The sequence below is a fragment of the Paraburkholderia diazotrophica genome (assembly GCF_038900755.1).
Classification (GTDB): domain Bacteria; phylum Pseudomonadota; class Gammaproteobacteria; order Burkholderiales; family Burkholderiaceae; genus Paraburkholderia; species Paraburkholderia diazotrophica_A.
In genome coordinates, this window is record NZ_JBBPEN010000003.1 from 461,374 (window position 1) to 518,180 (window position 56,807).

General features: G+C 62.9%; 52 protein-coding genes and 1 pseudogene (2 of these 53 only partly in view). 28 read left to right on the plus strand and 25 right to left on the minus strand.

Annotation, left to right across the window (positions count from 1 at the left end; translation table 11 throughout):
- A protein-coding gene (locus AABE10_RS12060; RefSeq protein WP_342933472.1) for an oxidoreductase crosses the window boundary here: on the plus strand, positions 1–85 show its end. The gene continues 752 nt to the left of window position 1, outside the view; only the last 85 of its 837 coding nucleotides appear in the window; its start codon lies beyond the left edge, outside the window; it ends in the stop codon at positions 83–85.
- A 515-nt stretch (positions 86–600) separates the two neighbouring features.
- Here AABE10_RS12060 and AABE10_RS12065 read toward each other — a convergent pair.
- Entirely contained in the window at positions 601–1,515 is a 915-nt protein-coding gene (locus AABE10_RS12065; protein WP_342933473.1) for a LysR family transcriptional regulator, read from the minus strand.
- A 169-nt stretch (positions 1,516–1,684) separates the two neighbouring features.
- Here AABE10_RS12065 and AABE10_RS12070 point away from each other — a divergent pair, with 169 nt between their 5' ends.
- The 8 genes from AABE10_RS12070 to AABE10_RS12105 all read left to right on the plus strand — a co-directional run bounded on the left by AABE10_RS12070 (position 1,685) and on the right by AABE10_RS12105 (position 11,594).
- Complete coding sequence (locus tag AABE10_RS12070) at positions 1,685–3,727, plus strand: hydantoinase/oxoprolinase family protein (protein WP_342933474.1); 2,043 nt, start codon at positions 1,685–1,687, stop codon at positions 3,725–3,727.
- Between the two features lie 36 nt (positions 3,728–3,763).
- Positions 3,764–5,494 carry a hydantoinase B/oxoprolinase family protein gene (locus AABE10_RS12075; protein ID WP_342933475.1) on the plus strand — a complete coding sequence of 577 codons (1,731 nt, stop codon included), beginning with the start codon at positions 3,764–3,766 and terminating at the stop codon, positions 5,492–5,494.
- Positions 5,491–6,630, plus strand: a complete 1,140-nt coding sequence (locus tag AABE10_RS12080; protein WP_342933476.1) for an FAD-dependent oxidoreductase — start codon at positions 5,491–5,493, stop codon at positions 6,628–6,630. Before AABE10_RS12075 ends, AABE10_RS12080 begins: the two co-directional genes overlap by 4 nt.
- Positions 6,617–6,961: a (2Fe-2S)-binding protein gene (locus AABE10_RS12085; protein ID WP_342933477.1), complete on the plus strand. Its 345-nt coding sequence runs from the start codon at positions 6,617–6,619 to the stop codon at positions 6,959–6,961. Before AABE10_RS12080 ends, AABE10_RS12085 begins: the two co-directional genes overlap by 14 nt.
- Positions 6,951–8,399 carry an NAD(P)/FAD-dependent oxidoreductase gene (locus AABE10_RS12090; protein WP_342933478.1) on the plus strand — a complete coding sequence of 483 codons (1,449 nt, stop codon included), beginning with the start codon at positions 6,951–6,953 and terminating at the stop codon, positions 8,397–8,399. Before AABE10_RS12085 ends, AABE10_RS12090 begins: the two co-directional genes overlap by 11 nt.
- A 106-nt stretch (positions 8,400–8,505) precedes the next feature.
- Positions 8,506–9,273: a DUF969 domain-containing protein gene (locus tag AABE10_RS12095; protein ID WP_342933479.1), complete on the plus strand. Its 768-nt coding sequence runs from the start codon at positions 8,506–8,508 to the stop codon at positions 9,271–9,273.
- A gap of 1 nt (position 9,274) precedes the next feature.
- Positions 9,275–10,225, plus strand: coding sequence for a DUF979 domain-containing protein (locus AABE10_RS12100; RefSeq protein ID WP_342933851.1), 951 nt, complete (start codon positions 9,275–9,277; stop codon positions 10,223–10,225).
- A 163-nt stretch (positions 10,226–10,388) separates the two neighbouring features.
- Entirely contained in the window at positions 10,389–11,594 is a 1,206-nt protein-coding gene (locus AABE10_RS12105) for a porin (protein WP_342933480.1), read from the plus strand.
- A gap of 247 nt (positions 11,595–11,841) precedes the next feature.
- Here AABE10_RS12105 and AABE10_RS12110 read toward each other — a convergent pair whose 3' ends face one another.
- Positions 11,842–12,729 (minus strand): SDR family oxidoreductase, encoded by an 888-nt coding sequence (locus AABE10_RS12110; RefSeq protein WP_342933481.1) that lies wholly within the window; start codon positions 12,727–12,729, stop codon positions 11,842–11,844.
- Positions 12,730–12,826: 97 nt separating this feature from the next.
- On the opposite strand from AABE10_RS12110, the gene AABE10_RS12115 reads away from it, so the two are divergent.
- Entirely contained in the window at positions 12,827–13,651 is an 825-nt protein-coding gene (locus AABE10_RS12115; protein ID WP_342933482.1) for a helix-turn-helix transcriptional regulator, read from the plus strand.
- A gap of 86 nt (positions 13,652–13,737) precedes the next feature.
- The gene (locus AABE10_RS12120) at positions 13,738–13,962 is read left to right on the plus strand and encodes a sigma factor (protein ID WP_342933852.1); all 225 of its coding nucleotides are present in this window, start codon (positions 13,738–13,740) and stop codon (positions 13,960–13,962) included.
- Here the strand turns inward: AABE10_RS12120 and AABE10_RS12125 are convergent.
- Both AABE10_RS12125 and AABE10_RS12130 read right to left on the minus strand, forming a co-directional pair.
- Positions 13,936–13,992: pseudogene (locus AABE10_RS12125) on the minus strand (hypothetical protein); the annotation flags it as partial. The gene AABE10_RS12120 and the pseudogene AABE10_RS12125 overlap by 27 nt on opposite strands.
- 93 nt (positions 13,993–14,085) lie before the next feature.
- Complete coding sequence (locus AABE10_RS12130; RefSeq protein WP_342933483.1) at positions 14,086–14,310, minus strand: thiamine pyrophosphate-binding protein; 225 nt, start codon at positions 14,308–14,310, stop codon at positions 14,086–14,088.
- 633 nt (positions 14,311–14,943) lie between these two features.
- Here AABE10_RS12130 and AABE10_RS12135 point away from each other — a divergent pair.
- Positions 14,944–15,891 (plus strand): MBL fold metallo-hydrolase, encoded by a 948-nt coding sequence (locus AABE10_RS12135; RefSeq protein WP_342933484.1) that lies wholly within the window; start codon positions 14,944–14,946, stop codon positions 15,889–15,891.
- A 379-nt stretch (positions 15,892–16,270) separates the two neighbouring features.
- On the opposite strand, the gene AABE10_RS12140 is transcribed toward AABE10_RS12135, so the two are convergent.
- The 5 genes from AABE10_RS12140 to AABE10_RS12160 form a co-directional block, all read right to left on the minus strand.
- The gene (locus tag AABE10_RS12140) at positions 16,271–16,963 is read right to left on the minus strand and encodes a CBS domain-containing protein (protein WP_342933485.1); all 693 of its coding nucleotides are present in this window, start codon (positions 16,961–16,963) and stop codon (positions 16,271–16,273) included.
- A gap of 198 nt (positions 16,964–17,161) precedes the next feature.
- Positions 17,162–17,914 (minus strand): LrgB family protein, encoded by a 753-nt coding sequence (locus AABE10_RS12145; protein ID WP_342933486.1) that lies wholly within the window; start codon positions 17,912–17,914, stop codon positions 17,162–17,164.
- Positions 17,915–17,952: 38 nt separating this feature from the next.
- A complete protein-coding gene (locus tag AABE10_RS12150; RefSeq protein ID WP_342933487.1) occupies positions 17,953–18,393 on the minus strand; it encodes a CidA/LrgA family protein in 441 nt (146 codons plus the stop codon).
- Positions 18,394–18,720: 327 nt separating this feature from the next.
- Positions 18,721–18,981 (minus strand): DUF4148 domain-containing protein, encoded by a 261-nt coding sequence (locus AABE10_RS12155; protein ID WP_342933488.1) that lies wholly within the window; start codon positions 18,979–18,981, stop codon positions 18,721–18,723.
- 655 nt (positions 18,982–19,636) lie between these two features.
- Complete coding sequence (locus AABE10_RS12160; RefSeq protein WP_342933489.1) at positions 19,637–21,121, minus strand: metallophosphoesterase family protein; 1,485 nt, start codon at positions 21,119–21,121, stop codon at positions 19,637–19,639.
- Between the two features lie 517 nt (positions 21,122–21,638).
- On the opposite strand from AABE10_RS12160, the gene AABE10_RS12165 reads away from it, so the two are divergent.
- Positions 21,639–22,082, plus strand: a complete 444-nt coding sequence (locus AABE10_RS12165) for a kelch repeat-containing protein (RefSeq protein ID WP_342933490.1) — start codon at positions 21,639–21,641, stop codon at positions 22,080–22,082.
- A gap of 121 nt (positions 22,083–22,203) precedes the next feature.
- Here AABE10_RS12165 and AABE10_RS12170 read toward each other — a convergent pair whose 3' ends face one another.
- Positions 22,204–24,129 carry a potassium transporter Kup gene (locus AABE10_RS12170; RefSeq protein WP_342933491.1) on the minus strand — a complete coding sequence of 642 codons (1,926 nt, stop codon included), beginning with the start codon at positions 24,127–24,129 and terminating at the stop codon, positions 22,204–22,206.
- 833 nt (positions 24,130–24,962) lie between these two features.
- Between AABE10_RS12170 and AABE10_RS12175 the strand changes: the two genes are divergently transcribed.
- The 5 genes from AABE10_RS12175 (at position 24,963) to AABE10_RS12195 (ending at position 30,071) form a co-directional block, all read left to right on the plus strand.
- Complete coding sequence (locus AABE10_RS12175) at positions 24,963–25,877, plus strand: LysR substrate-binding domain-containing protein (RefSeq protein ID WP_342933492.1); 915 nt, start codon at positions 24,963–24,965, stop codon at positions 25,875–25,877.
- Positions 25,878–25,973: 96 nt separating this feature from the next.
- Positions 25,974–26,723, plus strand: a complete 750-nt coding sequence (locus AABE10_RS12180; protein ID WP_342933493.1) for an SDR family NAD(P)-dependent oxidoreductase — start codon at positions 25,974–25,976, stop codon at positions 26,721–26,723.
- Positions 26,724–26,866: 143 nt separating this feature from the next.
- Positions 26,867–28,195 (plus strand): MFS transporter, encoded by a 1,329-nt coding sequence (locus AABE10_RS12185; RefSeq protein WP_342933494.1) that lies wholly within the window; start codon positions 26,867–26,869, stop codon positions 28,193–28,195.
- A 26-nt stretch (positions 28,196–28,221) separates the two neighbouring features.
- On the plus strand, positions 28,222–29,073 hold the full coding sequence (locus AABE10_RS12190) for a transketolase (protein ID WP_342933495.1): 852 nt from the start codon (positions 28,222–28,224) through the stop codon (positions 29,071–29,073).
- Positions 29,070–30,071 carry a transketolase family protein gene (locus tag AABE10_RS12195; protein WP_342933496.1) on the plus strand — a complete coding sequence of 334 codons (1,002 nt, stop codon included), beginning with the start codon at positions 29,070–29,072 and terminating at the stop codon, positions 30,069–30,071. The genes AABE10_RS12190 and AABE10_RS12195 overlap by 4 nt, the downstream gene beginning before the upstream one ends.
- A 1,487-nt stretch (positions 30,072–31,558) precedes the next feature.
- On the opposite strand, the gene AABE10_RS12200 is transcribed toward AABE10_RS12195, so the two are convergent.
- The 5 genes from AABE10_RS12200 to AABE10_RS12220 form a co-directional block, all read right to left on the minus strand.
- Positions 31,559–32,845, minus strand: a complete 1,287-nt coding sequence (locus AABE10_RS12200) for a divalent metal cation transporter (protein WP_342933497.1) — start codon at positions 32,843–32,845, stop codon at positions 31,559–31,561.
- A gap of 563 nt (positions 32,846–33,408) precedes the next feature.
- Positions 33,409–33,996, minus strand: a complete 588-nt coding sequence (locus AABE10_RS12205) for a PqiC family protein (RefSeq protein ID WP_342933498.1) — start codon at positions 33,994–33,996, stop codon at positions 33,409–33,411.
- Entirely contained in the window at positions 33,996–35,294 is a 1,299-nt protein-coding gene (locus tag AABE10_RS12210) for an MlaD family protein (RefSeq protein WP_342933499.1), read from the minus strand. Before AABE10_RS12210 ends, AABE10_RS12205 begins: the two co-directional genes overlap by 1 nt.
- The gene (locus tag AABE10_RS12215; protein WP_342933500.1) at positions 35,291–36,496 is read right to left on the minus strand and encodes a paraquat-inducible protein A; all 1,206 of its coding nucleotides are present in this window, start codon (positions 36,494–36,496) and stop codon (positions 35,291–35,293) included. Before AABE10_RS12215 ends, AABE10_RS12210 begins: the two co-directional genes overlap by 4 nt.
- 314 nt (positions 36,497–36,810) lie before the next feature.
- Positions 36,811–36,984 carry a hypothetical protein gene (locus tag AABE10_RS12220; RefSeq protein WP_342933501.1) on the minus strand — a complete coding sequence of 58 codons (174 nt, stop codon included), beginning with the start codon at positions 36,982–36,984 and terminating at the stop codon, positions 36,811–36,813.
- A gap of 238 nt (positions 36,985–37,222) precedes the next feature.
- Between AABE10_RS12220 and AABE10_RS12225 the strand changes: the two genes are divergently transcribed.
- From AABE10_RS12225 to AABE10_RS12245, 5 genes are all read left to right on the plus strand, one after another.
- Positions 37,223–37,648 (plus strand): CBS domain-containing protein, encoded by a 426-nt coding sequence (locus AABE10_RS12225; RefSeq protein ID WP_342933502.1) that lies wholly within the window; start codon positions 37,223–37,225, stop codon positions 37,646–37,648.
- Between the two features lie 310 nt (positions 37,649–37,958).
- Complete coding sequence (locus AABE10_RS12230) at positions 37,959–38,564, plus strand: (2Fe-2S)-binding protein (RefSeq protein WP_342933853.1); 606 nt, start codon at positions 37,959–37,961, stop codon at positions 38,562–38,564.
- Positions 38,561–39,571: a xanthine dehydrogenase family protein subunit M gene (locus AABE10_RS12235; protein ID WP_342933503.1), complete on the plus strand. Its 1,011-nt coding sequence runs from the start codon at positions 38,561–38,563 to the stop codon at positions 39,569–39,571. Before AABE10_RS12230 ends, AABE10_RS12235 begins: the two co-directional genes overlap by 4 nt.
- The gene (locus tag AABE10_RS12240; protein ID WP_342933504.1) at positions 39,568–41,832 is read left to right on the plus strand and encodes a xanthine dehydrogenase family protein molybdopterin-binding subunit; all 2,265 of its coding nucleotides are present in this window, start codon (positions 39,568–39,570) and stop codon (positions 41,830–41,832) included. The genes AABE10_RS12235 and AABE10_RS12240 overlap by 4 nt, the downstream gene beginning before the upstream one ends.
- A 167-nt stretch (positions 41,833–41,999) precedes the next feature.
- Entirely contained in the window at positions 42,000–42,239 is a 240-nt protein-coding gene (locus tag AABE10_RS12245; RefSeq protein ID WP_342933505.1) for a hypothetical protein, read from the plus strand.
- Between the two features lie 855 nt (positions 42,240–43,094).
- Here AABE10_RS12245 and AABE10_RS12250 read toward each other — a convergent pair.
- The 3 genes from AABE10_RS12250 to AABE10_RS12260 are packed head-to-tail and all read right to left on the minus strand — an operon-like array spanning position 43,095 to position 45,233.
- A complete protein-coding gene (locus AABE10_RS12250) occupies positions 43,095–43,691 on the minus strand; it encodes an NADPH-dependent F420 reductase (protein ID WP_342933506.1) in 597 nt (198 codons plus the stop codon).
- Positions 43,692–43,718: 27 nt separating this feature from the next.
- Positions 43,719–44,486, minus strand: coding sequence for an SDR family NAD(P)-dependent oxidoreductase (locus AABE10_RS12255; protein WP_342933507.1), 768 nt, complete (start codon positions 44,484–44,486; stop codon positions 43,719–43,721).
- 12 nt (positions 44,487–44,498) lie between these two features.
- Positions 44,499–45,233, minus strand: a complete 735-nt coding sequence (locus AABE10_RS12260) for an SDR family oxidoreductase (protein WP_342933508.1) — start codon at positions 45,231–45,233, stop codon at positions 44,499–44,501.
- A gap of 106 nt (positions 45,234–45,339) precedes the next feature.
- On the opposite strand from AABE10_RS12260, the gene AABE10_RS12265 reads away from it, so the two are divergent.
- Together AABE10_RS12265 and AABE10_RS12270 are read left to right on the plus strand one after the other, a co-directional pair.
- Positions 45,340–46,278, plus strand: a complete 939-nt coding sequence (locus AABE10_RS12265) for a LysR family transcriptional regulator (protein ID WP_342933509.1) — start codon at positions 45,340–45,342, stop codon at positions 46,276–46,278.
- A gap of 77 nt (positions 46,279–46,355) precedes the next feature.
- Positions 46,356–46,514, plus strand: coding sequence for a hypothetical protein (locus tag AABE10_RS12270; RefSeq protein WP_342933510.1), 159 nt, complete (start codon positions 46,356–46,358; stop codon positions 46,512–46,514).
- A gap of 268 nt (positions 46,515–46,782) precedes the next feature.
- Here AABE10_RS12270 and AABE10_RS12275 read toward each other — a convergent pair whose 3' ends face one another.
- Positions 46,783–47,670, minus strand: a complete 888-nt coding sequence (locus tag AABE10_RS12275; protein WP_342933511.1) for an NAD(P)H-binding protein — start codon at positions 47,668–47,670, stop codon at positions 46,783–46,785.
- A 196-nt stretch (positions 47,671–47,866) separates the two neighbouring features.
- Between AABE10_RS12275 and AABE10_RS12280 the strand changes: the two genes are divergently transcribed.
- Positions 47,867–48,754, plus strand: coding sequence for an AraC family transcriptional regulator (locus AABE10_RS12280; protein ID WP_342933854.1), 888 nt, complete (start codon positions 47,867–47,869; stop codon positions 48,752–48,754).
- A 122-nt stretch (positions 48,755–48,876) separates the two neighbouring features.
- Here the strand turns inward: AABE10_RS12280 and AABE10_RS12285 are convergent, their stop codons facing one another.
- Positions 48,877–51,360, minus strand: a complete 2,484-nt coding sequence (locus tag AABE10_RS12285; protein WP_342933512.1) for an FAD-dependent oxidoreductase — start codon at positions 51,358–51,360, stop codon at positions 48,877–48,879.
- A 209-nt stretch (positions 51,361–51,569) separates the two neighbouring features.
- Between AABE10_RS12285 and AABE10_RS12290 the strand changes: the two genes are divergently transcribed.
- A complete protein-coding gene (locus tag AABE10_RS12290; protein WP_342933513.1) occupies positions 51,570–52,364 on the plus strand; it encodes a DeoR/GlpR family DNA-binding transcription regulator in 795 nt (264 codons plus the stop codon).
- Positions 52,365–52,819: 455 nt separating this feature from the next.
- Here AABE10_RS12290 and AABE10_RS12295 read toward each other — a convergent pair whose 3' ends face one another.
- The gene (locus AABE10_RS12295) at positions 52,820–53,095 is read right to left on the minus strand and encodes a hypothetical protein (RefSeq protein ID WP_342933514.1); all 276 of its coding nucleotides are present in this window, start codon (positions 53,093–53,095) and stop codon (positions 52,820–52,822) included.
- Positions 53,096–53,145: 50 nt separating this feature from the next.
- Here AABE10_RS12295 and AABE10_RS12300 point away from each other — a divergent pair, with 50 nt between their 5' ends.
- Entirely contained in the window at positions 53,146–53,829 is a 684-nt protein-coding gene (locus tag AABE10_RS12300; protein ID WP_342933515.1) for a response regulator transcription factor, read from the plus strand.
- 8 nt (positions 53,830–53,837) lie between these two features.
- Here the strand turns inward: AABE10_RS12300 and bluB are convergent, their stop codons facing one another.
- The 4 genes in view from bluB to AABE10_RS12320 are tightly spaced (at most 3 nt apart) and all read right to left on the minus strand, a layout consistent with a single transcriptional unit that may run on beyond the window.
- Positions 53,838–54,551: a 5,6-dimethylbenzimidazole synthase gene (gene bluB / locus AABE10_RS12305; RefSeq protein WP_342933516.1), complete on the minus strand. Its 714-nt coding sequence runs from the start codon at positions 54,549–54,551 to the stop codon at positions 53,838–53,840.
- Complete coding sequence (locus AABE10_RS12310) at positions 54,535–55,839, minus strand: cobyrinate a,c-diamide synthase (protein ID WP_342933517.1); 1,305 nt, start codon at positions 55,837–55,839, stop codon at positions 54,535–54,537. The genes bluB and AABE10_RS12310 overlap by 17 nt, the downstream gene beginning before the upstream one ends.
- A gap of 3 nt (positions 55,840–55,842) precedes the next feature.
- Positions 55,843–56,445, minus strand: a complete 603-nt coding sequence (gene cobO, locus AABE10_RS12315; protein ID WP_342933518.1) for a cob(I)yrinic acid a,c-diamide adenosyltransferase — start codon at positions 56,443–56,445, stop codon at positions 55,843–55,845.
- Positions 56,442–56,807 carry the 3' portion of a cobalamin biosynthesis protein gene (locus tag AABE10_RS12320; RefSeq protein WP_342933519.1) on the minus strand. The gene runs 69 nt beyond the window's last position, so 366 of the gene's 435 nt are visible here — the last part of the coding sequence; its start codon lies off the right edge, out of view — the gene reads right to left on this strand; it ends in the stop codon at positions 56,442–56,444. The genes cobO and AABE10_RS12320 overlap by 4 nt, the downstream gene beginning before the upstream one ends.

Consider the following 56,807-nt stretch of genomic DNA (forward strand, 5'->3'; position numbering starts at 1 on the left):
AGGGTTTGTTCGAGACAAGTTGTCGGCATTGAACGCAGAAATCAATGCGTGGGAGGCTACCACCGTTTCGACGGACGGCGAATGACCGCCGAAGCGGAGAATCTATCGGGAACCGTATCCCGCGGCGTCGGGTGCGAACGATGCGATGCTCACCCGGCGTGAAAGCCCAGACGACCCGGCGCTGACGGCGGATCGGTCGATCGACGTCGCCATCGACTTACAAAAGGACCATCTGCTGCAAAAGTTTCAGGGCTTTCAATTCGTCCAGTCGGCCCGTGCGTGCCTTACCCGCCAGCGGCATCGGGGGGCGTAGCATCGCACTTCCGCACGCTCTGCCTCGCCGGAACCCATCGTCGAGTGCTTCGTGTTTGCGATGTTTCGACGGAAGCGCAGGTTGATTATCCGATGCAGTGTCCGCAAAGTTGACGACCTTCGCCCGGAATTGCAGGTATTGCTGACGGTATCAATCCGCGTGACCAAGACGGAAACGCTGTCCCCGCCTTGCTCCCGCAAAGGATGGAAAACCGAGTGGCTATGGCCACCTGCACCCAGGCAATGGGTGGATTGTAATCATCCGCACTGTAGCCAGAGCGCACCCAACTAGGTCTCTGTCGTCATCTGTCGCGTCTGCCGTGTTACGTATTGACGAAACCATGCGTGACCGGCATCGCTCTGGTAGCGCTCGTGCCAGTACAGCGAGATCTGGATGGGCGGCACCGCGATGGGTACAGGGCGGATCACGAAGCCCCGTCCAGCAAACTGCTGTGCAACGGTCTTTGGCAGGTTCGCGACCAGGTCCGACTGGGCCACCACGGCAGGCGCGGCGAGATAGCTCGACATGGTGACGCGCAGGCGGCGCTGCTTGCCCATCTGTTCCAGCCGACGATCGAGCAGTTCCCCGGCGTTTCGCGTGTGCGCGGCCAGATCGATATGGTCGTAATGCAGCCATGCGTCCAGGTTCCAGTCGTTGTCGAGCGACGCGTGCCCTTCACGCACGATGCACACCACGGGATCGTCGAACAGCGGACGCATGCGCAGCGTGCTGCCCGGCGTCGGGTAATAGCCCGCGACGAATTCGACGTGATTCGATTCCAGCATCGCAAGCCCGTGATGTGGCTTTGCGGGCACCACGCTCAGGGCGATGTTCGGTGCGTCGCCGGCGAGCGGCGCGGCGAGCGCGGGAAGCAGCGCGAACTGGACGTAATCGCTCGCGTACAACGTGAAAATGCGCCGCGACTGCGCGGGATCGAAGTGACCGCGATCGAGCGTCACGTCAAGCCACTGTTCGAGCAACGGCCGGAACTGCGCGGCGAGCGCCATCGCGCGTTCGGTCAGCACGGCGCTGTTGCCTTCCCGGATCAGCAACGGATCGTTGAACACGCGGCGCAGGCGCGACAACGCCGCGCTCATCGCCGATTGCGTGATGCCCAGGTGCTCGGCCGCCCGCGAAACATTGGCGCAGCGCACCAGCGCGTCGAGGTGAAGCAGAAGATTGAGGTCGGGAATTTTTTCCATTGTCTACAAATGCCGTCGATACCGGTATTTATGGCGTCACTGATGCTCAGAAGTGCCGCGCCTTACCATCGTTTCATCGTTTCAGCGGTGTGACAGCTTAGCGTAATCGCCAGGTTGTGACGTCCCTGACGCATGAACGGATCACTCCACGGCAAGGGCATCAAAAACCATGTATCGAATCGGCATTGACGTCGGCGGCACGTTCACCGACTTTGTGATCACCGACGAGCGCAACGGAGACACCTTCTTCCACAAGGTTCCGTCGACGCCATCCGACCCTTCGGAGGCAATCGGCAACGGCATCGAGGGACTGCTGACGATGCGCGGCCTCTCTGCCGCCGATGTCTCGCACATCGGCCACGGCACGACCGTCGCGACCAACCTGATCATCGAGCGCAAAGGTGCGCTGACGGGCCTCATCACGACGGCGGGCTTTCGCGACGTGCTCGAAATCGGCCGCCAGACGCGTCCACATCTCTATGACTACAGCGTCGGCAAGGCGCCCGCACTGGTCGCGCGCGAACACCGCATCGAAGTGGCGGGGCGGCTGGACGCGCAAGGCAACGTACTGGTGCCGCTCGACGAAGATGCCGTGCGCGCCGCCGCACGCCGTCTGCGCGATGCCGACGTCAAGGCCGTGACCATCTGCTTCCTGCACGCGTACCGCAATCCGATGCACGAGCGCCGCGCGCGCGAGATCGTCGCCGAGGAGTTTCCGGAGGCGTACATCAGCGTGTCGAGCGACGTGCTGCCCGAATTCCGCGAGTACGAGCGGTTGTCGACGACCGCGCTCAACGCGACCGTGGGCCCGAAGATGGCGCTTTATCTCGAACGCTTCCTGCGCCGTGTGAGCGCGCTGGGCGTGGCCCGCGCGCCGTCGACCGTGCATTCGAACGGCGGCCTGATGTCGATCGAAACCGTGCGGCAGTTTCCCGTGCGCACGTGTCTGTCGGGTCCGGCTGCGGGGGTGGTCGGCGCGGCGGCCGTTGGGCGCACGATCGGTTTTCGCAATCTCGTCACGTTCGACGTCGGCGGCACCAGCACCGACGTCTCGCTGATTCACGACGGCGCGCCGCTTTTCACGTCGACGCGCGCGGTCGCCGGTTATCCTGTCAAGACGCCGATGGTCGATATCCACGTGATCGGCGCGGGCGGCGGCAGTATCGCGACGATCGACGACGCCGGTTCGCTGAAGGTCGGGCCGCATAGCGCGGGCGCGGTGCCGGGCCCCGTCGCGTACACGCGCGGCGGCGAGCAGCCGACCATCACCGATGCTGAAGTCGCGCTGCAACGCCTGAATCCCGTCGCGCTGCTCAAGGGCCGCATGCCTGTCGATGCCGAAGGCGCCCGGCGCGTGATCGTCGAGCGCGTCGCCGCGCCGCTGAACCTGCCCCTCGAGGACGCGGCGGAAGGCATCATCCGCATCGCCAACGCGAACATGGCCCGCGCAATCCGTTCGGTGTCGACGGAACGCGGCTACGACCTCGGCGAATTCGCGCTGTACGCATTCGGCGGCGCGGGTCCGCTGCATGCGCTGGAAGTGGCGCAGGAATGCGGCATCTCGACCGTGATCGTGCCGCAGGAGCCGGGGACGATGTGCGCGCGCGGCATTCTGCTGTCGGACGTGTCGTTCGATTTCGTGAAGAGCCAGATTTCGCTGATCGACGAAGCGGGCTGGCCCGCGATCGTCGATGCGTTCGCGCTCTTGCGCGAACAGGCCGACGCGTGGCTCGAACAGGAAGGCGTGCAGCAGCCGCAGCGCAGCTACGTGATGGCGATCGACGCGCGCTACGTCGGCCAGAATTTCGAAGTGCAGGTGGGGATGCCTTCCGCCGACGCGGGCGACTACGCCGCGTTCGAAGCGGGCTTCCGCGATGCGCACACACGCGAATACGGCTACGACGTGCCGGATCGCGCAATCGAAATCATCAACTGCCGGTTGAAGGCCGTGGGCGCGGTGCCAAAGGCGCCGCTGTCGCCCGCAGCCGAAGGCGCCGACGCATCCGTCGCGCGCGACGGCGAGCGCCGCGTCTATCACGGCAAGCAGCACGGCTGGCTGACGACGCCCGTCTACGACCGCGAGCGGCTCGCGGCCGGCGTGACGTTGCCGGGCCCCGCCGTCGTCGAGGAAATGAGTTCGACGACCGTGCTCGCGCCGACGCACTCACTGCGCGTCGATGCCTACGGCAATCTGATCGTGCGCGTCGCCTGAACAGGCCCGAACAGTCAACGAATACGAGGAACAACCATGAACGCCACCTCTCATGCAGCCGCAGCCGACGATGCGCTCGCCGATCCCATCGAAATGGAAGTGTTCGCGAACCGGCTGCTGTCGATCAGCGAAGACATGAACAACACGCTGGTGCGCTCGTCGTTCTCGACCAACATCAAGGAACGCAAGGACTGCTCGGTTGCGTTGTTCGATGCGCGCGGCCGTCTCGTCGTGCAGGGCACGCAGATTCCGCTGCATCTCGGCTCGCTGAACGGTGCCATCGAATCGGTGCTCGCGCAGTATCCCGGCGATGCGATCGCGCCCGGCGACGTGTTCATCTGCAACGATCCGTATCTGTCCAACGGCAGCCATCTGCCCGACATCAACATCGTCACGCCGGTGTTTTCCGGCGGCGAACTCGTGTTTTTCGCGGCGAACGTCGGCCATCACGCGGACGTCGGCGGCGCGGTGCCGGGTTCGATCGCGGGCGGTCTGCGCTCGATCTTCGAAGAAGGCATCCGCATTCCCGTTGTGCGCATTTCGCGTGGCGGCGCGCTCGACGAAGACATGCTGCGTCTGCTGTGCAACAACACGCGCGACCCAGAAGAGCGCGCGCTCGATCTGCGCGTGCAGATCGCGACCAACGCGCGCGGCGCGCAGGCCGTCGAGCAACTGATCGCGCAAACGGGCCTCGACGCAGTGCGCCGTTCCGTCGACGACGTGATCGGCTACACGCGCCGTCGGCTGCGCAATCGCATCGCCGAATTGCAGCAAGGCGTGTATCGCTTCGAGAGCTTTCTCGACGACGACGGACTCGGCGGCGGCGAGCCGGTCGCCATCGTGGTCGGCATCGAAGTGAAGGCGGGCACGCTGCATTTCGATTTCACCGGCTCGGGCAAGCAGGCGCGCGGCGCGATGAACCTGCCGTACAACGCGCTCAAGGCATGCGTCTACTACGCGGTGAAGGCGCTGCTCGATCCCGAGCTACCTGCCAACGCGGGCCTTTTCGAACCGATCACGATCCACGCGCCGATCGGCACGATCACCAATCCGGCGCCGCCTGCGGCGGTCGGCGCGCGCTCGATCACCGCGCAGAAAGTGGCCGGCGCGATCTTCGGCGCGTTCCGCGGCGTGCTGCCCGACGAACGGATCATGGCATCGTCGAACGACTGCTGTCCCGCGATCGTGTTTTCGGGTCCGCTGCGTTCGCGTCCCGGTTCGTTCGTGTATCTGGAGACGCTCGGCGGCGGCAGCGGCGCGCGCTACGAAGTCGACGGCATGGACGCGGTGCACGTGCATATGACGAACACGTCGAATCTGCCCGTCGAAGCGCTGGAGAACGAATATCCGCTGCGCGTCGATGAGTACGCACTGATCGCCGATTCGGGCGGCGCGGGCCGCACGCGCGGCGGCCTCGCCATCGCGAAGCAGATTTCGGCGCTGGGCGACGGCATCGTGTTTTCCGCGCGCTCGGACAGTCACGTGACGGGCGTCGCGGCGGGCGTCGCGGGCGGCCTCGACGGACGACGCGCGCGGCTCGTGAAGGAAGCGGGCGGCAGCAGCACGGAACTGTCGTCGAAGACGGCCAACATCGCGCTCGCCGACGGCGAGAGCGTGCGCCTCGAAACCTCGGGCGGCGGCGGCTACGGCGCGCCGCTCGAACGTCCGCGCGCCGCCATCGAACGCGATCTGCGCGACGGCAAGGTATCGGCGGCAGCGGCCCAGCAGGCGTACGCATTCACGCGTGCGGCGCAGGAGGCGCGGTGAGCACGCAGCAGACGGCTCACACGCGCTTTGCCGTGATCGGCGGCGGGCTCGTCGGCTCGGCGATCGCTTACGGGCTCGCGCGGCAGGACGAGGAAGTCGCCGTGTTCGACGAGGGCGATCTCGCGTTTCGCGCTTCGCGCGCGAACTTCGGGCTCGTGTGGGTGCAGAGCAAGGGACTCGGCATGCCGGAGTACGCCGCGTGGACGCTGCGTTCGGCGACGCTGTGGCCGCAACTCGCCGCCGAGCTGATCGAAACGACGGGCGTCGATCCGCAACTTGCGCAGCCGGGCGGCCTGCATATCCTGCTGTCCGACGACGAATGGGCGCGCCGCAAGACGTTCCTCGAAAAGCTGCATGCGCAGCCGGGTTTTCCGAAGTATCCGTGGCGCCTGCTCGATCGAGCCGAACTGAAGTCGATGTATCCGGGCGTCGGGCCGGAGGTGGTCGGCGCGAGCTACACGCAGTACGACGGCCACGCGAATCCGCTGCGTCTGCTGCGTGCATTGCACACGGCGTTCGCGCAAAAGCGCGTGGCCTACCGGCCGCATCACGCGGTGGATCGCATCGAGCCGCTTGCGAGCGGTTTCGCGATTCACGCGGCGGGCAAGCGCTACACATGCGATCGCGTGATTGTTGCAGCGGGACTCGCCAACGCGCGGCTCGCGCCGATGGTCGGGCTGAACGTGCCCGTGCGTCCGCAGCGCGGCGAGATCATCGTGCTCGAACGGATGAAGCCGTTCCTGCGCCATCCGATCCTCACGCTGCGTCAGACGGGCGAAGGCACGGTGATGATCGCCGAGGCGAAGGTCGAAGCCGGTTTCGACAAGAGCACCGACATGGGCGTGCTCGGCGCGCTCGCGCGTCGCGCGGTGAAGACGTTTCCGGCGCTCGCCGAAGCGCGCGCGGTGCGCATGTGGGGCGCACTGCGGATTCTGTCGCCGGATGGTTTCCCGATCTACGCGCAGTCCGCGCAATATCCCGGCGCGTTCGCGGCGACGTGCCACAGCGGCGTGACGCTGGCGGGCGCGCATGCGCTCGATCTCGCGCCGCAACTCGCGTCGGGCGAACTCGATGCGCGCATGGAGCCGTTCTCGCCCGCGCGCTTCGCAGAAGGAGTCAGCTATGTTCCGCATTAGTGCGAAGGCCGTGGTTCCGCGTGAGCGTCGAACGGTGACCTTCATATTTGAAAACACAACGGTCAGCGCATTCGAAGGACAGACCGTCGCGCAGGCGCTCGTCGCCGCAAACGGCGGAGCGTGCCGCACGACGCCCGTGAGCGGCAGCGCGCGTGCGCCGTATTGCCTGATGGGCGTGTGCTTCGAGTGTCTCGTCGAGATCGACGGGAAGCAGGATCAGCAAGGCTGTCTTGTGCCTGTGCGCGACGGCATGCAGGTCCGGGTTCAGCACGGCGAGCGGCTGCTGTCGGTTGATGGCGATGCGGATACGGAGGTCGCGCATGAAGACTGAAGCGCACATCGGCATGCACGTCGACGCGCATTACGACGCACTCGTCGTCGGTGCGGGTCCGGCCGGCATGAGCGCCGCGTCGCGGCTCGCGGAAAAGGGCCTGCGCGTCGCGGTGATCGACGAGCAGACTGCGCCCGGCGGGCAGATCTATCGCGCAGTTGGCGCGAGTCCGCTGCCGTCGCGCGAGATTCTCGGCGACGATTACTGGCATGGCGAAACGCTGCTCGAGCGCCTTGTCGCGAGCAAGGCCGAGCATCTCGCGCAGACGACGGTGTGGCAGATCGACCGCGTCGGCGAGAACTGGCGCATGGCGGTGTCGGCGGGGGCCAAGTCGCGTTTGTTGTCAGCGGCATATGTCGTGCTCGCGACGGGCGCGCAGGAACGGCCGGTGCCTGTGCCAGGCTGGACGCTGCCGGGCGTGATGACGGTCGGCGCCGCGCAGGTGCTGCTGAAGACGACGGGCGCGGTGCCGCAAGGCGCGACCGTGCTCGCGGGCTGCGGGCCGCTGCTGTGGCTCTACGCCGCGCAGGTGCTGCGCGCGGGCGGCCGGATCGATGCGCTGCTCGACACGACGCCGCGTGAGCAGCGCCGCGCGGCGATGAAGCATCTGTTCGATTTTTTGCGCAGCGACTATCTGAAGAAGGGCGTGTCACTGCTGCTCGAAGTGAAGCGCCGCATCAAGGTGATCGGCAACGTGGCGACGTTTCGCGCGACGGGCGTCGAGACGGTCAACGCTGTCGAATACATGCTCGACGACGGCACGTGCGGCTGCGTGTCCGTCGATACGCTGCTGATTCATCAGGGCGTGGTGCCGAACGTGAATCTGTCGAACGCGCTTGGCTGCGAGCACGAATGGAACGACGCGCAATGCTGCTGGCAACCGAAGCTCGATGCATGGCTGCATTCATCGCAGCCTGGCGTGTTCGTCGCGGGGGACGGCAGCGGTATCGGCGGCGCGCGCGCTGCCGAGGCGCAGGGCGAGCTGGCGGCATTGCAGATCGCGCATCTCGCCGGTGTGTCGAATACGGCTTCGCGCGATGCAGCCGCCGGCAACGTGCGCGGGCGCATCGCGCGCGCGTTGCGAGGCCGCGCGTTCTTCGAGACGCTGTACCGGCCCGCCGACGCGATGCGTATCCCGAGCGGCGAAACGCTCGTGTGCCGGTGCGAAGAAGTGACGGCGCGGCAGGTCGTCGAGGCAGCGCGGATCGGCTGTAGCGGTCCGAACCAGTTAAAGGCGTTCCTGCGCTGCGGGATGGGTCCGTGTCAGGGACGCATGTGCGGGCTGACCGTCTGCGAGCTGTTGTCGCGGGAAACGGGCACGCCGATGCGCGAACTCGGCTACTACACGCTGCGTTTCCCGACCAAGCCGCTGACGCTCGCGGAAATCGCGGCGCTGCCCGCGACGGAGGAGGGCGAGAAGTCGATCGTCACCGCCTGAGTTTCGCGTTGTCCTTTCGTTGTCTGTTTTATCCGGGCGCCCGTTTCAACGGCGCCTGATCTCATCAAGCTGGTCGTCTCGAAGTGAACTCGTTCTGGAGGTGCAGATGCACGCAGCAGTGAATTTGTGGCCGTTGGTGGGGGTGGCCGTCATCGTGATCGGATTTGCGTTGCGCATCAATCCGATGCTCGTCGTCGTGGGCGCGACGGTCGTGACGGGAGTGCTCGCGTCGATGCCCGTCGTCGCGATTCTCACGCAGATCGGCAACGGCTTCGTCAAGACGCGCAATCTCCCGCTGATCATCATCCTGCCGCTCGCGGTCATCGGTCTGCTCGAACGATACGGGCTGCGCGAACAGGCGCAGAACTGGATTTCGAACGTGCGGGCCGCGACGGCAGGCCGTCTGCTGATCTGCTACCTCGCGGTGCGTGAGCTGTCGGCGGCGCTCGGGCTGGTGAGCCTCGGCGGGCACGCGCAGATGGTCCGTCCGCTGATCGCGCCGATGGCGGAAGGCGCGGCGGTGAACCGTCACGGTCCGCTTTCCGACGAACTCCGCAACCGCATCCGCGCGTTCGCCGCCGCCACCGACAACGTCGGCCTGTTCTACGGCGAAGACATCTTCGTCGCGTTCGGCGGAATCATGCTGATGCACACGCTGCTCACGGAGATGAAGGTCGACGTGTCGCCTGTCGCGATCGCGTTCTGGGGCGTCCCGACCGCGCTCGCGGCGTTTCTGATCCACTCGGTGCGGCTGTACCGGCTGGATGGATACATCGCCCGTGCGGTCGCGCCGAACGCATCCACGACGCTGTCCGCCGCGGTGCGCCGCAGCGCGCCCGTCCCCACCACGACTACCGAATCGAATGGACACTGAGATGATCCTGCGCACGGAATACTTCTACTGGCTTGCGGGCGTCATTCTCGCGATCACGGGTGTGCTGATCCTGCTCGACCGCACGCATAACCGGCGACTCGGCAGCGGGGCGTTCTGGCTGATTTTTTCCGCACTGTTCCTGTTCAGCGATCGCCTGCCGCCACCCGTCGTGGGCGCGGCGGTCGTCGTGGCCGCGCTGATCGCGGGCTTCGGCGGACTCGGACGCGGCAAGCTCTCGCCGCTGCCCGAAGCCGAGCGCAACGCGAGCGTGAAGCGCCTCGGCAACTGGCTGTTCGTGCCTGCGCTGCTTGTGCCGATCGGCACGTTGATCGGCTCGGTCGCGTTGCCGAAGCTCAAGCCCGGCGGCCTGTTCCTGTTCGATCAGTCGAACCCGACGCTTGCGGCATTGGGCCTGAGCGTGATCGTCGCGGTGCTGGTCGCCTGCCGGATTACGGGCGGCACGCCCGTCGAATCGATGCGGCAATCGCGGCATCTGACGGAATCGCTCGGCTGGGCGCTGTTGTTGCCGCAGATGCTCGCGGTGCTCGGGCTGATGTTCGGCCGCGCGGGTGTCGGTGACGCTGCGGCGTGGCTCACGCACACGTACGTCAACACCGACTTCAAGCTGGTCGCGGTGATCGTCTACACGTTCGGCGCAGCGATCATGACGGCCATCATGGGCGGCGCGTTCGCGGCCTTCCCGGTGGCGATGATGGCCGTGGGGCTGCCGGTGCTGATCCACACGTACCACGGCAATCCTGCTGTGATCGCGGCGATCGGCATGTTCTCCGGCTACTGCGGCACGCTCGTCACACCGATGGCCGCGCATTTCAACATCGTGCCCGCGGCGCTGCTCGAATTGCCGGACCGCTACGGCGTGATCCGCGTGCAGGCGATGACGGCGTTTCCGCTGCTGCTCGCCAATGCAGTCCTGCTTTACCTGCTGATGTAACTCGCGTTGTCCCTGCCTGATCCGGCTAATTAGCCTGCCTGGTTAGCCCGCTTCAATTCCCGCGTTCATCGAACCAGTCGCACGGACGGCTCGCCGTCTCGTGGCGGGCTTTGTCGCGCGTTTTTTTTGACGTTCACACAACACTACTGTTCGGGGTCTACTGATGAAAAAGCATTTGTATGCGCAGTCTCTCGCATTGACGTTCATGCTTGCCGGCTCGGGCGTCGCGCACGCACAGAGCAGTGTCACGATGTACGGCATCATCGACGAAGGGCTGAACTACATCAGCAACAGCGGCGGCGGCAAGGTGTTCAGCAACACGAGCGGCGTGATCCAGGGCAGCCGTTGGGGTCTGCGCGGCACCGAAGATCTGGGCGGCGGACTCAAGGCGGTCTTCGTGCTCGAGAACGGCTTCGATGCGTCGACGGGCAAGCTCGGCCAGGGCGGCCTGGAGTTTGGGCGGCAGGCGTGGGTCGGGCTGTCGGGCGCGCGGCTCGGCACGGTGACGCTCGGACGTCAGTACGATTCTCGTGTCGACTTCGTCGGGCCGCTGGTGTCCGCGACGCGCTGGAGCGGCGCATTCGGGACGCATCCCGCCGATCTCGACAACCTTAACAACTCGTATCGGATCAACAATTCGGTGAAGTACAAGAGCCCGTCGTTCGGCGGATTCGTATTCAGCGCGTTGTATTCGTTGGGTGGTGTGGCGGGTTCCGTGGGCCGCAACCAGATTTACAGCGTCGGCGGCGGCTACACGTATGGTCCGTTCGCGCTCGGCGCGGCGTATCTGAATGCGCATAATCCGAACGTCTCGTACTTCGGCGCGACGGGCACGGTCGCCGCGACGACTAACGGCGTGCCGGGCTCGAATCTCGGCACGGCACCGTCGATATCGGGCTTTGCATCGGCCTCGACGTATCAATCGATCACGGCGGGCGGCGGATTCCAGTTCGGCGCGGCCCACATCGGCGTCACGTATTCGAACACCGCGTTCAAGGGATTGGGCGATACGACGTCGGGTCCGAATCCGCAGGGCTTCCGGGGCAACATGCACTACAACAACGCGGAAATCAACGGCGAATATCGCGTGAGTTCGGCGCTGTTGCTTGGCGTCGCGTACGACTACATGAAGGGCAGCAGCATCAGCTCGGCGCGTGGGAAGGTCGGCGGCGCGACCTATCATCAGGTGTCGATCGGCGCCGACTATTCGCTGTCCAAGCGTACTGATGTCTACGTGATGGGCATGTACCAGCACGCATCGGGCACGGACTCGACGGGCGGCGACGCGCATGCCGCGATCTATACGATCACACCGTCGGATTCGGATCGTCAGGGCGTGGTGCGGATCGGCATGCGCCATCGCTTCTGACGTCGGAATCGCGCGTGCGTGTCGCTCTCCGGCCACGCACGCGCAGCCGCTGGCGCTGCATGTCAGAAAGGCCGCGCTGGCGGCATCGCCGCGGCGAGGGCACCTTCCGCCTGTCGCAACACAAGGCAAATTTCAGGGGGGGCGCACAATGCCAATGTAGAAAGGCCCAGCCCCCAGCCAGTGCCGCAATGGACGCCGTCTCGCTGTCGCCGAACGGACCTTTCCGTCGGTCATGACGCAAGACACGCTACACGTAACGAGCCTCTTCGAGGTCGGCGATGAGCGTCGGACCGGTGGGGCGCCAATCGAGACGTCTCTGTGTCAGTGTGCTGGACGCGGGCATATCAAGCCCGACGAACATCGCCATCCAGCCGAAATGCGCTTGCGCTTCTTCCTGAGCGAGCGACACGACAGGCAGCTTCATGCCTCGTCCGAGCGCCTCGGAAATTTCGCGGCTGCTGATGCCTTCCTCGCCGACGGCGTGATAACGCGCGCCCCTTTCGCCCTTCTCGACGGCGAGCCGATAGAGCCGCACGACATCGGACAGATGTCCCGCCGGCCAACGATTGCGTCCGTCTCCGACATACGCCACGACACCTTTTTCGCGCGCGATGGCGATGAGCGGCGTGATGAGGCCCTGCTTGAACGGGTTATGCACTTGCGGCAGCCGCATCACGCATACGTTGACTCCGGCTTCCAGCAGTGCATTTCCTGCCGCTTCGGAGCCGATGCGCGGATTGGGATGCTTCGTGTTGAAAACGTCTTCGCTCGCCGGCTCGCCGTGTTCGCCACTGCCGACTCCCGTGCCGGACGTGATGACGAGAGGCCGATCGGAACCGGCGAGCACGGAACCGAGCGCGGCAATGGCACGCTTGTCTTTCTCGCAGTTCTCGACGAATTTCGAAAAGTCATGGTCGAAGGCGGCGTGGATCACGGCATCCGCTTGAGCGGCCCCACGCTTGAGGCTTTCGAGGTCTTCCAGTGTGCCGTAATGGGCTTCGGCGCCGGCATCCTTGAGCGCTTGTTCGCCCGCCTCGGAACGGGTCATCCCGATCACGACATGACCGGCCTGGATAAGCTCGGGTACGAGCGCGGAACCGATAAAGCCGGTCGCGCCCGTCAGAAAGATTCGCATCGTCAGATCTCCTTGGTCATGACCCGTCCACTATCCGGCAATTTTCTATCCCGCTAAAGTAGTGACGTCATCATAGTAAAGCGACTAACAGGAAATCATGTCGGTCACTACGCCTAAATCGCTCGGCGACTTCCTGCGAAGTCGCCGCACGCGGCTCGACCCTGCAAGCTTCGGATATTCGGGACGCCGGCGCACGCCAGGACTGCGCCGCGAAGAAGTGGCGCAACGCGCGAATATCAGTCCGACGTGGTATGCGTGGCTGGAGCAGGGGCGCGGTGGTGCGCCTTCGGCGGACGTGCTCGAACGCATTTCGGGCGCGCTGATGCTGACAGACACGGAACGCGAGCACCTCTTCATGCTCGGGCTCGGCAGGCCGCCGGAAGTGCGCTACCGATCTTTCGATGGCATTCATCCCAGGCTGCAGCGTTTGCTCGATTCGCTGCAGGGCAGCCCCGCAATCATCAAGAGTCCCATATGGGACGTCGTCGCGTGGAATCGCGCCGCTGCCGTCGTGCTCACCGACTACAGCATGCTCCCGCCCGATCAGCGCAATATCCTGCGCTTCCTGTTCTGCGATCCCGCCGTGCGCGCGAAGCAGCACGACTGGGACAGCGTCGCGCGTTTCGTGGTCGGCGCATTCAGGGCGGATGTGGCGCGCGCCGGTCTTTTATCGCAGGCGGGCGCGCTCGTCGATGAGTTGCGCAGCGTGAGCGCTGAATTCGACGCACTATGGCGCGACAACGACGTGCATAGTCACGGCGATGGCGTCAAGAGCCTCCTGCATCCGAAACTGGGGCCGATCACGCTCGAATATTCGGCTTTTTCCGTCGATGGACGCCCGGACCTGGGCATGATCATCTACAACCCGCTTGACGATGAGATCGCTGCGCGCATCAAGGTGCTCGCCGCGCAAGCGGAATGAACTGACCGAACGCGCACGCTAAACAGAATTTCGCGACCCGGTCACTCCCGCCACAATATTTTCCGTCCCTGATCGTCATCACGGGTATGGAACCGCCAGACACTTCGAGTCCGCTGGCCGCGCACGATCGCGAAATCGCCGACGCGGTCGCCCGCGAGCGTCCGAGACTGCGCGATTTCATCCGTCGACGCGTCATCGATCAGGACGAAGCCGAGGACATCCTTCAGGACGTATTCGAAGAACTGGTCGCGGCCGTCGCCAGTGAAGGCGACGACCTGTCTGCCCGGATAGGCGATCGATGCGCCGATTGAGTAGGGCACGGCCGCCATCCTCGAGCACATCGTGCCACTGAACGGGAGCGCGAGCACAGGTGCACCGTCGATCTTCGCGTCATAGAGACCGTTGAGCAGATGAACGGCGCGGGGAGCCGCCGTCTAAAAGCAGACGCCGAGCCGGCCCGTAAACTTCGCATACGCGCAGGCGGCCAACGCGCCAGTTTCTTCGTGGCGAAAGTGCACGTAGCGGATTTGCCCCGAGGCTTTTCTGAATGCCTCGACCAGTCCATTGATCCCGTCTCCCGGCAGGCCGAAGACTGTGTCGACGCCCCAGTCGAGCAGTATCCGGACGATATGGTCGGACACGGTGTCGGTGTCCGACATCTGCCGCTCCTTCGCAATACCAACGTCGTTGTTGCGAAAGAAAACCGGGGACGGCGTTCTTGCGGCAGCGGCCGGGTTCGAGCGCGCACTTCAATGCGGGGTTCCTGGCGGGCAGCAAGGCGTATTCCGGACGCCCGCGAAAGCGCACGGGCCTCGTTCGCTGTTTCATTGCTATGAGACGGTCACGAAAGGCAGCATCGCGAGCAGATGGCGCAAGCCTGCATCCAATGAAAATTTTTCAACCGGTTTTTAATCCGGTGAAGCGAACGCGATGAAATCGGTCCGGACCTGGTCCCCGATTATCTGACCTCGGTGCATGAAGGCTGCTTCTATGGCTGGCCGTACAGCTATCAGGTACAGCATGTCGACGGGCGCGCGCAGCCCGTTGGGCGCGCGATGCTCGAACCGCCGCGCGCCAGGTGAGTGCCTTTGCTACAAGTTCGGTGAGCAAACCCGACGGGACGCCCGGGGGCTGAAAGGATGCACAGATATTGATGGACGAACTGAGCGCGATGCTCGCTCTCCTTTCCGGAGACGGCGGTCAGCGCGGTTTTGCACCGACGATGCGTGCTCCGTTAGAGGCAGCATTCATGATCGCGCGAACGATTCGGATGCGGCATAACCAATGCTGCTGTGTTCGATGTACGTAGCGTGCAGCGCGTTGCGAAAAGCGCGTCGGCGCTCGAAGCTAAAGGAAGCGAATCCGTGGATTGCGCGGACAGAAACGAGGAGGACATCCGGATGAAACGAATCTGCGAAACCTGTGGCACGCAGTATCCAGAGAACGACCGACGGGAACGGTGTCTGATTTGTGAAGACGTAAGGCAGTTTATTCCGCCATCGGGCCAGGCCCGGACGTCGCTGGGCGCGCTCCGTCAAAGTCACGCAAACGCGTGGCGCGCGTTGCGGAGTGAACTGTTCGAGATTCGGATGGAGCCGACATTTGGTATCGGACAGCGGGCATTGCTGGCGCGAACCAATGAAGGCAACGTGCTGTGGGACTGCATCGCGCTGCTGGACGCGGCGACGGTTGACCTCATTCAGGCGCTTGGCGGCTTGAAGGCGATCGCGATTTCGCATCCGCACTACTACTCGACGATGTCGGAGTGGGCTCGCGCATTTCATTGCAAGGTCTGGGCCCACGAAGCCGACCGGGAGTGGGTCGTATGTCCCAGCGATGCAGTGCAGTTCTGGCGTGGCGATAGGGCGTCCATCACATCGGATATGACCCTGTTGCGACTTGGCGGCCACTTTCCGGGAGGCTCCGTGCTCCACTGGAACTCGGGAGCAGGCACACTCCTGTCAGGAGATATCCTGCAGGTGACGCCAGATCGATCGCATGTCTCGTTTATGTATAGTTATCCGAACTATTTGCCGCTATCTGGCTCGACGGTCCGCTCAATGGCGGAACTGCTTGAGGGATTCGAATATGCGAGTGTGTACGGAAGCTTTCGTCATGGCGAAATAGAATCCGATGGCAAGGCTGCCGTCGCGGCGTCGGTTCGGCGATACATCGACCTCCTCGACGGCCGATTCGATAAAGTAAATGCAAGCGGAGAGACCAAAAACATCGAAACGTAGGGGAAAGTAATACCTGGGTAATCTTGACTTCTGCGGAATTTTCTCCAGTGCGCGTATCGCCGCAAACTTAGTCCCTTGGAAGGCCACTTCACCATTTTTTATACTGAATTCTCCCGGGTGCGAAGCCATTGCCGCTGTGCAGTGCGTCGGGCGCAATGTTTTGAGTGCGCTTCACCATCGAAGTGGGCCCGCTCCCCAAGGCGCGACATCTAGCCGTAGTTCGAGCCGCACTTCGAGCCGATCCGGCGACGCCGCATTTGCCATTCCTTGCCCGTGGTATCACCATCTTCGTCACACACGCCCCGCCTGTTATGTCACGAGCCTGCGGGGCGCAAGATGAGATCGCCAGCTGCTTACGAAGCGGTTCTCTGGTTGCCGACTATAGCGTCGGAATTACACCCGGCACCTCCAGGTGATATTCCACACGCTTGATACCGGGCACACCCTCGGCCGCAATGCGGATCGCGCGCTTTTCCTCTTCGGATTCAATGACGCCCCACAGATGCGCGACACCGTCCCTGACGAGCACACCCCGTTTCGGCAGCCCCCAAGGTTTCCCATCCATTTCCAGAACGATCGCGTCGCGCAGGCTCGCATCGTCGTGTGACGCTGAGTTAACGGCTGGCGTGACGCTCGCCAGAGCGCGGATCAGATTAGAACGGCTCACAATGCCGACCAGCTTGCCGTCCCTGAGAACCGGCACGCGTTTGAGGTGCCGTCGCTCCATGAGGTCGGCGATCTTGTCGAGTGGCAAGTCCTCTGAGATCGAGATCACCTGATCGCACATCACGTCGCCGACGACGTGACCGTGCTCCTTCACGTACCTCGCGGCCTGCTCGCGCGGCGACGACAACAGGAATTCGAGCCACCAACGACGCTTTGCATGGCCGGTGCCGTTCTCCACGCGATGCAGCAGGTCCCTCTGGCTGACGATGCCGATGACCTTTCCATCCGCGTCGACGACGGGCATCCCGCTGATGCCGTTGTCGACGAACAGTCTCGCGGCGTCGTGGATCGTCATGTCTGGCGTGGCGGTAACGACGGACGTAGTCATGATGTCGAGTGCGCGCATGATCGTTCCTTCAGCGTGTCGCAACGGGTCCCCATCTGCTGCATCCGCTGCACAGTTTCGGCAAGCGCACCGGCGGCGGACCGGCCGGTGCTGAGGCGCCTTGATTCAATAAGACGTGGTATTTGGTTGCGGATGCTCACTGTGACCAGAATCTTCGTACTGTTATTCCAATGTCGCGTGGCAACAAATGGTCGGTGGCTACTCATTGATCAGCCGGCCCAGCATAGCGATGAGGGCAGGAAGCACGAACGGCAGCACAACTGCGGATACGATTCCATTCATGGCCATGCCGAGGCCCGCGAATGCACCGGCCTCCTCGCTGATCTGGAACGCCCGTGCCGTGCCTATGCCGTGCGAGGCCACGCCAATCGCGAAGCCTCGCGCGTCGTCGCGGCGAACTCCCACCAGCCCGAGCATGAGTGTGGATATCACGGCTCCCGTAATGCCAGTGACGATCACAATCGCCGCGGTCAACGAGGGGATGCCGCCGGCCCTGACCGAAATCAGCATTGAGATGGCTGCCGTGACCGATTTGGGTGCAAGCGAGACGACCGTCGTTGCCTGGCAGTGAAACAGCAATGCGATGGCGACCGCCGACAACACGGCCACGGATGACCCCGCCAGCAGCCCGCACAGTAGCGGAAAACACGCCCTTCGCAGTTTGTGAATCTGCCGGTACAGCGGAACCGCCAGCGCGACGATCGCCGGACCCAGCAGAAAGTGAATGAACTGTGCCTGTGCGAAATAGACGCGATAGTCGACGTGTGTCAGCTTCAGCACGACGATCAGCATCATCACCGCGATGGCCACGGGGTTCGCGAACGGATGATTCCGGCACCGGGCATGAAGCCAGCGCGCAAACAGATACGCTCCGATCGTCAGGGCGAGCGCCGGTACGGGAGAATCGCTCAGGTACGTGCGGGCGAGCGTGGTGATCTCTGGCGTGGACATGACTGCCCCTTTGCGGATGATATGACACGCCGCGTCTGCTAATGCTGCGCCTCGGCGGACGGGGCAGCGGAGCGCTTGACACGCTTATGCCTTTGCAAAAGCGCACAGGTTACGATTCCTGTAACCGCGACCGAGAGGGCCGTGCTAACGACGATCGCCAGCAGGATGGCGATCAGCTGACCGTTCAATGCCCCTGACAGCCCGACGACACCTACACCGGCAGGGATGAACAGAAGCGACAGGTGATTCAGAAATCCAAGCGCGGGTTTTTCCAGGCGAGGTCCGACTGACGGCGCCGTCGCCAATAGGGCAGTGAGCAGCACCATGCCGATGACAGGTCCTGGAATTGGCACGCGCAGGATGCGCGCGAGCAGTTCGCCGATGCCTTGGAATGCAATCAATGTCGCAAAGGTGCATACGACGGAGACGTCACCGCGTACAACTGCGTTGGGTCGCGTATTGAGCAATGAAAGGTTCATGTCAGCGCTCCGCATGGTGCGCCTGCCGGACGCACCGGAGAGCGCTTTCATTGAAGAACGATCAATACGGATATAGATTTCACTCTGGCTGCATGTGATTGCGCATCCCGGGCCGTCGGACACGCTGGGCCGCGCCCGGGAAGCGCTGGCTCAAAACGCACACCGTGAAGTTCTTGCAATCTGGCGTCGATTACAGTCTTCTCGCTTTATGATCAGGGCCCGAGAACATCGAAACAACTCATGTCTGTATCGACGCCGACCTGAACATCAGGGAACCAGCGTTGCAAGGGCGCGCGCACTTGTGGCACAGATTGACTGGATCAGGCGTCAGTTTCCGCCGCCATAAAATTCGTTTATCCGGTCCAGTGTCCCATCCTGCTTCGCCCGGATCAGTTCCTGATAGACCTGGGCGCGCGTCTTGCCGACACCCGCTGCGCTGGTGGTGCCTGCCGTCGTTCCGCCGACGGAGTCGGTCGTCATCGCGGCATTGCTGTCGGAACCCATACTCGACGTACTGGCGTCGTCGGCATGGACCTGCATCGCATACAGTGACAATGCTGCGACGGGAATCACAATCATGGCTTTCATGGCGTTCTCCAGCATGATGCATTGACATTGCCGGCGCGGCACGCCGGCATTGATGACTGTATGCGCTGGTCACATGCGCATGAATAAGGCACCCGTCCTAATAGAGACTCGGGGATTGCCTTATTCAGTTTGCTGGTTGCGTTCCATTGGCTTTCGAATTGCTTGATAATTGGGAATCCAAAGTATATGTGGCGGCTCACTTAATGTAGTGATGATGCTTTCATATTTGCTACACATCCTCGGCAACGGGGAATGTGGTGAAGTGATCACTTCAGTGACAATCGTTCTCTCCAAGAGGCTTAGGTCGAATTCCGAACAGCGGAGTTGGCCCGGCAGGAAATGCGAGTGATGGCTGCGCGGCATCGGGGCCGGATTGAAGATGTGAGCGGCCGCAGTGAAGCCTTTCCAGCGGAGGTCAGACGTACGCCTTCACAAGGTAACGCCTCGAAAAGGCCAAATGCGATTGCAGACACATGCCGATACAAGCTTGCATGGCAATCGAAAGAACGAGAATAATCGTAAGGTCAGAAATTCGGCGGTCCAGGAGAAGGCGATCTGTGCCTTGAGTCGCATTTTTCCACTCGCCTTCATGGTATTGCTCGATAGAAAAGCGACCAGCATTGCGCGCAGATTTGCTCACCATGAAGACACGGAATCATCCGCTTTGCCGAGCGCCTCGCGCGAACTCGCGAATGCGCGCCGCGAGTGCCGGTACGCCAGAATCCCGGGCGACGAAGTGCGAGACCCTGTGCGTGGCCAGGTCGATGGTCACCTGGTCATCGGGCGCTTTCGTATGCGGTCCGTCGACAGCGGCGTGATATTCGATGCGCAATTGGTTCGCGTTGACAATGATTCGCAGGTAGCCATAGTTCTGGTCATCGTAGTTTTCAAATACAACGGCATCCGTGTCCTTCGACGCGGCCTGGATCAGCTGCGGCGCGCGAAGGGGAGGCTGACCATTCGTGGTCAGCCTCTGCACGTTGTGGCCGCCGTTTCCGCAAACGATATAAGGAATCTGTGTGCCATCAGGGCGGGTTCGCGTGAAGCGCTGGTAGTTGTGCGCGTGTCCGGCAAGATCGGCATGCGGCCATACGCCGACCTCATTGCAGATCGCATCGATCTGCTGTTGCATCTCGACGCTCCAGCCATGACGACCGCGCGCCACATAAGGCGGATGGTGATGCGCGAACAGCAGCGCGCCGCGATAATTTTCCTTCTTCACCCGTAGCAGTGCGGCTTTCAGATATTTCAACTGGCTGTCGCCTATATCGCTATTGGCGATCACGCCTGGGTCTTCGAGCGTATTGCTGTATAACGCGATGATGCGTGCAAACGGAGCCTCGAACGTGAAGAAGACGCCCGGCTGGATTTGCGCCGTCCGTGAAAGGTTTCCGGCATCGGGCGAAACCTGGAAGCAGTCGGAACAGAAGTTCCTCAGAAACGCCTGCAAGCTCTTCTCATGCTGCAGGGGTGAGATCATGCCGTCGTGGTTGCCTGCCAGGGCGAGAATCGGCGCGTGATAGTCGCGATACGGCTCGTAGAACTGATCGTAGTAGTACTGCGCCTCGCCGAAGCTGTAGACGATGTCACCCAATAGAAAGTTGAATTGCGGCACGTCTGCTGGATCCGTTTCATCGAAGTCGCTCACCATCTTGTCCGCGACTTCGTTCTGTGTCTTCGGGCCTTTCGTGCTGCCGCAGTCACCGGTGGCATGAAAGACAATCTGCCCGTTCGCGGTGATCTGTTGGAGCAAGGCCTGATTGTTGTCGATCACCTGTGCGAATGTAAGCCGTGGTTCGGTGCCGCCGCGCGGCGCGGAAAACGGGAGGGGCTTGAGCTTGTGCTCCAGGTTCAGTTCGTCAATGACCTTGTAGGCTGCGACGTCGGACGCGTGCCTGACGACAAAGGTCTGCGGGTCCGGGGTCGGCTGTGGCTGCGAAAAAACAGGTCCGGCGAGGACGCGATCTTCGGTGGTGCGGGCTCCATTCGCGCGTTTCTTTGGCACGTCAATTCTCCTTGATGGTGGATAAAAAGAGGCCTGTGCTTGTCCGGACGATTGATGCCGGGCCTGACACAATCGACTAACGCGTGTCCTTTGCAGGATGCCCGGGTGAGACGAAGGATCGATGAAGAGGTTCACATCAGTTGTTGCTTGCAGAAATTCTGCCCTCGTCGTATATGAACGGCAGTGAACTGCCATTGCAGCATCCGAAGTCTTCGGATTCGCTTGCCATTACTGGCAATTCACTTACGCGGTATGGCGAGAAGGTGTTTTGCCTTGGAGGCGAGCAGCAACATTGCAAGATCGAAAGGTATGTGATGAGACTACCGAGACGCAGCTTTGTCCAGTTAGCCGCATGCAGCGGAGCGTTGGCCGTCGCGCGGACGCGCGCGGCGTTCGGCGAGGTGCGTCGGGCAATGGACGGTCGGCCATCGCAGCCGTACGACCCCGAAGCGATGCAGTCGGTACAACGCGGTGGCGTATGCGAGTCTCAAGGATCCGGCCGCAACTCAGCTGCCGCCCGATGCGTTCGATCAGCGCTTCATCTATTCACCTGCACCGCGGGCTGCCCGTCCCGGCCACTGGTCCAGTGCCCCGCCGCTGCCGCTGCCCCGAAGCGAGATGGCGTGGGCAGTGGCAGAACGAGATCGCATGCATGTGGATCGGCGGTTATGGAGCCGGGCAGGTCGCGCGCGCCTATCATCACGTGTTCGATGCGTCGCGAGGTCAATGGGAAGACGTTGCGCCGATTCCGCGGGGCGCCAACCACGTCGGCGTGGCGGAGCAGGACGGCGTGATCTATGCGTTCGGAGGCTTCGTTGAACAAGACCGTATTGCGGTTCCGGATTGTTATGCCTATGTCGTCTCGGACGACCGTTGGCACGTCATTCGTCCGTTGTCGCGTGGCTCGCGCGGCGCCGTCTCCGTGGTCGCAGCGAACGGCCTGATTCACCCAATCGGCGGGCGTGATACGCGCTCGGTCGACTGGCACGAAGCCCTTGCGCGCTTTCCGGAGCAGTTCGCAAAGCGGCGCGATCAGTTCGAGATAGATTGCTTTCGAATAACCGGCGCCTTGAAGCAGGCAGGCAATGCCTTGTAGGCCATTTGACGCGTCCACTGGGCGAATTCATCGGGTTGTCGACGGGCGCGGAGATCGAGACCGTAGCCGATGTGCGCAGCATCCCGGCGCAATTCGAAGCGAATCAAAGGATACCCGTGAGCTAGATTTCGACTCGCGCGCCCACTTCGAATACACGGTTTGCAGGCAGCCTGAAGAAGGCGGCTACATTGCCGACGTTATGCAACATCACGGCAAAGAGGCGTTCGCGCCATAGCGCCATGCCACTGCCCGGCTTCGGCACGACCGTCGCGCGGCTAAGGAACCACGACGTCGCGGACGGCTCGAACGCGGGCCCTTCCGCTGTGCACTCTGCGAGCGCTTTCGGCAGGTCGACCTCGTCCTTGAATCCATAGGTGACTGTGGCCTGATAAAAGCCTGGCCCTAGCGGCTGCAATTTCACGCGCTCACTGTTGGGTACCCACGGTATTTCTTTCGTGGTCACTGTCAGGAATACCGCGCATTCATGCAGCACCTGATTGTGCTTCAGGTTGTTGACGAGCGCATGCGGCACGGCATCCGGGTTGGGCGTCAGGAAAATCGCCGTGCCGCGGACACGCAACGGAGCCCGCGCAAGCAGCGACGTCAGATACGGCTTGAGTGGCGTCGTGCCGGCGCGCACGCGCGCTTCGGCCATCATCATTTCCCAGCCGCGCCCCCAGGTCGCCATGATCGTGAACATCACCGCGCCGATCACGAGCGGAAACCAGCCACCCGCGACGATCTTCAACAGGTTTGCGCAGAAGAACGTCGCATCGATCACGACGAAGAAAACAGTCGCGAACACGCACAGCAGCCAGTTGTAATGCCATGCATAACGCACGACGAAGAACGTCAGTAGCGTGGTGATCAGCATGGTGCCCGTGACCGCGATGCCGTATGCGGCGCCGAGCGCAGTCGACGAGCCGAAGCCGACGACGGCCGCGACCACGGCGGCAAGCAGTGCCCAGTTGATGCCGGGCACGTAGATCTGGCCGATTTCCTGCTCGGATGTGTGGACCACGTTCATGCGAGGCAGAAGGGACAACTGCATCGCCTGCCTGGTCATCGAGTAGGTGCCGGATATCACCGCCTGCGAAGCGATGACGGTCGCTATCGTTGCAAGAACGATCATCGGGAAAATCGCCCATTGCGGGAACAGGTGATAGAAGGGGCTCTCGAGCGCGCCGGGATGAGCAAGCAACAGTGCGCCCTGGCCGAGATAGTTGAGCGCGAGGGCCGGAAACACGATACCGAACCATGTGACGCGAATCGGGCGTTTGCCGAAATGGCCCATGTCCGCGTAGAGCGCTTCGGCGCCTGTCAGGGACAGCACCACGGCGCCGAGCGCGATGAACGCAAGCCAGCGGTGATGCAGGCAAAAGCCCAGTCCTTGCAGCGGATCGAGCGCGACCAGAATGACGGGTGCCGCGAAAGTGTTGACGAGCCCCACGATGCCGATCACGACGAACCACAGCACCATCACGGGACCGAACACGGCGCCGATGCCGCTCGTGCCATGCTTTTGCATGATGAAGAGCGTAATGAGCGCCGCGAGCGTCACGGGAATCACGAACGTCTTCAGCATCGGCGCCGCGACCTCGAGGCCTTCGACGGCACTGAGTACGGAGATTGCGGGCGTAATCACGCTGTCTCCGAAGAAGAGCGCGGCCCCCATGACGCCGACGAGGAGCAGCGCGCGGCGCAGCCGTGGCCGCGTCGAAACCGAAGAAGCCGCAAGTGCGAGCAGCGCCATGATGCCGCCTTCACCGTGGTTGTCCGCGCGAAGGACAAGCACCACGTACTTGAGCGAGACGACCATCATCAACGACCAGAAGATCAGCGAGACGATGCCGACAATGTTGAATGCGTTGAGCGGCAGCCCGTTGGTTGAATCGAAGACGGTTGAAAGCGTGTACAGCGGACTCGTGCCGATGTCGCCATAGACGACGCCGAGCGCGGCAAGCGAGAGCGCCGGAAGGGCTTTGCGGTGCTCACCGGGCGCGCCGATCGGGTGGGCTTCCGATGCTGCGGGGGCGGAGTGTCCCATGCCTTCCTCCTGGTTCTGCCATGTGGCGGTGACACGGCCTCACAGCGCACGATGCCGCTGCGCACGGCCGTACGATTCCCGATCGCGGAACGACGCGGAATTCGCAGGGCTTGCTGGTCATGCCGCCTTTACGCACTATCGTTTCAAAAGTATAGGAACTGCGCACAAAAAAGGGGTTGCGACGAAATCCGGCGTAGGTTTTGCGTAGGTTTGTAACCGGAGGACTGTCAGAAAAGGCCTCTTCAATACTTCGAAGAGAACGAGTAAGTCTGCTCTGCTCGTTGTCCTGTATTTGAATCGGTAACACCGACGCAGGTTTTTGTCCCGTGAGGATAAAACCTAAGCCATGCTTTCTTTTTTCCAGCAACTACGCCGGGGATCAACTGCCCACCAGTGCGTCCGCGTGGCTCGGCGTCACGGTCGTAGGGCCCACGGCCGGTATCTCATGCTGCTGGATGTTGGGATGGCACTTCTCGCTTCCCATTCCAGTGTTCGCGGGATGCTAATCGGCCGGAAAGCAACGCTCGACGGCGTCGCAGGCATTGCGTTGATGTTGCCTGGCGGCCGACTCCTCGTATCTCGCTGATCGATGTCGACAATCCACGCCTGCTTGCCGGTAGCGGATCGCGTGTCAAGATTGCGGCATCGCCCGTCCTCATCGGCTCCAACTATCAAAGGCACCCGCTAAAGCACACACTCGATCCATGTCAAAGGGGTGATGAGAAGGCCGAGCTGTTCGAGATGGCCGAATGCAGGCGCTTGCGGTCGGAACGGCTGCGACGGACACTTCCGGGCAATGCGGTTCTCCTTAAAAGCGTCTCGAGAAATTGACCATGCGTATTCCCCCCGTCAAGGCCATCGTTGCCTTCGAATGCATTGCCAGGACCAGAAGCGTGAATCGCGCGGCCGAGGAGCTTGGCCTTACGGCATCAGCAGTGAGCCATCAATTGAGCAATCTGGAGTCGATCATTGGCCAGCCTTTGTTCCAGCGAACGGGGCGCGGTCTGGTCCTGACGCCCACAGGCGAGCGCTACCTGTCCGATGTAACGGGTTCTCTGGCGGACCTCAGCCGCGCGACCGAGCGGGCGTCGAGCCGCAAGGAGGTGGACATCCTGCGGGTCCATTCAAGCCCGAGCTTCGGTCTCATGTGGCTGTTGCCGCGGCTCGCTTCGTTCCAGGAGGCGAACGGCGACATCCAGCTGAACCTCGCGTGCTCCTATGAGAACGTCTCGTTTTCGAACGGCTTTTATGACATCGACATTCGTCACGGCTACGGCGAGTGGACCAACGTCGAAGTCAGGACTCTGCGCGGCGAGTTCATCGCGCCGCTCGCCTCGCCGAAATATCTGGAGCGACACCCGGTAAATACGCCGGAAGATCTTCTCGGGCACCGGCTCATTTTTTCCGAAACACCGCTTGTGCAATGGCGTCAGTGGTTTGGACGGCTGGGCGTCGCTGGCGCGCAGAAGACTTTCGATTTTTCATTCGACCGTTCATACATGTCCATCGAAACGGCCGCGCTGGGACTGGGCATCGCACTGGAGAGTCTGATGCTCGCCTCCGTCAAGATTCGGGAAGGCGTATTGGTGCCCGTATTCGACGATGCGCATTCAGTCGAGGTCGGTGCTCACCATCTGGTTTATCCCAGCCAGAACGCTGATCTGCCGAGAGTAGCCCGGTTTCTCGCATGGATCGAGCAGGAGACCGGGCGCAGCGCGCCTCACCCGTCAGGGAAATCCCGCAGCTGAAATTTTCTCAGCACCGATTGAGCAAAACTGCGTTGATGGTCAGGTCGCAGGCGGAGAAACTTCGCCTACACCCAGTTCCCCAACGGAGACACGAACATGTTGCTCGAGAATCAAGTGGTCATCATCACGGGCGCGGCATCGCCGCGCGGTATCGGCAAGGCGACGGCGAAAGCGATGGCCGCGCAGGGCGCCCGCGTCGCGATCCTCGATCTCAAACAGGCCGAAGCCGAAAGCGCGGCGCGCGACCTGGGAGACGGCCACCTGGGTCTGGCGTGCGACGTCACCGATAAGGAAGCGTGCATTAGCGCGGCCAATGCCGTCGTCGAGAAATACGGCCGCATCGATGCGCTGGTGAACAACGCGGGCATCACGCAGCCCATCAAGACACTGGAAATTGCGCGCGAAAACTTCGACGCGGTGATTGGCGTGAGCCTGCTCGGCACGCTGTGCATGTCGCAAGCAGTCATTCCGCAGATGAAGAAGCAGCAGGGCGGCAGCATCGTGTGCATGTCGTCCGTCTCGGCGCAACGCGGCGGCGGTATCTTTGGCGGCCCGCACTACAGCGCGGCGAAAGCAGGCGTACTCGGGCTTGCGAAGGCCATGGCGCGCGAGTTCGGCGCCGACCGTATCCGGGTGAATTCGATCGCGCCAGGCCTCATTCAGACGGACATCACGGGCGACAAGCTGACGCCGGAAATGCGCGCCGACATCATCAAGGGCATTCCGCTTGGACGTCTCGGCGACGCCAACGATATCGCCAACGCCTGCCTGTTTCTGACCAGTGGCCTGTCGACCTATCTCACAGGCATCACGCTCGACGTCAACGGCGGCATGCTGATCCACTGACGACGAAATTGTGTGCGCGTTGCAACGATGCGCACGCTCACGACGCACCCGAACGCACGGGGCGTCGCGCCGCATGAACGGCTCACAAGCTTGCGGTCAGACGCAGCATCGAAGGCATGCGTCCGGCCAACAGGAGACAACCGATGAAATCCAGAATAGCCTCGCCCACGATCGACGCAGAGCTTTCCGTGTCCGACGACATCGTCAGCTTCGAAGCAAGAACCTATGCAAAGGTCGCGCGCCGTCTGATTCCCTTTCTGATGCTCTGCTATCTGGGCGCATACCTCGACCGCGTCAACGTCGGTTTTGCGAAGCTTCAGATGCTCAATGATCTGCGCTTTTCCGAAACGGTGTACGGCATCGGCGCGGGCATCTTCTTTCTCGGCTATTTCCTCTTCGAAGTGCCGAGCAATGTGGTCCTTCACAAGGTGGGGGCGCGCAACTGGCTCGCGCGCATCATGCTGACGTGGGCGCTGATTTCTGCAAGCTTTGTGTTCGTCAGATCGCCGACCGTGTTCTATGTCTTGCGTTTCCTTCTCGGCGTCGCCGAGGCGGGCTTTGCGCCCGGCGTGATTCTGTACCTCACGTACTGGTTCCCCGCAGCACGACGCGCGAAGGCGCTATCGATGTTCTTCATGGCGATTCCGCTCGCCGGTATCGTAGGCGGGCCGCTGTCGGGCTGGATCATGCATTCGTTTCAGGGGCTGCATGGCCTTGCCGGATGGAAATGGCTGTTCATGCTCGAAGCGGTTCCGTCTCTTGTTCTTGGCTTTGCCATCATTCTCTATCTCGACAACGGCATCGCCGGCGCGAAGTGGCTGACGGAAGACGAAAAAGCCCTGCTCAAGCGCAACGTCGACAAGGACCGCACACAGACCACCGAGCACATGTCGATTCGTGCGTTCATCGCTGACAGGCGTCTGTGGCTGATGGCCGCCATCTACTTCTGTGTCGTGCTTGGCCAATATGGTCTCACGTTCTGGCTGCCGACCATCATCCGCCGCACGGGCGTCGCTGACCCGTTGTGGGTGGGCATCCTGACGGCGATCCCGTACATCTGCGCGATCGTCGCGTTGCCCCTGCTTGGCAGCAGCGCAGACAAGCGACGTGAACGCCGTCTGCACCTGGCGATTCCGATGCTCGTCTCGGCAGCCGGCTTCGCTACCTTGCCGATGCTCGGCAGCGTGGGCGCGTCGATTGTCTGCGTGAGCGTTGCAGCGGCGGGCATTCTCGCTTCGTCGTCGCTGTTCTGGGCGCTGCCTACGGCCGTCCTCGGCGGCATGTCGGCGGCAGCGGGGATTGCAGCCGTCAACTGCTTCGCCAATCTTGCGGGCTTCTTCTCGCCCGCCATCGTGGGGTGGCTCAACGACCTCACAGGCAAGTCGACGGCAGGCCTGATCTTTATCTCGTCGGCAGTGGTGCTTGGTGCGGTCCTGGTGTTCTTCGTACCCGCGAAAACCGTCAATCGCTAAATCAGTTCTTTTCTGGAGACGTGCAAATGAGTACTCCCGTCATCGAGGATGTGACGCTTGCCGAGCGTGCCTATCGCATCCGACGCAATGCCCTTCTGATGGGCGAAGTGCAAGGTCAAGGCTATATCGGGCAGGCGCTCGATATCGCTGACGTGCTGGCCGTCTCGTACTTCGGCGCAATGAACTACCGTCCCGCCGAGCCCGATTGGGAAGATCGCGACCGCTTCCTGCTGTCGAACGGCCATTACGCGATTGCGCTGTACGCGGCGCTGTTCGAGGCGGGCATTCTTCCGCAGGAAGAACTCGAGACCTACGGCAGCGACGACAGTCGTCTACCCATGTCCGGCATGGCGAGCTACACCCCCGGCATGGAGATGTCGGGCGGCTCGCTGGGACAAGGCCTGACGATTGCGGTGGGCCGTTGTCTCGGACTCAAGCGGAAGGGCTCGAAGTCGTTCGTGTACACGCTCTTCTCCGATGGCGAACTTGACGAAGGAGCGATCTGGGAAGGCCTGATGTCGGCGGCTCACTGGAAGCTCGACAACCTCATCGCGATGATCGACGTGAACAACCAGCAAGCCGATGGTCCGTCGACGCAAATCATGGCCTTCGAGCCGCTCGTGGCGAAGCTCGAAGCATTTGGCTGGTATGTGCAGCGCGTGAACGGCAACGATATCGACGCCGTCAAGCAGGCATTCGATAACGCGCGAAACCTGAAGGAAGTCAAACCGCGCGTCATCGTGTGCGACACGAAGATGGGCAGCGGCGTGCCCTTCCTCGAGCAGCGTGAGAAGAATCACTTTATCCGCGTCGATCCGCACGAATGGAAGCTGGCGCTCGAAGCACTCGATGAAACTTTCGCAGGGAGAAAAGCATGAACTCGGTCATCGACAAAAAGCCTCGCCTGAAGACCTCGGCGATGATCGCGTCTATTGCGGGCGAAGGACAGTTGACGCGCTCAGCACCGTTCGGTCACGCGCTTGCCGAACTCGCACGTAGCAAAGCGAACGTGATTGGCATGACGGCCGATCTCGGCAAGTACACCGATCTTCACGTCTTCGCGAAAGCGTTTCCGGAGCGCTATTACCAGATGGGCATGGCCGAGCAGTTGCTGATGGGCGCAGCGGCTGGCTTCGCTCACGAAGGCGCACAGCCGTTCGTCACTACCTATGCCGTATTCGCGACGCGGCGCGCGTACGACTTCATTCACCAGACCATCGCGGAAGACGACCTGGATGTGAAAATCGTCTGCGCTCTGCCGGGTCTGACTACGGGCTATGGTCCGAGCCACCAGGCCGCGGAAGATCTTGCACTGATGCGCGCAATGCCGAACATGACCGTCATCGATCCATGTGACGCGCTGGATATCGAGCAGATGGTGCCCGCCATCGCCGCGCACAAAGGTCCTGTCTACGCGCGTCTGTTGCGCGGCAACGTACCGGCCGTCCTGGACGAGTACGATTACCGCTTCGAACTCGGCAAGGCGAAGATGCTTCGGGACGGCACAGATGTGCTCATCGTCTCATCCGGGATTATGACGATGCGCGCACTCGAAACTGCGAAGGCGCTCGAAGCGGATAAGGTGGACGTCGCGGTGCTGCACGTGCCGACCATCAAGCCGCTGGACACCGAGACGATCATTCGCGAAGCACGGAGAAAGGGGCGAATGGTCGTGGTCGCCGAGAATCATACCGTCATCGGCGGGCTCGGCGAAGCGGTGGCGACGACGTTGCTGAGTGCTGGCGTTTCGTGCACATACAGGCAGATTGCACTGCCGGACGCATTCCTCGATGCAGGCGCTTTGCCGACGCTGCATGACCGCTACGGCATTTCCACAAACGCAATGGCCGCCAATATCAAAGAGTGGCTGGCATAGGAAGCGCCGCGTTTGCTCGAGCACGACGTCGGCAGATGCAGTACGAGGGCCCAGGGCTTCGGAAGCATTGCGAGAGAACGTGTCCGTCATGGGTAAGGAGGGGAGTCACGGAAAGTCGTCGCAACAGCGCGCGGGTACGCAGCGACCACGCCGATGAAAGCGGTGCGATCCGTCTTCCATGTCTTCAGGTGTCATGGATCCCGCCCACCGTCTGGTGGGCGTTTTTCTATCGTGAGACACATCGATACTTGCGTCGGCACACTAGCGAAGTACGTGCGACGGTGCGGCTTTTCACAACATCTGTCGCGTGCCGTGCGCGAGGTCTGCCGCGTAGACACGTGCTCGAATCAACGCGGAAGAAGAATTAAGGCAGCCACGGCGGACACACTATTTGCAGACTTCTGGCCGCCAACGTGCGAGCGTCGAGCGCGCCACGCGGCCTTTGCCGGCGAGTCGCGTTGTTACGCCGTCGGCGGTCCTTCGTCGTTTCTGGCGGGATCGTATTGCCTGCGTCGGCGCGATGGCGTTGAAAATATCGAGTCGATAAACGTATGCGCGCGGCTCTCGCCGTATCTGAAAGCGTCGTGTTCCGATAGAAAATCGAACTGCTCGGGGAAGTTCGCCACCTTCCGATCGGGTTGGTCCGGAAACGAGACAGTCCATGACACGCGAAACCGCCGGTACATCCCAACAATAGCGTGCGATTTCGATAACGTAACGTGAACCTCGATGCCGCATCCGCGATACGACGCATAGTATTGGCTGGACATTGTCATCCCTCGAAGCGGGAACCGTATTACAGACCTTGCGAAGCATTGCACGTGCCGCATGTGGCGACGTCGGTACGCGGTCGACGGCTGGCGGCTTTTACAGGCAGAGCGCTTGTCGCATCGCATGCTTGATTGTCTGCCTGCGCGTGCCCGATCGCCGCAGTACGTCGTCGCTCGAGTCCTGCGAGAAGATCGCGAAGGCGATGTCAGAGATGGAACTGCCAATACGCGACGCCCAACTTCTTCGCGTAGCACGTAATCAGCGATTTGCGGAATTGGTCTGGGCCGTGGCTGGAAGGCCAGACGCGGCTCACTCAGCCGGTCTGCCATGACGCGCCGATCCATCGATAATCGATACGTGCTCGTCGGCCGGGACCATCGGGGCCGCGTTGCGCGCGCTTTCGGTCCCGAATATGGCGGAGTTCGGCACATTGGGCCGCGCATCTAAGGGCCGCTCGCGTGATGTTTCCAGGTGTGCATGACCTGGTCTCTATGCTGGCGTGCGGACAACGGGGCGCAGCGTGATTCGGGCTTCGTTCACGCAGCCGCGCCGATGCGCAACTTGCCAATGTGTTCCGCAGCACGTCGATAGCCGCGTCGGGTGTGCCTGCCTGTGCGACGGATGCCTAACTGTTTCTGTTGCCTTGCGGACCTTCGGCAGGATCTTTCGCATCCTCCGGCTCTTTCGCTGGTCTCTGTGCAACGTCCTGTCGACGTTCATCCCGGCAGCAACATACCGATCGCGGCAACCGTCATGAAACCCGTGGCCAGCCAGCCCAGCCAGGCTAACGCGCCCCCGACAGGGAACCGGCCCATCACCTTGCGGCTCGATGCCATGTACATGACGAGCGCCATGATCGGCACGGCGGTGATGCCATTGATTACGGCACTCCAGTACAGTGCCTTGATCGGGTCGAGATGGCCGAAGGTCAGTCCTATGCCACCCAGAATGGCGACGGCGATCACGGCGTAGAACCGTTTCGCTACAGCGATGCGCAGCGACAGACTGTTTTTCCAGCGGAAGGTGCCTGCCGCCGCGTAGGCCGCCGATCCCGCAAGCACAGGAAGCGCAAGCATTCCCGTGCCGATGATGCCGAGGCTGAACAGCGCAAACGCCAGTTCGCCGGCGATCGGCCTGAGCGCTGACGCGGCATCGGCTGTCGACTTCACATCGACGTGATGCGCATGCAGGGTGGCGGCTGCCGTCAGCATGATGAAGAAGGCAACGATGTTCGATGCGGCCATCCCGATCCAGGTATCGACGTTGATGCGCCTGAGTTGCGCGGGCGCTTGCAGCGGTGCACGCATCAACGGCGCCTGCCCGTCGTGTGAACGGATTTCCTCCACTTCCTGAGCGGCTTGCCAGAAGAACAGATAAGGGCTGATTGTGGTGCCGAGCACCGCGACAACGGTGGTCATCCAGTGTGCCGACAGCGTCAGGGGCGGGTGCACCACGTCAAGCGCGACGGCCGGCCAGTCAACGGGCACGATGAACGCGACGGCGACATAAGCGAACAGCGCGAGCGTGAGCCATTTCAGCACGCGCGCGTACCGGTCGTAGGTAACGAACATCTGCAGTAACAGTGACGTGATGCCGAAAACAGCGGCATACAGCGGCACAGGCCCGCCGAGAATCAGTCTGGCAGCGTCGCCCATCGCGGCGAGATCGGCCGCGATGTTGATCGTATTGGCGATCAGCAGCAGGCTTACCGCCGCGTATAGCAGCCAGGCCGGAAAATGTTCGCGCAGGTTCGATGCGAGGCCTTTACCCGTGACGCGGCCCATGCGTGCGCTGACCAGCTGGATTGCGGCCATCAGCGGATAGGTGATGAACAGCGTCCACAGCAGGCCGAAGCCGAATTGCGCGCCCGCCTGCGTGTAAGTGCCGATGCCGGCGGGATCGTCGTCCGCTGCACCCGTGACGAGACCGGGACCGAGCCGTGCGAACCAGGAACCTTCGGCCTGCGTCTCACCGCCAGCGTCGCGTTCGATGGGTTCGTGCATTGTTCCGCTCCTTTCGCCGGCGGCGGGCGCGGGCGGTCTGGTTCTATGCGCAGTGGCGAGCAACTGCCGTGCCGCGGCAATTCGTCCACCATACCGATCCGTTGTCCGTACGCGTCCGCGACAGTACCTCGCCCGCCGCCACGCTATTTCCAGCTGGATGCGCAGTGACATGCGATTCACCGCAACGCGCGATTGCGTCGAGAATGAATGGTCGAAAACGAAGGCAAGAGGGAGGCGACTATCGGCGAACCAGGCTCGGCAACCGGATGCCTGGAAAGAACCGCTTGGGCGCCTTCAGACACGACCTCGCGGAACTTGCGCGCCAACGCGCGGAGGTTGCCATCACGGCATCCGCAGCCTCATCCTGCTTGTGAACGGCGACGCGGTACGGATAGCTCTGACGCGCGCAATCGATGAACTGTCTGGGTAGTCGAAGCACTCGTCACGACGCACGCATCTCGTTTCGACGAAAATGCGCCGCTTACCTGTGCCTCGCGCACCCTGATCCGGCTTGACGACATCATTTGTCCGAAACGGATTTGCCGGGCGGATCGCGCGTAAAGTCAGCGTGCGACGATCGACTCCGCGATCCGGTCGGCGAGCTCGCCGAGAATGCGGCTCAGTGCCGCCGCCTGCGCCGGCGCGTCGCGGTTCGTCATCTCCGACGTGAGCGTCGCCTGTCGCGCCAGGATGACGCCGGGAGGGTGCCCCGACAGCAGCGTCCAACCCGCTTGCATTGTCAGCGTTCCGTTGGCGTTGGCCTCGGAGTCCAGCACCGTGACGACCAGCGTTCTCGTATCGGGCGGTGCCGGCGCATCCGGCAGAACGAATGAGCCGGCCGGCAGGCGCGTCGTCAGGTCTTGCGCGAGCGTGCGCCGCATCATCTGGGCGAGCGGCGCACCCCAGCGGTCGCCGTCATTGATCGACAGACGGTTCGGCGAAATCTGCGTGACGACTTCGAGCCGATCGAGCACGTCAGGGATATGGACGGCGGTCAGTTGCACGGGCGGTATCCCGTGCGTGGCGAGCGGCGCGCTGGTTGGCGCCGCGCTCAGACTCACATAGCGCGTGGGCATGCTATGCCCGCACCCGGCGAGGGCGCTGCCGACGAGCGATATGACAAGCGCTGCCAGTCGTACTGGACTGTCCATCACGGGCTCTCCTCGCGCCGTCCGCGCACGAGCGCCTCGGGATGGCGATCGAGATAATCGGCGAGCGCCCGTACGGAGCGGGCCGTATCGGTAAGCTGGTGCAAGGCCGCAGGCAGGTCGTTCTGGCTCGATGCGTCAGCCCCAAGTGTACGGTTCGCAGCCGCGACGGTGCGATCGGCGGCATTCGCCGTCTCGCGCAGTTGCGCGACGAGCGGACCGATTTGCGGTGAGACCTGCTGCAACGTGCGGTCGATCTGCGCGACGGACCGGTCGATGTGCATGAGGCTGTCGCGGATCTGAGGCGATGAACTCAGTGCGTTGATGCGCGCCGCAGTGCTGCGTACTTCGTCACCCGTTTCCTTGATGGGCAGATCGTCTATCTTCTTGATGACCTCGTTGGCTCTTGCCGTGATTGCGTCGATGTCCGCGGACGCGACGCTCGGAATTTCCGGTACGCCGTTTTGAGCGGCGGCAAGCGTCGCACGCGACGCGCCTGTCACGAAATCGAGGTTGACCTTGCGAGGCCCGACGAGCGGCGGATCTTGCGAGAGACGTGCGCGCAGTCCTTCAGCGACGAGGCGCTTGAGCATGCTGTCGACGAGCGACCGCCAATCGCCGTTGGCGGGCGGCGCCGTGCCGACGATGCCGAGCTGCGACGGGTCGAGCGAGATCTGCACGGGCGTGCTCAGCGCGCCCGTGGCCGCGTCGTAATTGAGGCGCACGCTGGTCACGGTGCCGACATGAAAGCCGCGCAATTCAACATCGGCGCCGTCCTTGAGTTCGCCCGCCGCGCCCTCGAACCGCACGACATAGTTCACGACGGGACCATGCGCGGGCGCGAGAGCGGGTCGCCGGTCGGCCCCTTCGAAGTGGACGGCAGGCTCACCGGGACCCGGCTCCATGACGATCTCGGGTCCGGAGAGCATGGCCTTCATCGAGGAAGGATCGCTGAAGTCCACTTGTGCGCCGCGCAGAAAGAACCGCGTGCCGCTGCGCAGATACTGCTTTTCGGCTCGATCTATTTTCAGCTTCGCTTCGACGTGCCGCCCATCGGGCGCGAGCACCACGTCGGAGACGGCGCCTACCTTTACGCCGCGCAGGGTAACGCTCGTATCGTCGGGTTTCATTCCGTAGGCGTCGTTGAATACGACCGTGACCGTTTCGCCGCCGTGCACGAGCGCGCGGACGCCAAGCCATCCTGCCACGCCGAATGCCGCGAGCGGGACCGCCCAGATCCAGCCCGGCCACGCGGTGCGCCGCACCTCGGCCTGCGTGCGGCGCGGACGTGCTCCATTCATGAGCGTCTCCTGATATGGACGTCCCACATCATTCGTGGATCGAATGCACGCGAGGCCGCCATCGTCAGGAAAACGACGAGCGCGAACGCCGTAGCGCCGATCGCGGGCCTCGACGAGGCCAATCCGTCGAAACGGATCAACGGCACGAAGGCAGCGATCGTGAACACGTCGACGTTCGACCAGCGCCCGAGCTCGTCGATCCATCGATAGAGATGCGCCTTGACGCGCAGATGTTTGCGGGACCGCCGCGAAACGGAGACGATGAACCAACCCATGCCGACGATCTTGGCGACGGGTATCACGATGCTCGTACAGATGATGAGAATGCCGAGTGGCCACAGGCCCGCGTGAAAGAGCTGGTACACGCCATCGACGATCCTGTGCGGAACATCGCGACCGAGTTCCATCGAAAGCGTCATCGGATAGAAGTTGGCTGGCACCGTCAGCACGAGCGCGGCGAGCGACAGGGCGGCAGACCGCACGACGGCGTCGGATTTGCGCGTGCGCAACTTCAGCCCACAGCGCGGACACGCGCGACCCTCGTACGAGACGGGCACGACGAGATCGCACACGAGACATGAAAGGGCGGCTTCGCCTTTTTGCAGCTTCCGTTCGGGAGCGATTGCACGCCAGACGGTCCGGCGATCGAGCGACGCGCGCGTGAGCATGGACATCAGCGCGGCGACGATGAAGCAGTAGCCACCTGGACCAATCGTGCCCGTCAGGTCTTGCGTCACGCGCGCATAGCCGACGAAGCAGCCGACCAGATACACATCGGGCATTGCCCAGACATCGAGAGACAGCGTCCAGCGGAAGACTGTACCGATGCCCTTGAAGCGCCGTCCGATGAGAATCGCGCCGAGGACAAGCGCGAGACCGCCGAACCGCACGAACGGCAAAACGATGCCGAACGTACCGAGCAGCACAGCGAGGATGATCCAGCCTTCACGCCAGATCGCGACGATGCCTGAAGAAAGCACCGACGAGCGCTCGGCGCCAAGCATATGCACCGTCATCAGCGGTGCGAGATTGGCGGGAAACAGAAGTACGAAGGTCGCCATCGCGCAGGCCAACGCCGCGCTCATGCTGCGGCCGCTGCGCCGTTCCAGCGGATAGTGGCACATGCGGCAGCGTGCGAGCATGCGTGCTGTCAAAGGCGGAATGTCCTCGAGCGCGCCGCATTCGGGGCAGCCGATTGTCATGTGGCCTCGTTGATTGACTGTCGTCTGATAGCACTAGTCGCGTAGCATGCCGCATTCCAGGCTTTGCGCGGCATCGAAACGCCTGGGACAGTGATGACAATCCAACCTCACGCAATGGTCCGTTCGGCTACGAAGCGGAGCACGACGAACGAACCTGCATCGCCGCAGCAACAGACGCCCGAACGGCTTTGCCCGAGTGCTGTCGACACATTCGCGCATTCATTGGTCTGACACGGTGCGATTCGCCTTCTGGCGGGTAAAGCGCTTTATACGGCGTTTTCGGGAATCGTACGAACATGCGCTTGGCTTTGAGTTCACACGCTATATCCGGAATCTCGCATCAACTGGCGCGACACGTCGCTGGCGGGGCCTTCCGCGTCGAATTGCGTGCGAAGTTTCGCGTCTGCCCTGCGGGTCACGCCGCGATGCATGGCCACAATAATTGCGAAAAGGGCGACTAGAAAGACAAACGTCGGAACGCTAATCATCACATTGCTCCTCGGTGGCCAGACCGAATACTGTCTGGCCATGGTCGAACGCGAATACATCGCAAATCACCACGTGGGTCTCCATTCATTCCAGCGAGGTGCATAGTCCGGGCCTGGAGGCGTGTACGGCAATCTGAAGGAACAGGGCGCAAGTTTCCTCGCGTCAATCGCTCATCGTGTGCAGGAACGGCCAATGCGATCGTTGACTATTCCCAGTGAGGTTTCTGGAGGAAAAGCCATGACTACAGTGTCGGAAGTAATGACGCGCGAAGCAGAAACGGTGACGCCAAGCAGCACCATCCGGGAGGTTGCGCAACTGATGGAGCGGCTGGACGTCGGTGCATTGCCCGTTTGCGACGGGTCGAAGCTCAAGGGTATGGTGACCGACCGCGACATCGTCGTGCGGGCCGTCTCGTCAGGTCGTGAACCATCGGCTGCCGTCAGTGAAATTCTGAGCGAGCCAGTTACATGGTGCTTCGAGGACGACGACGTCTCGGTGGCCCAACAAAAAATGGAGGAGGCGCAGATCCGGCGCCTGCCCGTGGTCGACAGTGACAAGCGTCTGGTCGGCGTGCTCTCGCTAGGCGACCTGGCTGCGAATTCCGATGCCAACGTCGGGAAGACCGTCAGCGCCGTATCGTCTCCTTCTGCGCCTGACCGTTAGCGATCCCTCGATTGCCGACCGCGCGTCCGCAACGCGGCGCTTTATGACAGGCCCGCTTGTCATGCGCCGTCAGGTCCGGCAACCGCGCCGGGGCAGTCCGCACAAACCGCCGTGCATTGGCGCCGGAAATCATCCAGGTTCCACCGGCGGCACGGCACGTCGAATGCGCGTTGCAAGGGCGCCGGCGCGCGCGGGATATGCGGCGCACGCGACGCGGCTTCGTGCGGCGAAGGCGGAGGCGAGGCGTCGCCTGACGACGCAGCGCTTCGACAGGCCGAAACTCGATACCGGTTGGAAGATGCCGGCGATCATGGCGAATACCGACGCCGCGGCGACACTCGATGTTGCTGCATCCGCCGGGCAGCGTGTAGCGCTGACCCTGGATATCAACGGCGAGATGCGCCAGTTCGAGGTCGAGCCGTGGACCACCCTGCTCGACCTGCTACGCGAGCGATGTGGACTGACGGGCACAAAGAAAGGCTGCGATCATGGCCAATGCGGCGCATGCACGGCCCTCGTCGACGGACAGCGCATCAACACGTGCCTCGCGCTGGCAGCGTCATACGATCGCGCGAAGATCGAGACGATCGAAGGGATCGCGCACGGCGACACGCTACACCCGATGCAGCAGGCGTTCATAGACCATGACGCCTTCCAGTGCGGCTACTGCACGCCAGGACAGATCTGCTCGGCAATTGGCTTGCTTCAGGAAGGCCAGGCGCGCTGTGCCGATGATATCCGCGAACTGTTGAGCGGCAATCTGTGTCGATGCGGCGCGTATGTGAATATCGTCAAGGCGGTGCTCGACGTTGCTGGCTTCGATCGGCATGCGAACACCGATGAGCGCCAAAGCGGGACGCAAACCGCCAGCGCAAAAGATGCGCCGGGCCGATCCATCACTGGAGGCCCGGCATGAACCGCTTCACATACGATCGCACGGACGACGTTGCGCAAGCGGTTGCGGCACATCGTGCGAAGGGCGCCGCGTTCCTCGCTGGGGGCACGAATCTGGTCGACCTGATGAGGGAGGGCGTTGCGACCCCTGCGCGTCTCGTCGATATTCGCCGCTTGCCGCTGCGCGAGATCGATGCGACGTCTGACGGCGGCCTCCGGATCGGCGCGCTCGCTACCAATACGGCTGTCGCCTGTCACGAGACAGTGATGCAGCGTTATCCGCTCGTCTCGAAGTCGATTCTGGCGGGCGCGTCCCCGCAGATCAGGAATGTTGCGACGATAGGCGGCAATCTCTTGCAACGTACGCGTTGCCTCTACTTCTACGACGTGGGCACGCCCTGCAACAAGCGCGAACCGGGTACTGGCTGCCCGGCGATGGAAGGTGTCAACCGGATGCACGCGATTCTGGGCGCGAGCAACCATTGCATTGCCGTGCATCCATCGGACCTGTGCGTCGCGTTGTCGGCGCTGGACGCCAGCGTGCATGTCAGCGGCGAGGGCGGCGAACGTGTGTTGCCGTTCGCCGATTTTCATCGCCTGCCTGGCGACACGCCGCACATCGACACGAACCTGCGCGACGACGAATTGATCACTGCCGTCGAACTGCCACCCGAGGGTTTCGCATCGAATCACACGTACGTGAAGGTGCGCGACCGCGCGTCGTATGCATTCGCGCTGGTCGCCGTGGCCGTCGGCCTCGCGCTCGACGGCGACGTTGTGCGCGACGTGCGCTGCGCACTCGGCGGTGTTGCGCACAAGCCGTGGCGCGACAGAGCCGCCGAGAGTCCTCTGCGCGGCCGGCCACTGTCGCGCGAGTCGGTGCGCGAATTCGCGGCTGCGGTTGTGCGCGAAGCGTGCGGGCGGCGACACAACGCGTTCAAGATCGAACTGACGACCCGGGCGATCGTGCGCGCGTTCGAAATAGCAAGCCGACGCGATTTCGGCGAAGGACACGAGGTGCGGCCATGAGCGATCCAACCGGCGCCGGACGCGCCGCAGGCGGCCACGAAACCTTGAGCGGCAGGCCGGTGAACCGCGTCGACGGGAAGCTGAAAGTGACGGGAGCGGCGCAATATGCTGCCGATTTCCGGGCGGAGGGTCTCGCGTACGGCTTTGTCGTGTCGAGCCGGATCGCGAGCGGACGCGTGCTTGCCGTCGATGCGTCCGCGGCCCTGGAATTGCCTGGCGTATTGCTTGTTCTCACGCATAAGAATCGTCCCGAACTGCCGATAGCCGACGCCGCGTGGAAAGACCAGGTCGCGCCGGGCGGCATGCCGTTCATGCCCTTATGGGATGATCGCGTCTGGTATAGCGGCCAGCCGGTTGCGCTCGTCGTCGCAGATGGCCTGGAACTCGCGCGCCATGCAGCGTCGCTTGTACGCGTGGAATACGAACGCGCGCCGCATCGTACGGATCTGCACGACGCGCTTGCCGATGCGTATCCGCCTTCGCGCGAGAAGGGAGGCTTCGATCCGCCGCCGCCACCGCGCGGGGATGCACATGCGGCTTTGAAGAAGGCGCCGGTGATGATCGACCGCTTCTATTCGACACCCGCCGAATATCACAACCCGATGGAATTGCACGGCTGCACGATCGTGCCCGATGCGTCGGGCAGGCTGACCGTCTACGAGAAAACACAGGGTGTGATGAATACCAGGCAGTACCTCATGAAGGTGTTTGGCCTTGAGGCTGGAGATATCGATGTGATTTCGCCGTTCGTCGGCGGGGCGTTCGGCTCGGGGCTGCGTCCTCAGTATCACCTGCCGCTTGCCGTGATGGCGGCGCGCGATCTGAAACGGCCTGTGCGCGTGGTGCTGACGCGTCAGCAGATGTTTACGTTTGCGCACAGGCCGACGACCGTGCAACGTGTTTCGCTCGGCGCCGACGGCAGCGGCAGGCTGCAGGCCGTAATACACGAAGCTGTATCGGAGACGTCGCGTTACGAGGACTACTGTGACGTGGTCGTGAACTGGGCCGGGCAACTGTACGCTTGCGACAACGTGAGCCTCGGTTACATGGTCAGCAAGCTCGATGTGCCGACGCCGGCCGATATGCGCGCGCCTGGCGCGGCGCAGGGGCTCTTTCCACTCGAAGTGGCGATGGATGAACTGGCCGAGGCGCTGGGCGTCGATCCGCTGCAATTGCGGCTCATCAATTACGCGGAGCGCGACGGCAACAAGAATCTGTCGTTCTCCAGCAAGGCACTGCGCGAGTGCTACGAGCAGGGCGCCGCGCGTTTCGGATGGTCGGCCCGGCCACTGAAGCCGCGTGCGCGACGCGAAGCCAGGGAACTCGTCGGTTGGGGCATGGCAACGGGCGCATGGGACGCCTTGCAGAACGAGGCGTCGGCGCTCGCGGAACTGGCGCCGGATGGCCGTATCGTGGTATCGAGCTCGACGGCCGACATCGGCACGGGCACGTACACCGCTATGACCCAGATCGCGGCCGATGCGTTGGGCGTGCCTCTAGAGACGGTCGAGTTCCGGCTCGGCGATACGACGTTGCCAAGAGCGCCGATCGAAGGCGGCTCGTGGACCGTGTCGTCGGTCGGCAGTGCGGTGCATGCGGCCTGCACGCGTCTCAAAGGCAAGCTCGCGACACTGGCGCGCGAGCATGGCGGCACTGACTTCCCGGCTCATACGCCCGATGCGGTCCAGATGGACGGCGGGCGCGTTCGATGTTCGGACGGCGCGCAGCAAGGCGTGCCGCTGAGCGAGCTATTTGCCCAAGTGGGCATACGCCGGCTCGATGCGCAGGTCACGGTTACGCCGCATATCAGGCAGCAGGCATACTCGATGGGCACGCATTCGGCAGTGTTTGCAGAAGTGCGCGTCGACGAAGCGCTGGGCACAGTGCGCGTCACACGCGTGGTGAGCGCAGTTGCTGCGGGCCGCATCGTGAATCCGAAAACGGCGGCGAGTCAGATCTCGGGCGGAGTCGTGTGGGGCATCAGCATGGCCCTGCATGAGGAGGGGCAATTCGATCACGAACTGGGTCGACCCATGAACCACAATCTGGCCGAGTACCACATGCCCGTCAATGCCGACATCCACGACATCGAGGTGATCTTCGTCGAAGAGCGCGACGATATCGTCAACCCGCTCGGGGCCAAAGGCGTCGGCGAAATAGGCATAGTCGGGGTGGCGGCTGCCGTCGCGAACGCGATCTGGCATGCGACGGGAAGGCGCGTGCGAGAACTGCCGATTACGGTCGACAAGCTCTACGCATGAGGAAACGGAAGCCGCCGTCCGGTGTAGATATCGATCTGGCCGAAATCGCCGACGGGTGCAGATGACGCGTTGCCGAAGCTCTGGACGACTTCATCGCATCTATTCGATGCGATTCTGCTGCTCTCGCTCATACTAGGATTCTCCGCGAACAATTCTGGGAAAAGACCATGATCACCGCGATCAGCACAGTTCTGAACTTCATCGGGCTTACCATGATGGCTTTCGGCGGAATCGGCGCTGCCTGGTTTTCGCCTGCGTCCCATCCTGATCCCGACTGGTCTGTGGACCATATCGGGGAACAGCGGGTCAAGCGAATTGTGACGCACGATAGCCAGAAACTGGTCAAGCCATGCTTCGCGCTCGTTGGCGTGGGCGCGCTGTTCCAGCTCGCCGCCATGGCGTTTTGATCCGCCGTGGCCGGATTACGCTTCACGAACATCGCCGCTGACTTCATCGGCGTCATCGATTCGGCCCGCCGCCTTAAGGAGTTGGCCGCATTGCCCGCATGGGCTGATGCTTGCGCTCACGCAATTCCTCTTACGGTTTGACGGTAAAAGTCTGCGTTGACACCGGATCAGATCGGTTCGCCCGGCATGTGGGATGCTCCGCTTATCGGGTCATCATCCGGTGAATGCGGGAGCAGACGATGCTCGCAACTCGTCGCTTCGCGCTGCATCGATAGCGAGGAAGACCATGTCCACCCAGTGTTATGCGTCGTATCGCGGATGCAAGATTGAAGTCCACGTCACGCCGGCCAAGTCGCACGCGTTCGGCGGGATATCTCGGCGCTACCGCGTGTCGTGGGTGATTTCGTCGCCTGATAATCCTCATCAAGTGCTTGCAAATTTTCCCGAACGCTTCGACTTCCTTACTGAGCAAGAGGCATTCAGGTACGGGGAGGGGCGAGCGCACACATTCATTGATTCGATCCTGTCTAGTCCGTCGCGCAGACGGATCGCGGTCGACAGTTCCGGGCACGCAGATGAAGCACCGACAGTCTGATGGTTTCTTTGTTGCTCTCGTTGCCACAATAATCGCCACTTTGTGCACAGTCGCTTTGTGGGATCTTGCGGTATCGCTTGGCGAATATTAGGCAACCTCCTCATCCCACGAGATGGGCGTCGACACGGCGATGCCAGAGAACGCACGTACTGATTGCGGAAAGAGTCGATGAAGATCTCGCCGACGCGGTTCGTTCGAACGTCGGCTGTACTCCGTAACCGGCCATTCGAATCAGCGAAATAGCCGGAAACGGTTGTTCATCAGTCGAACGAGGTCAAGTCCTTGAAGATCAGGTGACCCCAGCTTTTCCCGCGCGCATGCACAAGGAGTCCGCCCTCGGAAAGCCCGCCGAGTCGAATGGGCGCGAAACCGAGTTCTTCCGCAAGCGCACTGATCTCCGCTGCAGCGCCGTCATCGTCGCTCGCGAGGAACACGACCCTCCTGCCACCGTGTACGGCCGGGTCCTGGCCAAGGACGGCGGCGGCCAGATGGTTGAAGCCTTTCACCACCCTGGCGCCGGTGAACACCTTCTCGATGAAAGCAGAAGACGGGAGACCGCCCAGTTCCTCAAGCGGGGCTTGCGTGTTCATCGCGTCGATGACGGTCTTTCCCTTCCAGTTGGGCAGCGCCTTTGCGACCTCCGGGTGCGACTCGAAACGGACTGCCAAAAAGATGATGTCCGCGTTGACGGCTTCCGCCAGGGTTTTGGGAATGATCGTAGGTCCGATGGCCGCAGCATCGGGCGCAAAGCTTTCGGGGTCGCGCGTGGTTGCAATAGCCACTTCGATGCCGTTGCGGGCGAACGCCCTGGCAAGTGCGCGGCCGATCTTTCCGAAGCCAATGATGGCGTAACTCATAGGTTTCTCCTTCGTTTCCCGGTGCGGTCAGAGCTTGTAACCGCCGCTCGCTTCAATCGTTTGACCGGTCACCCAATGGCCTTCATCCGAGGCCAGAAACGCCACGACGGCGGCGATTTCCGATGGCTCGCCAAAGCGGCCCAGCGCGATTTGGGCCTCGACCGCCTTGACGAGTTCGGGGTTCTCCCGAAACTCGGCGTTCGCATCCGTTCGCGTGAAGCCCGGCGCCACGGCGTTCGCGGTGATGCCACGCGGCCCCAGCTCGATTGCGAGCGTATGGGTCAGGGTATTGATGGCCGCTTTCGCCATCGAGTAGACGGGCGCAGCCGTCACGGGCTTCGTGGCGGCAGCGGAAGAAATGTTGATGATGCGTCCACCATCGGCGAGACGATCGACAGCGGCCTGAATGATGAAGAAGGGCGCGCGGGCGTAGACCGCCATCAGGGTGTCCCACTTCTCCGGCGTCGCGTCCTTGAAGCCAACCCAGCCGGAATTACCAGCGTTGTTGATCAGAATGTCGAGGGCTTTGCTTCCGTTCCGCCTGGTGAACTCGTCGTCGAGTCTCTCGAACAAAGCCGGGACGGTCGCCGGATCGACGAGATCGGCATGGATCGCAAACGCGGTGCCTCCCGCTTTCCCGATGGCCGCGATCGCCTCGTCCGCGCTGGATTTGCTGGCGTTGTACGTTAGCGCGACGGTCGCACCATCCTTTGCAAGGCGTTCGGCGATGGCGCGGCCAATGCCTCGTGATGCCCCGGTAACGAGAGCTGTTTTGCCCTTAAGCGATTGTGTCATCGATTTTTCTCCTCAGAGTTGCGCCAGGCCACCGTCAACGGCGACCTCGCTGGCAGTCATGAAGCTGCTGTCCGACGACGCAAGAAAGGCGGCGACCGCCCCGATCTCCGCCGGATCGGCCATACGCTGGAGCGGCGTCATCGCACCGTAGGCCTTCTGGCCCTCTTCGCCCAGCGCCTCCTTGGCCAGTTCGGTCGCCGTCGCCCCGGGTGACAGCACGTTCACCCGGATTCCGGTGCTCTTCAGGTCCTCCGCCCAGGTCCGGGCGAGGTTGCGCACCGCTGCCTTGCTCGCGCTGTAAGCCGTGAATCCCGGAGCGCCCGTAGTGCCGGCGCTCGATCCCGTCAGAACGATCGAACCGCCCGAACCCATCAGCGGCAGCGCCTTCTGGACCGTAAAGATCGTCCCCTTCACATTGGTGTCGAAGATGTCGTCAATGTGCTCGGCGGTGATCTGGCCGAGGGGAAGCGGACTTCCCGCCCCAGCGTTGGCGAAGACGATGTCGAGGGTCCCGCGCTCGGCCTTCACCGCCGCGTAGAGCCGGTCGAGGTCGGCCAGGCTGGAGACCGAGCCCTTCACCGCGCGGGCATTCGGCCCAAGGTCGGCGACAGCGGCGTCGAGCGCTTCCTGGCGGCGGCCGAAGATGAATACAAAGGCGCCCTCCTCGATGAAGCGCTTCGCTGCCGCGCGGCCGATACCAGTGCCGCCACCCGTGATCACGGCGGTCTTTCCATTCAGCCTGTTCATGTCATGCATCCCTCGAAACGAAAACGACGAACACGATTCTGCGGGACTTGATTCATGAAGCCAATTGACTAAATATGCATGGACTCAATCTACTTTTTAGATATCTATGCTCGACAACGTCACGATCAACCAACTTCGGGCCTTCGTCGCCGTGTGTGATCAAGGAAGCTTTTCCGGGGCAGCACGGCAGTTGAGGCGCGCGCAGTCGGCGATCAGTCATGCGATCAGCGCGCTCGAAAGCGCCTTCGATGTGGCGCTGTTCGAGCGCAACACCCGCAAAGCGACGCTCACGGCCGCGGGTCGCAGCCTCCTGCCTGACGCGCGCGGGGTGATCTCGCGAACCGAGGAAATGAAGATGCGCGCGGTCGCGATTGCTGAAGCCGGGGTTCCACAAGTTTCTCTTGCCGTGGATACGTATTTTCCGCGCGCGCACCTGATTGAATGCCTGCGCAACGTGCAGGCGGGCTTTCCAACGGTCACGATCAATCTGCGCATGACAACCATGCAGGGCGGCGAGCGTCTGGTTCTCGCAGGCACTTGCGCATTGGCGGTGACGATCACGGACGTGCCGGAGGTGAGCCCGGGCACCATAGAAAGGCAGCATTTATGTGACGCCCACATGGTGACCGTCTGTGCGGCATCGCATCCGCTGGCCGCAATTGCGGGGCAGATCGCGCGGGAAGAATTTGGCCGGCACATCCAGCTTGTCGTAACCGACAATCAGCCCGATGCCGAAAAGACGCAACAGGGGGTCGCCAGCGAGCGCCAGTGGTGGGTGAATGACCTCGGAGCGAAGCATGATCTGCTCAGGGGAGGCTTGTGCTGGGGGCACATGCCGCGCCATATGGTCGAGGAAGATCTCGCGAAGGGAACACTTGTCGAACTCCAACGGCGCGCATGGCACATGCGCCCCCTCACGTTCATGATCTCGCACCGGCGCGGGTACTCGTTTTCCGAATGCGAGACAAGGCTGGTCGAGCTCCTTGGCAACTGTCATCGTTCGAAGGGTGGGAAGACCAAGGCCAGCGTAGTGCGCGCTTGCTGATGGCCTTGCCCGGAGACGTCGTCGAAGCGTGACGTGGGCACCGGCCGGGTCCGGCTGATACTGCCGGAGGACTCGGCTTGCGCCGAAGCACGTGGCAATCGGGCAGCTTTTCTCCTGACGACGGTGAACTCGCCGCGCTGCGCGTGCCCGGCACGCCGGGCACAATGCCGGGTGGCCGCGCCCGTTATCGGGCGACCTTAAACCGCGAGGATGTCGAGGCCATTTTGTTTTCGTAGCTTCAGAAGATCGTGAAGTCATCGTTGCTGTCGGGAATCGCGTTCAGCAACTGTTCCATCCGATGCCATCCGAACCGAGCCGCCAGGCGCGTCGCGAACGCATATAGCGCCTGTGCCGTATCGTGACGCGCGTCAGCGCTTCGAGCCGAAGCGTCCTGACTCATGCGCAGTAAAGGACAGCACTGCATGTGAGGTTCCTCGCAAGAGCGGCGCACGTATTTAACGTGCAAGAGTGACGGCAATGAGTGACGGCAACTGGCGACAGCATCTAGCGCGCGCCGATCCCGGACACCAGTGCGGCAAACACCTCGCGCAGTTCAGTCCTGCCGAAGTGTCGCTCGCTTGCGCCCGCTTCGACATCGATGCGACCCGCGTTCTGCGCGTCGTAGAGATCGACGATGAGCTGCGCGTGATTGGCGTTGAGTCCCGCGCGCAGGAGCGTCGCCGTCCACTCGCTGCGCGGCAACGCGCGTGCGACGATGGGGCGCCCGGCCGCTTCGCTCAACGCATGAGCGACGCCATTCGCGTCGTGCCGCCGGGGGCCTTCGATGCTCACGACGCGGACAGCATCGCCGCGATGTCCATCGATATGCAACTGCGCGGCAAGCGCGCCAACATCGTGCGCCGACACCGACGCGAACGCCCTGTCGACGGGATGATGCAGGCTCGGCAGCATACCCGTCGCGAGCGCGGCGGGCAGCACGCGCGCCCAATTTTGCATGTGCTCTGCCGAGCGCAGCAGCGTCAGGCGTGGCACAGCGTCGCGGAATGCGGCTTCGAGGTAATGGAACAGCATTGTGATGCCCGTGCCCGAATCCAGTTCCGCGCCATAGTCGGACAGCGCGACGACATGGACCTCGGGATGCATGCGCAACGCGCGGGCTGCCACATCGACCGTGCGACGCATCGTGCTGGCAGGATCGGGGTCGCGATGCGGCACGGGGCACAGCATATGCACGCCTCGAGCGCCGACGAGCGCGCGCGTCACCGATGCCTCATCCGTCAGATCGCCCAGCACGACTTCACAACCGAGGCGCTCGAGCGCCTCGCGCTGGGCAGCGTTTCGCACGACGGCACGCACGGCGTGGCCTGCGTGCCGCAATGCCGTTGCCGCCGTGCGTCCCACGTTGCCTGCTGCGCCAAAAATCACGAACATCATCCGGCTCCTCGATCGTTCAGATGTCATCAAGCGTAAGCCGCGACGACATCCGAAGCGCGCACGCAAGGATGTGGAACAGCAGATCCGGATGACGATCTGCGCGCGATGGCAATCCACATGAACGTGCGGCCTGCACGCTGGCGCGAAACGAAGCACAATGCGTCAATCTGAAACGATGACGGAAGGGCAGGCGATGAATGCAATCCACCGTCCGCTGATGCCGCACTCCGGCGCGCGCGAGAGCTTGCGTTCGAGCGCGTCGCTCGGCTGGTCGGGCTTCGGCGCGGAACTCGTCGGGGTGGCCGCCGGCGCGCATCGCATTCCGGCGATGGCGCATCATCGCGTTGGCGTGCATGTCGGCGCGCCCGTGAGAGCCGTGTGCCGATGCAACGGCCGGCGCTATGCGCGCATTCAGGCGCATGGCGATGCCGATGTGATTCCGGCCGGGCTCGACGGCGAGTGGTCCGACGACGCGAGCTGTACGATCTTGCGCATCTGGATTGCCGACGATTTCGCGCGCGAGACGTTCGACCAGCTCGGCCTGCGTGCCGCCGATGCGCAGATTCGCCCGCAATTCCAGATGCGCGACGCGCGGTTTCAGTATCTGGCCTGGGCGATGCGCGCGGAACTCGAAGCCGAATATGCATCCGATCCGCTTTACGCGGAGAGCCTGTGCACGGCCATGATCGTGCGGCTCGCGGGCGCCGGCGTCACACGCGACGACAAAAGACGCACGCTGTCGCCGCGTGTTGCTGCGCGTGTGAGCGACTATATCGAGTCGCATCTCGACGAACGTCTGACGCTCGCCGAACTCGCCGCGCTCGCTGCACTCAGCGTGCCGCATTTCAAGGTGTTGTTTCGCGAGACATTCGGCGTGCCTGTACATCGGCATGTCGTGCTGCGGCGCGTCGAGCGTGCGCAAGCGCTGCTGTCGCAAGGGCGCCTGAGCGCGAGCCAGGTCGCGCTCGAAACCGGCTTTGCACATCAGAGCCACATGGCGCACTGGATGAAGCGGCTGCTCGGCGTGACGCCGCGCGATCTCGCACGCGACGGCGAGAGACGGCTGATCGTTGAGCGCTAGCGCAGGCGTTGCGTTCGCGCCTCTTACGATTCAGTCCGCTTGCGATTCAACCCGCTTGTGAGTCACTCGCTTGTGAGTCACTCGCTTGTGATTCACTCGCTTGTGAGTCACTCGCTTGTGCGTCAGTTATTCACGCGCGCCGAAGCGGGATCGTACGGCGCTTTGAGATGCAGCGTCGCCGGCAGCAGATCGCCCGCGACGTCGATCTGATAGCGGCCGCTCGTGAGCCACGCGTCGTCGAGCGCGCCATCGTCGTCGCGCTTCACGTAACCCATCGCGACCGGGCAGCCGAGCGTATGCCCGAACGCCGCCGACGTGACGAAGCCCACTGCCTTGCCATCGCGCAAGATCGCCTCGCCACTCCATAGCATGCGATCGCTCGCGCCGTCTGCGGTCAGCACGACGAGACGCTTGCGCAGCGGCTCGCTGCGCAGCTTGACAAGTTCATCGCGTCCGACGAACGGAATGTCCTTGTCGAGCTTGCACGCGAACGCGAGCCCCGCTTCGAACGGATTCGCATCCGGCGACAGCTCGCGTCCCCACGCGCGATAGCCCTTCTCGATACGCAGCGATTCCAATGCATAATAGCCCGCGTTTTTCAGGCCAAAACGCGCGCCCGCCGCATGCAGCGTTTCATAGACGCCCACCGCGAATTCGACGGGCACATACAGCTCCCAGCCGAGTTCGCCGACATACGTGATGCGCGTCGCGCGCACCGTCGCATAGCCGATATCGACTTCGCGGCTTTGCCCGAACGCGAATGCGTCGTTGCTCCAGTCTGCCTTCGAGACGCTCGCGAGCAGATCGCGCGCGCTCGGTCCCATTACGGCGAGCACCGCGTATTGGCCGGTCACGTCAACGAGCATGCAGTGGCTGTCCTGCGGAATGCGCTTGTCGATCATGTCGAAGTCGCGCGTGGTTTGCGCGGAGCCCGTGACGAGCAGATATTCGTCGGCGGAGAGGCGCGTGAGCGTGAAATCCGATTCGTAGCCGCCGCGCGCGTTGAGCATGCCCGTGTAGACGGCCGTGCCCGGCGGCACCGCGACATCGTTCGCGACGATCTGTTGCAACACGGCTTCGGCATCGCGTCCCTTGACGAGAAATTTGGAGAACGACGTCATGTCGAAGAGCGCGACGCGTTCGCGGCATGCGCGATGTTCGTCGCCGCTCCACGGCAGCCAGTTCTGCTGGCCGAACGCGTAGTCGATGCGCGCCTGCTCGCGCGTCGGCGCAAAGAAGTTCGCGCGTTCCCAGCCCATCTTGCTGCCGAAGCATGCGCCTTCGTCCCGCAGCAGCGCATGAAGGGGCGAACGCCGGAAGGGCCGCGCGCTATCGAGTTCGCGATTCGGCCAGGGCATCGCGTAGTGCAGGCCGAGCGTTTCTTTCACGCGGTCGTGCAGCCACGTGTCGTTGCCGTTGAAGCGCGCGAAGCGGCGAATGTCGACGGGCCACAGGTCCATCGTCGGCTCGCCTGCGACGATCCACTCGGCGAGCGCCATGCCGGCGCCACCCGCCGACGCTATCCCCATCGAGTTGAATCCCGCGCCGACATAGAAGTTGCGCAGCTCGGGCGCTTCCCCGAGGATGAAGTTGTTATCGGGCGTGAACGACTCCGGGCCGTTGTAGAACTGGCGCACCTGGGCCGTCTCCAGCGCGGGCACGCGTTGCAGTGCGTTCTCCATCAGGATCTGGAATTGATCCCAGTCGTCGGGCAGCAACTGGAACTCGAAGTTCTCGGGAATGCCGTTCATGCCCCACGGTTTCGCATCCGGTTCGAAGCCGCCCATCACGAGGCCGCCCACTTCTTCCTTGAAGTAGATATAGCCGTCCGGGTCGCGCATCACGGGAAGATCGGGATCCACGCCCGCGATCCGCTCGGTGACGATGTAGTAGTGCTCGGCCGAATGCAGCGGCACGGTGACGCCGCACAGTCGTCCCACGGCCTTTGCCCACTGGCCCGCGCAATTGACGACGATCTCCGCCGCGATCGTGCCTTCGTTGCCCGCCTTGTCGCGCCACGCGACGCCGCTCGCCTCGCGGCCCTTGCGCGTCTCGCGCGTATGGATCGCGGTGACGCGCGTGTTCTCGACGATGCGCGCGCCGCGTCGCCGTGCGCCGCGCGCGAGCGCCTGGGTCAGATCGGTCGGGTTCGCCTTGCCGTCGCCGGGCAGCCACACGGCGCCGAGCAGATCGTCCGTGCGCATGGGCGGCCACAATTCGCCCGCTTCCTTCGGGCCGATCACGTCGCACGCGACGCCATACGCGCGCGCGACGGCGGCCGTGCGCTTCAGCTGCGTCATCCGCCCGGCCGTGCGCGCCACCGACAGCGAGCCGCATTGCTTCCAGCCCGTCGCGAGCCCCGTGTCCGCTTCGAGCTCGGCGTAGAGCGTGGTCGAGTAGCGGATCAGCTTCGTCATGCTTTCCTGCGCGCGCAACTGTCCGACGAGCCCGGCCGCATGCCACGTCGTGCCGCACGACAAGCGGCCCTGTTCGAGCAGCACGACATCCGTCCAGCCGAGCTTCGTGAGATGCCAGGCGAGCGAGCATCCGATGATGCCGCCGCCCACGATGACGACGCGTGCCTGCGTCGGAAGATTGGTTGACATTGTTAATCTCGCTGGAGCGTGTTGGATTGCGTTGGAATGTGTGGAAATGAGTTGAGAAGCACTTTGCCGCAAAACAGCGCATGATGCAACGTTTTCGGGCGCTCTTGATTAAGTGGGTAGGGTGAAAATGTGTGGAACTGCGTGGATTCGTGTTGGCATCTGGCAGTCATGTCTGCTAGACTCGCGCCAAATTCCAACCGCCGCTGCCGATGTTCGCCACCCACCGACAGAACGAGATCCTGCGGCTCGTTCGCGCGCAACAGACCTGCACGATCACCGATCTGGCGAACACGTTCGCCGTGTCCGATGAAACGATTCGTCGCGACCTGAAGCCGCTCGTCGCCGAAGGGCTGCTGGTCAAGGTGCATGGCGGCATCATGTTGCCCGCGCAACTGGACGAGCCGCCGTTCCGCCGCCGCATGATCGAGCAGCGCGACGCCAAGCGCGCGATCGCGGCGCGCATCGCGCAGATGATCGACGACGGCGATTCGCTGCTGCTGGACGGCGGCACGACCTGCGTGCATATCGCTCACGCGCTCGAATCTCATTCGCGCCTGACGGTCGTCACCAATTCCGCCGAGATCGCGCGCCTGCTCGCGCCGCGCAACGGCAATCGCGTGCTGATGGCGGGCGGCGAACTGCGCGCCGACGATGCGTCCGCTGTTGGCGAGAGCGCGCTCGCTTTCGTCCGGCAATTCCATGTGCAATATGCGATCGTGTCAGTGACGGCCATCGACGCGAAAGGGCGCTTCATGGACGCGCAGCCCGCCGATGCCGCGCTTGCGCTCGCGGCGTTCTCGCAAGCGGAGCGGCGCGTCGTCGCGGCCGACCACACGAAGTTCGGCCATAGCGCGCTGGCTCACGTATTCGGCCCGGACGGCCTCGACATCCTCGTCACCGATGTCGCGCCGGCTGGCGCGCTGTCGAAGGTTCTGGCGGCGGCGGGCGTCGAAACGGTCTGCGCGGCGCCTGCGCCGGATGAAGCAGGCGGGGCCTGCACCTGACCGGGTGCGGCGAGCTGCATCGGCACGCGGACCTAAAGTGCAGCGCCGCAAAAGCCGCTAACAGGATCGAAGGGACTGTCATTGGCTCATGCATTGGCTCGTGCATTTGGCCCCGTGAAGCCGATAAGCCGCTTATCGCCGCGACCGGCCGATTTAACGAATTGGTTCACCGGCTGCCGAAAAATGAAAGGCTAATTGACTGATTGAATTCGTTCTAATAATCTTCACCCCGATTTAAATCGAAAGTGTCAACGGCGACGCTTGAATTGTTAAATCTTTTCGGTAACTGGCACGAACTCTTTATTGCGCGAATGTTAAATCCGCAAAAGGACGTTTGTGATGCAGTGCCGCATGTACCGGTGGCCTCGTCCGCCGGCCGGTTGTCAGTCGCCTGCCAGTCATTTCCAGCTCCCGAAAGCTGTGGCACACCCGCAAGACGAGCAACGGTGCTCGTTTCAGGGCGGCGGCGCGATTAGCCCGTGCAGTGCGCAGAAAGCAAAACGCAAGAAAAATCCGCTCGCGCAGGGCGGGCGGTCGAAAGAAGTCGATTTCGCGCCTCTTATAAACCGGCTTTTCGACGAGCCGTAATAGGGTGCGAAGGCATTAAAGCAATATCGGGCTATCAAGGCATTGCCAGCCAATGAGAAGGAATTGGTCCGCAATCGATGCAGGCTTGAAGATCCAGGCAAATGTGGAATTCCAGTTTCATATTGGCGATTGAGGTCCTTCATCAACGATTTCCCGGTCGGACGGAAACAACGATTGAGCGTTGCGGGGTTTTATGAGAATTGCAGTTCTGGAGGAGACACAGGCGCAAGCCGAATTCGTGTGCAGGACGCTATCGGCGGCGGGGCACGCCTGCCATGCGTTCGAGGACGGACAGGCGCTGATCGGGCAGCTGCGCAGCCAGCCGTTCGATCTGCTCGTGCTCGATCGCGATGTTCCGGGCCTGCCCGCTGACGACGTACTGCACTGGGTCCGCGGGAATCTCGTCGAGCGTCTGTCCGTCCTCCTGATGCTGAGCGCGGACGATACGTCCGACCCGCTGGCGGATGTCGACGATTGTCTCGTCAAGCCCATCAGCGCGGCGACGCTGCTCGCGCGCGTCGGCATGCTGCTGCGCGGCACGGGCCAAAAACTGGCGGCGGGAAAGGAAGTGTTCGGCGAATACGAATTCGAGCCGGGCTCGAAGCGCGTTCATGTGCGCGGCCAACCCGTCACGCTCACGCACAAGGAATTCGAACTCGCGCTGCTGCTCTTCAAGCACCTGAGCCGGCCGCTGTCGCGCTCGCATATTCTCGATGCGATCTGGAAACAGGCGGCGACCATTCCGTCGCGCACGATGGACACGCACGTGTCGATGCTGCGCACGAAGCTCGGCTTGCGTCCCGAGAACGGCTATCGGCTGATGCCGATCTACGGCTACGGCTACCGGCTCGAACGCATCGAAAATGGCGACACGTAGAGCGGCCTTCAGCGCGGCCCTGAGCGCGCAGCGTCGCATGCCTGTTGCCGCATCGACGGCGCTTCTTCGCAAGCGGATTGCTGATCGTGCCACGTGTTCTCGAAGAGACACGCATCGAGCGGCATGCGTTTCGCCCAGCCTTCCGATTCGAGCATCGGCTGCGGATAGAAACACTCCACATGACCGAGACACAGAATGGCGACGGGCCGCGCGCCCTCCGGCATGGCGAGCATCGCGCGCACCTCGTCGGCATCGAACAGCGACACCCAGCCCATTCCGAGCCCTTCGGCGCGCGCGGCGAGCCACATATTCTGGATCGCGCACGCCACTGAAGCCAGATCCATTTCCGGCAGCGTGCGCCGTCCGAAGATGTGCTTCTCGCGGCCGTCCATCAGCGCCATGACGAGCAGTTCGCCGCACTCGAGCATGCCTTCGACCTTCAGCTTCATGAACTCGTCGCGCCGCTTGCCGAGCGCATCGGCCGTCAGCACGCGCTCGCGTTCGACGGCGGCATGCAGCTTCTGCCGAAGCGCGGGATCGGTGATGCGCCCGATCCGCCACGGCTGCATATAGCCGACGCTCGGCGCGTGATGCGCGGCGTCGACGAGGCGCGCGAGCACGGCGGGATCGACGGGCGTGGGCACGAAGTGGCGCATGTCGCGCCGCTCGTAGATCGCGCGGTAGACCGCCGCGCGTTCGGCGTCGTCAAAAGGCTCGGCCATCGAAGAGGGCAGCCGCGAAGGCTGGGTTGGACGGCCAGTAGCCGTGCATGTAAGTGGCGACGATCGAACCCTGCCGATAGACGGCTTCGCCGTGCGCGTCGGACTGCGCGCGCGTCGCGTAACGCACGGGCGCGAGCGGCGTGCTCACGCGCGAGTAGTGAAACGTGTGGCCCGTCAGCGTGCCGTGTGCACCGTCGTCGATCTGCTGCATGCCGAGCGCGGTGAAACGCGTCTGCATCGCGGCATGACCGGGCAGCAGGCCGAGCATTGGCGTCGTGACACCTTGCGTGTCGGTCATGCTGTCGAGCAGATACAGCATGCCGCCGCATTCGGCGACGATGGTCTTGTTCGCGGCGGCGTGCGCGCGGACGGATGCAGCGCTGCGCGCATTGGCTGCAAGCGCGGACGCATGCAGTTCAGGATAGCCGCCCGGCAGATAGAGCGCGCTCGCATCGACGGGAACGGGCTCGTCGGCGAGCGGCGAGAAATACGTGACGCGCGCGCCCAGCGCTTCGAGAAGCTGCACATTCGCCGGATAGATGAACGCGAATGCGGCATCGCGCGCGACGGCGATGTGCATGCCGTCGAGCAGCCGCGGCAACGGCGCTTCGTGCGCGGGCTCGTCGAATGTCACGACAGGCGGCAGTTGCGCGAGTGCCGTCGATGCCAGCGCATCGGCTGCTTGATCGAGCCGTGTGTCGAGATCGTCGATCTCCTCAGCTTGAAGCAAGCCCAAATGCCGATCGGGCAATTCGATCGCATCGCTGCTCGACAGATAGCCGAGCATTTTCAGGTCGGCGGGCAACGACTCTTCGAGCATCTGCGCGTGACGCGCGGAGCCGACCCGGTTCGCGAACACGCCATGAAACGGCACGTCTGGCCGAAAGCGCGCGAGACCGAAAGCGACCGCACCGAAGGTCTGCGCCATCGCTTTCGCTGAAATCACGGCGGCGACGGGCACGTTGAATGTCGCGGCGAGATCGGCGCTGCTCGGCGTGCCGTCGAAGAGACCCATCACGCCTTCGATCAGGATCAGATCCGCGTCGCGCGCCGCTTCGGCGAGCAGCGAACGACATGCGCGTTCGCCGACCATCCACAGATCCAGCGACAGCACGCTCGCGCCGCTCGCGCGCGCGAGGATCATCGGGTCGAGGAAGTCCGGGCCCGTCTTGAACACGCGCACGTCGCGCCCCATCCGCCGATGATGCCGCGCGAGCGCAGCCGTAATCGTCGTCTTGCCCTGGCCCGACGCCGGCGCGCTGATGAAGAGAGCGGAGCACGCGGGCATCGTTCAGAACTCCACGCCGCGCTGCGCCTTCACGTGCTGCTCGCGATACGGATGCTTGACGAGGCGCATTTCGGTGACGAGATCGGCGGCGTCGATCAGCGCGTCGGGCGCGTGGCGCCCCGTGATGACGACGTGCAGCATCTCGGGCCGCGCGTTGACGACGCTCAGCACTTCATCGAGCGGCAGATATTCGTATTTCAGCACGGTGTTCAGCTCGTCGAGAATCACCATCTGATACTCGCCGCTTTCAATCATGCGGCGCGCCTCGTTCCAGCCTTTGCGTGCCGTCGCGATGTCGGCTTCGCGGTCCTGCGTGTTCCAGGTGTAGCCATCGCCCATCGTGACGAAATCGCAGTTCGACTGCGCGCCGAGAAAGTCGCGCTCCGACGTATGCAGCGCGCCCTTGATGAACTGTACGACGCCAAGCTTCATGCCGTGGCCGAGCACGCGCACGGCCATGCCGAACGCAGCCGTGGACTTGCCCTTGCCCGTGCCCGTGTAGACGATCAGCAGGCCTTTTTCGATGGTCGCCTGCGCCTGCTTCTTCTCGTGGCCTTCGCGGCGGCGCTGCGTCATGCGTGCGTGCGATTCGGGATCGGTCTTCATCGATTGTCCTTCGTTCGGTGTGTGTCGTTTGAGTGCTGATGCATGGCGCTGATGTGATTGGCGGAGCACGCGATCGCGACCGTGACGCCGTCGCGCGCGCGTTTGCGCACGAGCAGCCGTCCGTTTTGCGTCGCGAGCAGCGCGCACGGTTCGCAGACGCCATCGACGCCCATGTGATTGCGCGCGGCTTGCGATGCATCTGTGCGTGCGTCGAGCGCGGCGATCTGTTCGCGCGTGAACGTGCGCAACGGCAACGCGTGACGCGCGCAGAACGCAACGAGGCCGGCTTCGTCGGCTTTCATGTCGACGGTTGCGACGGCATCGAGCGCTTCGAACGGCAGCATATCGCCGAGCGCATCGCG

Excerpts from the sequence above, each read along its gene's own strand:
- AABE10_RS12065 (WP_342933473.1), bottom strand. The coding sequence starts at position 1,515 with ATGGAAAAAATTCCCGACCTCAATCTTCTGCTTCACCTCGACGCGCTG.
- AABE10_RS12070 (WP_342933474.1), top strand. The coding sequence starts at position 1,685 with ATGTATCGAATCGGCATTGACGTCGGCGGCACGTTCACCGACTTTGTG.
- AABE10_RS12075 (WP_342933475.1), top strand. The coding sequence starts at position 3,764 with ATGAACGCCACCTCTCATGCAGCCGCAGCCGACGATGCGCTCGCCGAT.
- AABE10_RS12085 (WP_342933477.1), top strand. The coding sequence starts at position 6,617 with ATGTTCCGCATTAGTGCGAAGGCCGTGGTTCCGCGTGAGCGTCGAACG.
- AABE10_RS12090 (WP_342933478.1), top strand. The coding sequence starts at position 6,951 with ATGAAGACTGAAGCGCACATCGGCATGCACGTCGACGCGCATTACGAC.
- AABE10_RS12095 (WP_342933479.1), top strand. The coding sequence starts at position 8,506 with ATGCACGCAGCAGTGAATTTGTGGCCGTTGGTGGGGGTGGCCGTCATC.
- AABE10_RS12100 (WP_342933851.1), top strand. The coding sequence starts at position 9,275 with ATGATCCTGCGCACGGAATACTTCTACTGGCTTGCGGGCGTCATTCTC.
- AABE10_RS12105 (WP_342933480.1), top strand. The coding sequence starts at position 10,389 with ATGAAAAAGCATTTGTATGCGCAGTCTCTCGCATTGACGTTCATGCTT.
- AABE10_RS12110 (WP_342933481.1), bottom strand. The coding sequence starts at position 12,729 with ATGCGAATCTTTCTGACGGGCGCGACCGGCTTTATCGGTTCCGCGCTC.
- AABE10_RS12115 (WP_342933482.1), top strand. The coding sequence starts at position 12,827 with ATGTCGGTCACTACGCCTAAATCGCTCGGCGACTTCCTGCGAAGTCGC.
- AABE10_RS12120 (WP_342933852.1), top strand. The coding sequence starts at position 13,738 with ATGGAACCGCCAGACACTTCGAGTCCGCTGGCCGCGCACGATCGCGAA.
- AABE10_RS12130 (WP_342933483.1), bottom strand. The coding sequence starts at position 14,310 with ATGTCGGACACCGACACCGTGTCCGACCATATCGTCCGGATACTGCTC.
- AABE10_RS12140 (WP_342933485.1), bottom strand. The coding sequence starts at position 16,963 with ATGCGCGCACTCGACATCATGACTACGTCCGTCGTTACCGCCACGCCA.
- AABE10_RS12145 (WP_342933486.1), bottom strand. The coding sequence starts at position 17,914 with ATGTCCACGCCAGAGATCACCACGCTCGCCCGCACGTACCTGAGCGAT.
- AABE10_RS12150 (WP_342933487.1), bottom strand. The coding sequence starts at position 18,393 with ATGAACCTTTCATTGCTCAATACGCGACCCAACGCAGTTGTACGCGGT.
- AABE10_RS12155 (WP_342933488.1), bottom strand. The coding sequence starts at position 18,981 with ATGAAAGCCATGATTGTGATTCCCGTCGCAGCATTGTCACTGTATGCG.
- AABE10_RS12165 (WP_342933490.1), top strand. The coding sequence starts at position 21,639 with ATGTGGATCGGCGGTTATGGAGCCGGGCAGGTCGCGCGCGCCTATCAT.
- AABE10_RS12170 (WP_342933491.1), bottom strand. The coding sequence starts at position 24,129 with ATGGGACACTCCGCCCCCGCAGCATCGGAAGCCCACCCGATCGGCGCG.
- AABE10_RS12175 (WP_342933492.1), top strand. The coding sequence starts at position 24,963 with ATGCGTATTCCCCCCGTCAAGGCCATCGTTGCCTTCGAATGCATTGCC.
- AABE10_RS12180 (WP_342933493.1), top strand. The coding sequence starts at position 25,974 with ATGTTGCTCGAGAATCAAGTGGTCATCATCACGGGCGCGGCATCGCCG.
- AABE10_RS12185 (WP_342933494.1), top strand. The coding sequence starts at position 26,867 with ATGAAATCCAGAATAGCCTCGCCCACGATCGACGCAGAGCTTTCCGTG.
- AABE10_RS12190 (WP_342933495.1), top strand. The coding sequence starts at position 28,222 with ATGAGTACTCCCGTCATCGAGGATGTGACGCTTGCCGAGCGTGCCTAT.
- AABE10_RS12195 (WP_342933496.1), top strand. The coding sequence starts at position 29,070 with ATGAACTCGGTCATCGACAAAAAGCCTCGCCTGAAGACCTCGGCGATG.
- AABE10_RS12200 (WP_342933497.1), bottom strand. The coding sequence starts at position 32,845 with ATGCACGAACCCATCGAACGCGACGCTGGCGGTGAGACGCAGGCCGAA.
- AABE10_RS12205 (WP_342933498.1), bottom strand. The coding sequence starts at position 33,996 with ATGGACAGTCCAGTACGACTGGCAGCGCTTGTCATATCGCTCGTCGGC.
- AABE10_RS12210 (WP_342933499.1), bottom strand. The coding sequence starts at position 35,294 with ATGAATGGAGCACGTCCGCGCCGCACGCAGGCCGAGGTGCGGCGCACC.
- AABE10_RS12215 (WP_342933500.1), bottom strand. The coding sequence starts at position 36,496 with ATGACAATCGGCTGCCCCGAATGCGGCGCGCTCGAGGACATTCCGCCT.
- AABE10_RS12220 (WP_342933501.1), bottom strand. The coding sequence starts at position 36,984 with ATGATTAGCGTTCCGACGTTTGTCTTTCTAGTCGCCCTTTTCGCAATT.
- AABE10_RS12225 (WP_342933502.1), top strand. The coding sequence starts at position 37,223 with ATGACTACAGTGTCGGAAGTAATGACGCGCGAAGCAGAAACGGTGACG.
- AABE10_RS12230 (WP_342933853.1), top strand. The coding sequence starts at position 37,959 with ATGGCGAATACCGACGCCGCGGCGACACTCGATGTTGCTGCATCCGCC.
- AABE10_RS12235 (WP_342933503.1), top strand. The coding sequence starts at position 38,561 with ATGAACCGCTTCACATACGATCGCACGGACGACGTTGCGCAAGCGGTT.
- AABE10_RS12240 (WP_342933504.1), top strand. The coding sequence starts at position 39,568 with ATGAGCGATCCAACCGGCGCCGGACGCGCCGCAGGCGGCCACGAAACC.
- AABE10_RS12245 (WP_342933505.1), top strand. The coding sequence starts at position 42,000 with ATGATCACCGCGATCAGCACAGTTCTGAACTTCATCGGGCTTACCATG.
- AABE10_RS12250 (WP_342933506.1), bottom strand. The coding sequence starts at position 43,691 with ATGAGTTACGCCATCATTGGCTTCGGAAAGATCGGCCGCGCACTTGCC.
- AABE10_RS12255 (WP_342933507.1), bottom strand. The coding sequence starts at position 44,486 with ATGACACAATCGCTTAAGGGCAAAACAGCTCTCGTTACCGGGGCATCA.
- AABE10_RS12260 (WP_342933508.1), bottom strand. The coding sequence starts at position 45,233 with ATGAACAGGCTGAATGGAAAGACCGCCGTGATCACGGGTGGCGGCACT.
- AABE10_RS12265 (WP_342933509.1), top strand. The coding sequence starts at position 45,340 with ATGCTCGACAACGTCACGATCAACCAACTTCGGGCCTTCGTCGCCGTG.
- AABE10_RS12275 (WP_342933511.1), bottom strand. The coding sequence starts at position 47,670 with ATGTTCGTGATTTTTGGCGCAGCAGGCAACGTGGGACGCACGGCGGCA.
- AABE10_RS12280 (WP_342933854.1), top strand. The coding sequence starts at position 47,867 with ATGAATGCAATCCACCGTCCGCTGATGCCGCACTCCGGCGCGCGCGAG.
- AABE10_RS12285 (WP_342933512.1), bottom strand. The coding sequence starts at position 51,360 with ATGTCAACCAATCTTCCGACGCAGGCACGCGTCGTCATCGTGGGCGGC.
- AABE10_RS12290 (WP_342933513.1), top strand. The coding sequence starts at position 51,570 with ATGTTCGCCACCCACCGACAGAACGAGATCCTGCGGCTCGTTCGCGCG.
- AABE10_RS12295 (WP_342933514.1), bottom strand. The coding sequence starts at position 53,095 with ATGAAGGACCTCAATCGCCAATATGAAACTGGAATTCCACATTTGCCT.
- AABE10_RS12300 (WP_342933515.1), top strand. The coding sequence starts at position 53,146 with ATGAGAATTGCAGTTCTGGAGGAGACACAGGCGCAAGCCGAATTCGTG.
- bluB (WP_342933516.1), bottom strand. The coding sequence starts at position 54,551 with ATGGCCGAGCCTTTTGACGACGCCGAACGCGCGGCGGTCTACCGCGCG.
- AABE10_RS12310 (WP_342933517.1), bottom strand. The coding sequence starts at position 55,839 with ATGCCCGCGTGCTCCGCTCTCTTCATCAGCGCGCCGGCGTCGGGCCAG.
- cobO (WP_342933518.1), bottom strand. The coding sequence starts at position 56,445 with ATGAAGACCGATCCCGAATCGCACGCACGCATGACGCAGCGCCGCCGC.